Source organism: Bacillus sp. AFS012607, from assembly GCF_002558005.1.
GTDB classification, from domain to species: Bacteria; Bacillota; Bacilli; order Bacillales; family Bacillaceae_G; genus Bacillus_A; species Bacillus_A thuringiensis_S.
The window spans coordinates 115,344-158,893 of sequence record NZ_NTVM01000015.1; the positions used below are offsets into that span (position 1 = coordinate 115,344).

A 43,550-nucleotide genomic window follows, 5' to 3' on the forward strand; every position below is an offset into this window, starting at 1 on the left:
ACACGATTGTCGTTTTCTTCTGTTGTTCCATATTGTTCCTCCTTCGAATTACCTATAGGGGTATTTAATTATTTATAAAAAGGCTCAAACCTTTTATCTCTATGCTATATGACTTTACCTTCCCAAGCTAACATACCACCTACCATATTGATTGCTCGAAAACCGTAACCTTCTAAAAATTGAACGGCTCTTGCACTTCTCGCGCCAGAGCGACAAACGATAATATATTCTTTCTTTTTATTCAACTCATGCATACGAAACTCTAATATCCTTAGCGGAATATTACATGCTTCTGGAATTTTTCCTTCAGCTACTTCTTCTACTTCACGGACATCCACAATATTTACTGCTTCTTTACGTAATAATTTTTCTTCTAATTCTTTTGCTGTCATTTCTTTCATTTTAAAGTCCTCCTCACAAACCATTCATACCACCTGAAACATTGATAAGGTGCTGGAATCCTAATTTCTTTAATACCTTTGCCGCTTGCTTACTTCTCATCCCGCTCTGACAAATAACGATTACTTCCGCATTTTTATCTAATTGATTTGCTTTACTAGCTAACTCATTTAACGGGATATTTCGAAATCCCTTCATATGATTCCCTCTATATTCACCTACTGTACGAACATCGATAAATTGCTTCCCCTTTTTCCCCACTATACTCTTTAATTCTTTTCCACTTATATTTCGAACACCTTTTACCGGTAAAAAACGTGAAATAACAAATCCTGCAGCAAGTACAATGAAAAGCGTACTTAATATTGTGTTCATATAACTCCCCCTCTATATTTATAAAATTATTTCTTTACTACGCCTTCTTAATCCAAAACTTTAGTACATCGCCTTCTTCTTCATGCTTTACAATGTCATGACCACTTTTATTTGCCCACGCTGGAATATCCTTAACTGACCCTTTATCCGTTACATGTATTTCTAACACTTCTCCAGTGTCTAAAGCATCCATTGCTCTCTTTGTTCTTACAATCGGCATTGGACATGCTAAACCTTTCGCATCTAATACTTGTTTTATATTCATGATCAATTCCTCCAATTTGTTATTTTTATAATGACTCATGCACTGCACAACGATTTGGGCCAATCTCCATTTCTCGCTCTTCTTCCACACTCGGATGAATTTTCCCCATATTCGTTTGACGAATTTCTTCATATGCATTTGGTTGTGGCGGTAAGTTCTCTGTCACAGCTTTACGAAACTCTATTTCATCAGCAATATTTAACCCTACATTCTCTTTAAATAAATCTTGTAAGCTCGCACTCACAACACCTCTTTCATCCATTTCACTTATTTTTGAATAATGGGCTGGTAAAACAATTAAATCTTGAGACAGTTCCTTATAAAGTGTATATAACGTATTTCTTAAATCACTCACCCAATCTTCAGCCTTACCAGCAAGATCAGGACGCCCGATTGAATCTACAAATAAAATATCGCCTGATAATAAATAAGAATCATCAACAATGAATGACGTACTTCCAATCGTATGCCCTGGTGAGTATAATGCGTCAATTACAATTTTAGTACCCCCCACCGTAATAACAGATCCTTCAACAAGCGGTTCGTATGAGAAAACAACTTCCTCGGCATCTTTTGGCGGTAACCAATACGTACCACCTACCTTTTCAGCTAACTTACGTCCACCAGAAATATGGTCTGCATGTAAATGTGTATCCATTACATTCGTAATCGTAACGCCATGCTCTTTCACAAACTCTTCATATGCCTCGGCTGTCCTTACCGCATCAATAACTGCTGCTTCACCGTTAGAAACAACCATATAAGATAAACAGCCTTTTCCAAGACGATTAAATTGATATATACTTCCGCCGCCCTGTACATCCCCTACTTTTAACGGCTTCACATATTCACTCCAAGCTTTCATGCCACCAGCTAAATAATAAATATTTTGTAATCCCGCCTCTGTTAATTGCTCTGCCACAAATATAGAAGACCCTTCTTTTGCACATACTACTAAAACATCTTTATCTTTAGGTAATTCACTTACAATATGATCTACACCATCTAACAAGTCAAAGTAAGGTTTGTTAATAGAAGAAACTTGTTTCCCTTCTATTTTCCAATCTTCATAATCCGCCTCATTACGAACATCTAAAATAAATAACTCTCCGAATAACACTTTCTCTGCAACATCTTTTGCTTGTAACGGTTTAACATTCATCTTATTACCCCCATAGGTATATTTTCGTTCAAAAAAATTTACTTCTCTATATTCCCTTGCCACTCTACCATACCTGGAATGACATTTTTCACATTTAAATAACCTTTCTCATTCAACATTTGGCAAGCTATATCACTGCGATTACCAGTTCGGCAAATAACATAAATTTGCTTCGTCTCATCTAACACTGCGCTGTCTAATTCACCTAATGGTACCGAAATGGCGGATGGAATATGGCCAAAAGAAAATTCCGCTGCTTCGCGAACATCTAATACAATGCTCTCTTCTCCATGAGACAATATAGACTGTAATTCTGCATTCGTAATTGTATGAGGATATTTCACAACTTCATTCACTTCATGCTCGTTTGCTTTCCTAACATAATGCACCAATACATCCCCCTCTTGTTTCGTCCCGATATATTGATGTCCTACTTTACTCGCCCAACTTTTTATATCTACCGTAGATCCTTTATCTGTTGCCTTAACTTCAATCACTTGCCCTGGTGCCAATCCTTCTATCGCCTTCTTCGTTTTCACAATAGGCATCGGACAAGCCAAACCTTTACAATCTAAACTCATATCCACTTTTATACTCATAATCGATTCCTCCACAATTCACATACATATACCTGTATGGGTATATTAAAATGTTTTTGAAAATCTGTCAACACTTACGTTTGACAGATTATCGGCTTTTTACAAGTAATTGAACAGCTTCTTTAATTAACTCTTCATTTGAACCATTACCACTTTCAAACTGTTCACGCAAACATTGCTCTAAATTCGTTCCAACAACGAGTCCAATTGTACGATCAAGTGCAGAACGAGATGCCGTTAACTGTGTAATAACCTCTCGGCAATCTTTTCCTTCTTCCATCATACGAAGCACACCACGAACTTGACCTTCAATACGTTTCAATCTATTTTTCATATCTTGATTATATTCCACTATAGACCACCTCCGTAATCGTAACTATATTATACATTACTTTATAACTTTGTATAATATCATATACCCTTAAGGGTATATTGTAAAGGATTTACTTTTTTAAATTTTTTTCAACTACTTTACTTACCAATAAAAAACGAATCCAAATAGATTCGTTTTTTACAATGATATATTTATTACTCTCGATTCATCTCTGTCTTTAACTCTAACTATTTACGTCTTACTATTCGGCAAAAATATAATATATTTTCCCTTCATTACATTACTCCAAATAACTTTTCCTTCTTCGTCTGTTTTCCCTATTGAGATCCCAATTTCTTTACTGGGCTCAGGTGATTCGTCTTTCATAAGTATAATTTCAAAATTTTTTATTGGCTGTTTTTCTTTATTTTTAACATAAAAAGATAAATACGGTGCTTGTCCTCCATTACGCCATGGAGTTGCAATAAAATTTGTCGCCCATCTACCAATTTCTTTATTGTAAATACAATGTCCAGCTGTAAGTACTGTATCTTTACTAATTAGTGCTCCTGTACATCCATAAATTTCTCCACTATTATACTGAGTTGCTACATGGACTGTAGCGCTAATTCTATCATTAACCCGTATTCGATCATTTATTCCTATAAGAGAATAGGTAAGAATGTTGGATGAATAACTTAACTTACTATTTTCCAAATATGCTCCCCAATCTTCCCCACCATGTTTTCGCCCTTCAAATGAGGGCGAAACAAGATCTTCTCCCCTTCGATCATTACTATACAATAATTGTTCTTGAAACAGTTCACGTTCTCCCTCATTTGAAACCGATGTCCACGGTACATCTTCTGCATAGACCTTTTGATTCACCAAAAATACTATACAAAAAAAGATAAAAAGAACACCAAAACTATAAAGAGCCAACATATATCTTATAGAAATAAAGCTATACAACATAACTTACCTCCTATACAAGTGATAGCAAACAATTGAGGATCCCTTTATAAATTCTAGTTTTTCTTTTTCCAGAAGTCAACGTAATTAATAATGATAATCATTATTAATTACGTTGACTTAACAAACTCAAACAATTAGTCATATTCTTTACCTTAAGTAAAAAATATAAATAAATTTTTCAAATAAAAAGAACGGACACAGTATCCTATGTCCATTCTTTTCATCACACATACTTCCGATGCACCATCTTCCCATCATAAGAAAACACAACGCCCTTACTTTCCACAATCGACTCCATATGCACCGTTCTTCCCCATAACTGATGAATGTATGGCAGTACTTTTTCTAAGTATTTTAAATCGAGCTCAATTCCTTCGTAACTATGTTTAATGTACAACTCTCCGTTCTTTAAGTAGTCACCATCTTCTACTACTAAGTACGGGAAGCCACCATTTGTACGCATATTTACGAGCTGATCACGTACATGTTCCCACTCTTTATCTATTACCTTATATTCTTTTCCTTGGCGTTGGAATAAGTACATATCTTCTCTCATTACGAGATCTTTGTTTAAGTAGTTCCTTAAGAATGATACATCCCATTCGATTTCGCGTACTTCAAAGATTTTGTCACGGCCAGATCCTGGTTTTACACCGCGTCGTTTCATTTCTTCTGTCGGGTTATTGTAGCGCTCCTCTATATCTTCAAACATTTTAATACCTAGGTAGTATGGGTTAATACTTGTTTTTGATGGTTGAACTACACCTGCATTAAGCTTTGCGAATTCAATCGCTTCAGAAGATGTTAAGTCCATTTCACGGAGTATGCGTTGATGCCAGTATGATGCCCAGCCTTCATTCATAATTTTTGTTTCAAGCTGCGGCCAGAAATATAGCATTTCCTCACGCATCATCGTTAATATATCTCGCTGCCAATCTTCTAGCTCACGGCTATATTCTTCAATGAAGAGGAGTAAATCTTTCTCTGGTTGCGGCGGAATTTTCTTCTTTTTATGCATATTAGGTCGTTCTCTCTTTTTGTTTCGATTATCTAAATTCCATAAGTCATCGTACTGTGATATCTTTTTCTTTTCTACATCCTCTTCTAAATCTTCAATACTCCACGCAAGTTTTGGACGCATAATCGATGGGTCAATATGCTCTTGAATGGCAAGTACGGCATCTAAAAATGTTTCTACCTCTGCTTTTCCGTACTTATGCTCATACGCTTTCACACGGTCCGCTGTTGCCGCCATACTTTCTACCATATCTCGCTTCGTATTTGAAAAACGAATATTATTTTTGAAGAAGTCACAGTGTGCTAAAACGTGCGCTACAATTAATTTGTTTTGAATTAAAGAGTTCGTATCTAATAAAAAGGCGTAACATGGATCAGAGTTAATAACGAGTTCGTATATTTTACTAAGACCTAAATCGTATTGTAATTTCATTCTGAAAAACTGTTTTCCAAAACTCCAATGTGAAAACCGCGTTGGCATCCCATATGCACCAAATGTATAAATAATTTCCGCTGGACATATTTCATAACGCATCGGATAAAAATCAAGCCCAAATCCCGTCGCAATTTCCGTAATTTCCGCAATCGCATATTGCAGTGCTTTATCGTCACTTGCTCTCATTATTTTCCCTCCTTACACTTTCCCTTAAGAAAGTGTATGATGAAAAACAAGCTTTCATGAGGATTGATTGCATAATAAAAAGACACCCCCGCAAAAACGAGAATGTCTCATCTATTAACCTTCAATAATCTCCATCTTCTCCGTAATCGGAGTACGAGCTTTTCCTTCTGGCGCTTTATCGAAATAGCCGATATGAAGAATTCCAACGATACGTTGTCCTCTTGTTAAACCGATTCCTTCTATAAATAATGGATTGTAGTTCAATCCGCCTGATTTCCAAACGCAACCTAATCCGCGTTCCCAAGCAAGAAGCTGGAAGTTTTGCATAAATGCACATGTTGCAGCGTAATCTTCGTCACGCTGAATTTGACGCGGATCTTCATTTATATATACAACGATTTGTGCAGGCGTGCTTAAGAAACGATCTGATAAAATTTTACCGCGCTTTGCTCTTTCTTCTTCTGTGAAAGAGTTTAATACTGCATCTACTAATTTCTTGCGGCCTTCTCCAATGTATAATTTACAATTCCATGGTTCACGATATTTATGATTCGGTGCCCACGTTGCGTCGTTTAATAGTTCAATTAATAACTCTTTATCTACCGCTTTGTCTGTAAATGTACGAACAGAGCGCCTTTCTTTAATCACATTAGCGATGGAAGTATATGTAGTCATATTTATCTCTCCCTTATTTTTATCTATATGTATAAGTTTATTGTTGGCATTGATATTGATTTTCAATTTCGATTATACCTTAGTTTTTTACTATTAATCAATGTTTTATGTTGGAAAACTTCTAAAAACGTCATTTCATACTGTGAATAAAAAAACTTAACTTGTTCACAAGTATTTCACATTTTATGGAAATGATATGTGTACAGTTTTCTACATTATCCATCTAGGAGGAGTTTACATGTACAAAAAAATCGCAGTAAGTATGACTATGGCAGCATTATTATGCGGGATATCCACCTTCCCTACGTCCGCTGCCACGCCAAAAGAAGTAACAATGCATCATCATAAACCAATTTCAGAAGAAGAAATGCAATCGCTAGAAAAACTTGGCTATAACAAACATGAAATTTGGAGAGCTGCTCACATTGCAAGAATCAGTAAACAAGAAATAAAAGATGTTTTATCTTACTATAAGCAAAATAAATCTTGGGAGAAAACAGCCGAGCATTTCGGTGTAGATCCAAGTAAGCTGAAAAAGCATCATCTGAATAAAGAAACAAAGCAAGCACTGCTACAACAGTTAGCAACTATGCAAAAATCCACACCGGATCAGCTAAAGCAAAAAATGAAAGAATATAACATCAAATTGCGTCATCTTACTGTGTTAACAATCATCTCTCAAAAAAGCAATACCCCTCTTGATGATGTATTAAAAATGAAAAAAGATGGAATGGACATTAAACAAATTGCCGAAAAATTAAATGTAAAAAGAGAAGATATACGAGCGGAAATGATGAAATTAGTGAAGTCTATTAAAGAACAAAAAACAAATTAAAATGCTAAAAAGGAAGAGCCATTCACCACTCTTCCTTTTCTTTATGAACTTTCAATTTTTAAGTATAAATTCCCGTCTTTCCCAAAAACTAACACAAGTAAATGATGTAAGTTAGGGGTGAGAAAATGTTCGGTTTATCATCTAAGAAATCAAAAAAGACTAATACAAAAACACTTTGTTCTATCCCAGAATTTATACAAACCATGAAAGAATCAAGCGATTTTGTTTCTTATAACGTACTTGAAGATGCAACGTTATGCTTGTTTTATTATAAATCTGTCGTGGAAGCACTTATTATTAAACAATTTATTTTAACTCCTCTAAAAAAAGAATCGGAACAAATTCAAAATATCTCTGATTTATGTAATATCGTCTCTATTGAAGATATTATTACCTCCCCTTCTATTGATGATATTCGTGAGAAATTATTAGGTGGATATATTTTAATACGCTTAAAAAACAATTCGAATCCCGATCAATATGCTTTAATTCGTGCTGAAAGTACTGTTTTAGGAACACGATTATATAACGATACAGAAAATGAGTATAGCGTAATCGGGCCTAAAATCGGTTTTGTTGAAAACCTTGATACAAATATACACTTATTACGCCGAAATATTGTAACGGAGCAACTCATTTTTAAAGAAGTTATCGTCGGATCTATATCAAAAACGAAAGTAGCAGTTGCTTATATAGAAGGAGTTACAAATGAACAATTTATCAACACCGCAATACAACGGCTAGAAGACATTGACTTTGATGTCCCATTTGATTCAACTATGATTGAGCAATTTATTAGTGATAATAGCAATTCACCTTTTCCTGTTCTATTACCTACAGAACGATTAGATCGAGCTGTATTTGCGTTAATTAACGGGGAAGTTTTGATTTTAACAGATGGCTCTCCATATGCTTTATCAGGACCAACAACGTTACTGGATTTTTTCATTTCACCAGAAGATTATTATTTACCGTGGATGATTGGATCGTTCTTTCGTATTATTCGTTTTTTTGGGGCTATATTTTCTCTTTTTTCCTCCGCTATTTATACAGCGGCTTTAACATATCATTATCAAATGATTCCTGCCGATTTACTAGGTCCTATTATTTTCTCGAGAGCTAACGTACCTTTCCCTCCTATTCTAGAAGCACTCTTTTTAGAAATTACAATCGAATTGCTTCGTGAAGCAGGAGCACGTTTACCAACGAAAGTCGGACAAACGATTGGGATTGTTGGGGGGATTGTAATTGGCCAAGCATCCGTGGAGGCGGCTTTGACAAGTACAATTTTATTAATTGCAGTCGCTTTATCCGCTCTTGCATCTTTCACAACACCAACCGTAAAGATGTCTTCTACTATCCGGTTATTACGCTTTCCACTTATTCTTTTAGCCGGTGCATTCGGAGGATTAGGCCTTATTGTCGGATTTGTATTCATTTTAGCTCATTTAATTAAATTAAAATCACTTGGATCACCTTATTTATTACCTTTATATCCATTTCGTGGTTTAGGTACAGCAGAAGGTTTTCTTCGATTACCATTTAGTCAAACGGCTCAAAGACCTTCTTTTCTTAGACCAAAATCAAAATGGCGCTATAATCCAAACAAAGCGAAGCAAAAACGTGATGGTGAGAATGAATGAAAAAAATTTTATTGCACCTTATCATTATCTTCTTCATTTTACAAACTGGCTGTACACAAACCTATATAGTGGATACACAGCGTATTATTCATATTGCTGGATTTGACATCACAAAAAACAAAAGATTCCAAGGAACTATCTTATTCCCTGAATACACACATGGTGTAAAGTCTAAGCCAGAGACGCAATCAACATCTGCTCGTTCCCTTGAAACAATCGCTTCACGATTAAATGCGAAATCTCCTCACAATGGCGTTGTAGGTCAAATGCGTGTCGTCCTATTTGGAAAAACGCTAGGAGAACGCGGAATGGGAGAAATTATTACTAACTTACAACGTGACCCAAATATCGGGCGTGATGTACAACTAGCAATTGTAGATGGATCGGCTGAAGAGCTTTTAAATTACGGAAAAAAAAATGGTTCTTTATATATTGCCGATTTACTCGAGCAAAATATACGAAATGAGAACATTCCACAAACCACATTAAACATTTTTTTATATAATTATTACTCTTCTGTATGTGATGCCTATGTTCCTTATATTAAAATGGACGATAATCATTCTATCGCTGTCAAAGGACTTGCCTTTTTAAAAGGCGATAAAGTAGTCATGTATACAGATAAAAGACATTCTGTTTTAGCAAAATTACTTATTAATCCTACGAAAAATGGACGTTACGAAGCAGCAATAAAAAAAGATAAGCATAAAGGTATGGTTGTTATACAAAACTTAGCTGGAGAAAACAAGTATGATATAGATCAAACTGGCGACATACCAAAAGTAAAAATCCATTTAAAATTAAATGGATTAATTAAAAACTCCCCCAATTGGATTGATTTAAGAAAAAAAACAAATATCAACTATATAAGAAAACAAATTGAACGAAATGTTGAAAAAGACTGCGAAGATTTAATAAAACAATTTCAAGAAAAGGAAATTGATCCTTTAGGAATACGAGATGAAATTAGAAGCCATACGAGAAAATGGAATATAAAACAAATTCGAAATATGTATAAAAATGTAGCAGTAGATATAAATTTAGATCTTAATATTGTACAATCTGGAATCGGTGAATAGTGAGGTGAAATGAGCAATGAATACAATGAATACATCAAAAACTGTCTCTCCATATTTTGCATTTATTTTATTGCATTCTCTCCAGATTGGTATAGGAATTCTCGGATATCAACGTGTAATTTTAAAAAACGCTGGTTATGATGCCTGGATTTCTCTTATTATTGCGGGAATTGCAACTCATATTGTACTGGTTTGTATGTTAAAAATGCTTGAAAAAGACGGAGATTTAATTAGCATTCATACAACAACCTTTGGAAAATGGATTGGCTCTATATTTTCTGTAATTTTCACTCTTTATTGCTTATTATTTTGCCTTACTGTTCTTCGTACATATATGGAAGTGATACAAGTTTGGATTTTCCCTACCATTAAGTTATGGAAACTTACCCTTATGTTTTTATTAGTCACTTACTACATTATAAAAGGCGGCTTCCGCTCTGTGACAGGGATATGCTTTTGGGGTATTGTGCTTCCTATTTTCGTGATATTTTTTTTAATTTATCCAATGAAGTATGCACATTTCCGTAATATTTTACCTATTTTTACGCATTCACCTTTTGACATGCTTATATCTGCAAAGCACTCCGCATTGGAATTTCTGGGGTTTGAAACAATTCTTATCTTTTATCCCTTTATTGAAAAAGGAAAATCTTTAAAACGATGGGCCCATGCTGGAATTGCTTTTAGCACCTTAATTTATGTAGTTTTAGCTATCGTATCCTTTATGTATTATAGTGAGGGTCAATTAAACCGTACTATTTGGCCTACTTTAACAATGTTAAAAATAATTAAAGTTCCTTTTATTCAGCGTTTTGAATATATTATTATTTTCGTTTGGTTTTTAATTATTTTACCAAACCTTTGCTTAACCATTTGGTCATCATGTCAAACGATGAAGCGTTCCTTTCATATTTCATTTAAATTTACATTACCGTTTTTTATTTTCATCATATTTTCAGCTTCTCTGCTTTTCACAAACCGTGAAAGTATCAATACATTAAATACCGTACTATCTCAAGCGGGTTTATATATTGTATACGCTTATATCCCAATTTTATTTCTATTTCATTCGCTAAGATGGCGTTTCAAAAATCAGTCGAAAAAATCTTCACCCGACACTCCATAATCTCTGATACAATTTGATTAATACATTTGTAAAGGGGACAAGCGAATGAAAAAGTATGTATTTTCTTTACTTGCAGTACTAAGCTTAATTCTTGCTGGATGCGGAAGTACTGGTACAAATGACCAAAAATCTTCTGAATCAAAAAAAGAAGAACATGACCATGCATCCCACACTCAACAAGCTGACATTCAAGAGAAAACAAAAGGAGTCGACAAACTTCCGACCTTCCTAGATAAGCTTGATCCACAAATGAAAGATATTTACACCGTCGCTGGGCAAAATGCAGAGCTATTAGATTGGATTCCATGCTATTGTGGTTGCGGTGAAAGTGTAGGACATAAAAATAATAAAAACTGCTTTATTCGTGAAATTAAAAAGAATGGTGAAGTTGTTTGGGATTCCCACGCAACGACTTGCGTCAATTGCCTAGAAATCGCAGTTGAATCTGCTTCCATGAAACAAAAAGGAAAATCAACGCTTGAAATTCGTAACTATATCGATAATAAATACAAAGAAGGCTATGGCAAACCAACACCTACGCCAATGCCAAAAGCTTAAAAAACGAGGGAATTCCTCGTTTTTTCTTTTCATTCTCTTTTTTTCTTAACAAATTCTTTCAAGTGTATTTCTCCTTACTTATCACACACTATATATAACTCTCGGTAAGGAGGGTACACAGTGCAAACATATAACGAATATGATAAAGCTCTCTATTACACGTATTGCTGTAATTGGGATAAATTACTCGTTCTCATGGTTCAAACGAACGATCAATTATTTTCTAAGCGTATTGAGCATTTTTTACACGCTTATCAATACAGCAAAGAACTACCAGAAGTTGATAAACAACTGCAGCTCCTATTTCAATATATTGACCATGCATCCCAAAAGTCGCATGTAGAAGAAGTAGAGCAAATTCAAATGTAAAATATAGCGCTATTCTCTTTAGGAGAATGGCGCTTTTTTAAAATATTAATACCAATAAAAGTTTCCTCTTATAAAACTTTTATTGATAAACATATTTTTTCTTTCTTTTCTATACCACTTCATACTATAATTTAGTATGTAACTATTATAAGAGAGGTATAAAATATGGGACGAGAAAAAAAGCAAGAATATGCTTTACTTACCGCATGGGGAGCTTCTTTTATCGCTACACTAGGAAGTCTGTACTTTTCCGAAATCATGAAATTTGAGCCTTGTGTCCTTTGTTGGTATCAACGCATTTTTATGTATCCATTCGTTTTATGGCTTGGTATTGCTGTAGCAAAGAAAGACTATCGCATCGCAAGTTATTCTTTACCAATCGCAACTATTGGCGCTTGTATTTCTTTATATCACTATGCAATTCAAAAAGTCGCAGCATTTTCAGCAGCTGGGGCAGCTTGTGGACGTGTACCATGTACGGGAGAATACATAAACTGGTTCGGCTTTGTGACAATCCCGTTTTTAGCACTTATCGGCTTTATTACAATCGCTGTTTGTAGCTTTATTGTCATCAAAAACAAATAAGGAGATGAAAGAATGAAAAAAATGCTTATATTTGGTGGTATTATTATCGCCTTGTTCGTGGCAATTTTTGCAGTAACACAAATGGAAGAAAAAAATGCTACTAGCCAAAAAATTGATAATCCTACTGAAAGTAAGACAAACGGTTCTGACTACTACACAAATAAAATCTCTCTTTCAGATCTTCAAAAGAACTTAAAAGAGAAAAAAGAAGAAACAGTATACTTTTATCAAACATCTTGCGTTCATTGCCAAAAATTATCTCCTGTCGTAGTGCCGATGGCTAAAGACTTGAACGTTGATATGAAAGTTATGGATATTGAAAAATTAGATGCTCCTTGGGATGAATATAAAATTCAAGGTACACCAACAATCATTCATTTTAAAGATGGCAAAGAAGTAAGCCGTATTAGCGGTGAACAGCCAAAAGACAAATTAAAAGAATGGCTTGAGCAAACGAAAAAGTAACGAGAAAAGGAAACTCCTTCTACACATGAAATGGGCGTAAAATCCCACACTAATGTATAAGGAGGGGGTTTTATGCCAGAAGTAAGATGTTCTGTTTCCAACTGTTCTTTTTGGGGACAAGGTAACTTTTGTCAAGCAAGTGCGATCGTCGTTCAGCCTGATGCAGATGAAACTGGTCAAACTGAAAATGATTCATATACAGCTGCTGTTTTAACAAACGAGACGCTAGAAAGTTCTGTAGCAACGAGTGTAGAGACTTGTTGTCATACATTTAAGCCTAAATATTAAACATAAAAAGCATACGATTCATCGTATGCTTTTTTACATCCCTCTCCAAAAATCATGCATAATAAAAAAATATAAAATAACGAGAACGGCCGTCCCGCATAGGGTAATGCGCCGATATATACTCTTCTCTCCTTCCCTCGCTTTCACAAACGCCCAAATAAATCCGAAGAATAATATTAAATCAACATATGGAACATAAAAAGAAAAGACGAGAAACGCATATAAATACACGATAAATAAACAGGTCGTTACTAAGAAAACTTTAAACGCAAATTCACTTTTCATAATATAACCGCCCCCTATCTGTACTGTATTATATTCAGCAAAATACAATAGTTGCAGTTAAACTCCAAGTATAAATAAGCTACCGTCTGTAATACGGTAGCCATTACGGAACATTGTATTTCCGTTTATATATATTACTTAAGATCGAAGAAGGAATTTGCTCGTAACGAATTTTCTCTCCTGTTTCATCTATAATATACGAATTGTTTCCTATATAATATATTCCATCTTTTCGCTTTGAGTACACTGGATATCTTTCGTTCGGCAATACCGTTTTCACTTTCGTTAACTGTCCATTTGGTTCTTGCCAATATATATCTGCGCGGTCTACTAACGTAAGTACTCCAATTTGTTCTTCTTCTATTTTTCGTCCATTCCAGCTCACAACGCGATAACCAAGCTTATTCGCTTCATATTCGGGGCTCGTATGAAAACGAGAAATGATTACTTTTGTTTGTAATTGTACTCGGTCATATAACCATTGTATATCCCTGTCATGCATGCGAATACAGCCATTTGATTCCCTACTTCCAATCGTCCATTCCCGATTTGTCCCGTGAATCGCATATTCATTCTTATCTAGCCCAAGCCATCTCGTACCAAGAGGGTTATTCGGTGCACCCCCAGCTATTTTTTTTCGATGGTATTCTTTATTTTTAAATTTAGTTATAATACAAAAATTACCTTCAGGCGTAGGTGTACGATCTCTTCCAGTCGTTACTGGAAATGTTTTTGTGTAATTTCCATTCTCAAAAAAAGACAACTGGTTTGTGGTAAGATTCACTAATATTAAATGATCTGTATCAGCAAAAGCACTAACCGGTAGGAAGAAAAATAATAGTAAAACGAAACATACCCTTTTCACCTATATCCCCCCTAGCGCTCACCATAATAATTGTAATTAGCTTTACTTTGCTCTTATAAATGAAAACTATCCATTTACAATAACGCCCCCATTTACATGTATCATTTGTCCCGTAACATAAGAAGAATCACCAGACGCTAAATATACATATGCCGGCGCTAACTCATATGGTTGACCAGGCCTTTGCATCGGGACATTGCTCCCAAACTGAGAGACTTTCTTCTCATCAAAGCTCGATGGAATAAGCGGTGTCCAAATCGGTCCCGGCGCAACACCATTTACACGAATTCCTTTTTGTACTAATGATTGAGAAAGTGATCTTGTAAACGCTACGATTGCTCCTTTCGTTGCGGAATAATCAATTAACGTTTCATTCCCTTCATATGCAACGATAGATGCCGTATTTATAATGACATCTCCTTTCTTCAAATGAGAAAGTGCGGCTTTCGCAACGTGAAAATAAGAAAAAATATTAATACGAAAAGTCTTTTCTAGCTGTTCTGCTGTAATATACTCTAGTCCTTGCTGCGGATATTGCTGCGCGACATTATTTACTAAAACCTGTAAACTACCTAGCTGCTGGACGGTCTCTTCTACAATATCTTTACAATGCTGTTCATCACTTAAATCACCCGGCAACAATACACACTTTACTCCTTCTTTTTCAACACGTTGTTTCGTCTCATTTGCATCTTCTTCCTCATCTAAATAAGCAATCGCAATATTTGCTCCCTCTTTCGCAAAAGCGATGGAAACAGCTCGTCCAATCCCACTATCTCCCCCTGTAATTAATACATTCTTTCCTTTTAACTTTTCGCTACCTTTATAATTCGAATCTTCAAACTGCGGAAGTGGATTCATTAATGATTCAATACCAGGCTGTTTATTTTGATGTTGCGCTGGCATTGTTACAAAGTTTTTTTGCTGTGGCATAGCTTCTTTCAACTCCTTTTTCTTATAATGTGCATAATAAAAACTGAAATTCAAACATCAAGTTACGATTAATATTCGAATTTAAGACATAAAATATGAATTGTTGTAAACTTTTTATACAAAACTATTGCAAAATAGTTAAAAAACGAATATTATATATAACTGTTGTGAAAATTATTCGTAAACAGAAAGGATGTTTATATGTTTAACCTTTCAAAACATAAAACTTCTATTAAAACTGAAATTATGGCAGGTATTATTACCTTCTTAACAATGGCATATATCATTGTCGTAAACCCAGTCATCCTTGGGGATGCAGGTGTTCCATTTGAACAAGCATTTACAGCAACAATTATCGCTGCTGTTGTCGGAACATTATTTATGGCGATCTTTACAAACTTACCAATCGCAATCGCGCCAGGTATGGGATTAAATGCTTACTTCTCTTACTCTGTTGTAAAAGCTCATGAAGGCATGACTTTCGCAATTGCATTCTCTGCTGTATTCGTAGCAGGTATGATTTTAATTTTGCTATCATTTACATCTTTCCGTACAAAATTAATGGAAGCAATTCCTGAAAACTTAAAACATGCAATTACTGCTGGTATCGGGCTATTTATCGCCTTTATCGGTTTACGTTTAACAGGTATCGTTACAAAAAATGATGCAAACTTAGTTGGACTTGGTGATCTTCACTCTGCTCCAGTTCTACTAGCATTAGCTGGACTTGGAATTACTATTATCCTTATGTCTTTAAATGTAAATGGCGCACTATTTATCGGTATGCTATTAACTGGTATTATCGCTTTCTTCACAGGACAATTAACATTCTCAAACGGTGTTACATCAATGCCTGGATTACCAGAAGGAATTATCGTTTCAAATCCAATTACTGCTGTATCTGACGTAATTAACTACGGATTATACGGCGTTGTATTCTCATTCTTCCTTGTTACATTATTCGATACAACAGGTACATTACTTGGCGTTGCTCAACAAGGTGGATTTATGAAAGATGGAAAGCTTCCAAAAGCTGGACGAGCTCTTCTATCTGACTCATTCTCAGCAACAATCGGTTCTATGTTCGGAACAACACCATCAACAGCGTACATTGAATCATCTGCTGGTGTTGCAGCTGGTGGTCGTACTGGTTTAACAACTGTTACAGTAGCTGTTTTATTCGCACTAGCAGCATTCTTCGGACCATTAGTAAGTGCCGTTTCTGGTGTATCAGCTATTACTGCACCATCATTAATTATCGTTGGTAGTCTTATGATGGGATCAGTTCGCCACATCGATTGGGACGCATTTGATGAAGCATTCCCAGCATTCTTAGTAATCTTAAGCATGCCACTTACATCAAGTATCGCAACAGGTATCGCTCTTGGATTTATTTCATACCCACTTATGAAAGTGGCAAAAGGTAAATTCCGTGCTGTTCACCCACTTGTGTATGTATTTGGAATTTTGTTTGCTTATCAATTAATTTTCTTACCACATTAAAATCCCTCATAAAGAGGGATTTTTTATTTATAAAAGAAAAGTAGAGCATCGAAATTAGATGCTCTACTTTTCTTTTGTTACTTTTAACACTTCTCATTTACTTGTAATTCTTTACTGTACTTTTGAATGAACACTGACGAAATAACCATTACCATCCCTACACTCAACCCAATAAGCTGATCTAGTAGCATTTCATCATGAATGAACCAGCGCAGTAAAAATACACCACTAAAAATAAGCAACATAGCAAATCCAGTATGTCTAAGACCTTTATATACATTTTCCATATGTATCACCTCTTCACATACTTTTATCCATATTATACCATACATCCATCAAGCAAACGTATTGTCCTCTGGCAGCATGCAGCTACCTTTTGATCGTGTGTTACAACTAGCACCGTTTTCCCTTGTTTATGAATCTCTTTTAAGATGCTCATAATTTTCTTTCCGTTTTCTTGATCAAGAGCACCCGTTGGTTCATCAGCGAGGATAATTTTAGTATCTTGTGCTAAAGCCCTTGCTATTGCTGTTCTTTGCTGTTCTCCACCTGATAACTCGTAAGGATATTTGTTAATATGCCTCTCAATCCCTACCATTTTCAGCATTTCTTTTGAAATTTGCATACGTTTCTTATGAGAAATTCTTCTATATACAAGCGGAAGCATTACATTTTCAACAACTGTATAATCATCTAATAGCGAAAAGTTCTGAAACACAAATCCCACTTCCGTATTTCTATACTTATGATAGTTTGCCTTTAATGTACTTGTATCCACTCCATCTAAAAAATACTTTCCAGTAGAGGGGCTATCAATTAAGCCAATAATGTTAAGAAGAGTAGATTTCCCTGAACCAGAGGGGCCCATAATAGCTATCATTTCGCCTTGTTCTATTGTAAGATTAATATCTTTTAAAGCACTAAAATTACTATGTCCAAAGCACTTCGCTACATTTTCAAGCCTAATCATCTATAACACCTCTTTCATATATATTTTTTTATTTTTAATACAGTGAAATAAATGATTGCATATATAATGAAGATCATTATAATTGATAAAGCACCTATAACAACCAATGATTCTATAGAGACTTTTAACGTTCCAAAGAAAGATACTATACTATTTTCTAACCCTTTCTGAATTTCAATTACTCCGCTATTCTCCCATTGAAAATACATTATTCCTAAACATATCGATAAAACGAATAGCAACATATACTCAATAATAAATGGAAGACATATTTGAAAAGTGCTTGCACCTAACGCTGATTTAATAGAAATATTTTTACACTCCATATAAAGTGCTGCCATTGATGTTAACACGATAGATAGAAATGAAAAAAATAAGACTGTACCGCTTAATAATAAGGGGTATGACATATTATCAATACCTTGTTTTTCATTTTCTAACAATTTATTCGGATTTGTAACATAATACGAATAACCCTTACCTTCTGTTACCTTTAATACTTTCTTTTGAAATTCATTTATATTTATCTTCTCATTTGTTTCTATAATTAACCCATTGTATAAAAGTTCTGCACTATAGAACTCTATTTCTTCTGTTCCAATTGGTAAAATCGCCATGTCATCTAATAATGTAATACGATTATCCGATATTTCACCGCTTCGAGGATATGTGAATGGTGAATTTTTTTCTAAAAAGCCAATTACTTTTAGCTTCATTTTTCCAGATGGTATAACATCACCAATGGATACCTTACCTATATAATTAGCCCCTAATATAACAGGTCTAATATCAAATACTGATTTATGAAATTCCAATTCCTCAAAATATCTTCCTTGTGAAATTCGTATATGAAAGTACTTATTAATATCTTTATCAACAATAAGAGTCTTTATCGTTCCATTTTCTTCTTTTAAACTAAGTGAATAGTTACGGAACAAATAATTTGTTTTATTTGTTATTGGTATCGTATTAGATAACCCTTGCATGAAATGTTGATAATCATTTTTCGCTTTTTCTTCGCTAAACAATGTTATATCTTGCGTCGCATAAAGTTCATAGAAATTTTTATGAGTCGATAAATTATTTGCTATCGTCATCATTTTTCGATATCCGGAAAGATTACTAACAAATTCTATTGCTGAAGAAAATGCAATAATTAAAGAAATTACTATAATCAAACTTGGTAACAACCGTTTTTTCACAGACCGTATAGAATCAAATATAAAAAACATGAAGACCTCCTACGTTCTTAAATGTTTTCCAGGATATATATTTATAATGTGCTTGATTGGAATTACAGTAACACAAATTGTAAGAAGAATTATAAAAACAACATTGCATATCAATACATATAGTGTTAACGGTTTTACTAAGTATGTCTGAAAATAAGTATGAATTGTTCCCGAAAACATTTCTAACGTAATAAAAACTAAGAACATCGCTACTAGAGAAATAAACAAAATTTGAATATATAGTTCGCAATAAATAGATATATTAGAAGCACCTACTGCTTTTTTTAATGAAATCTCTTTTTCTTTTTTATAAATCCAAAATAAAACCGCAGAAATGCCAGAAACAATTGCAACAAGAATGAATTTATAGTAATACTTATTTGCTGGATCTACATGTGTCACATCTAGTTCCTGAAGATTTCGTTCATTCAGTATTTGAACATCTCCCGAAAGCACTTCTTTACTCCTACCCATAAACTTTTTTATTTCGTTATGAATAGATGATGTAGGATTAACAACTGTTAATTGTAATTGTTTACTCGCGATAATACCTTTTTTAGATATAGTAGGTAAGTTTTGAAGTGGAACGTATATGCCTGCTCCACCGACGTCACTGTCCTTTCTTGATATAGTTCCTATTTTTTTATATGTATCATCAAATTCATATAACTCCTCTACATTCGTTTGATCGCCAACAACCATATCGTTTACATTTTCACGATGAAAATATTGTCCTTCAGAAATATATGGCTTCCAATAATAATCATCTTTTAAGTTCACAGCTATGATCTTTGTTGCCCCTGAACTATTCAATGCTTTTAAATTTTCTACGTAAATATCACTTTTCACAAAAGTATCTTGTATGAGGGGAATTATCGTTTCCAATTCGGTTTCATTCGCTATCGGAACAGTTAACGTTTGATTCTTTTCTGGAAAACCAATTTGAAAGGCAGCTATAAAATTTCGTTTAGACTCTGTTAAAAGCGCGGCTACTGATATAGAAAGAAAAGAAATAAAAAATGACATAAGAAGAATTAAGAAAAACAGTTTATTACTTTTTATATTTTTAAAAGCTAGGTACATGTCTGTGCTCCTTTTAAATAAGAAGGAGATGATGAACATCCCCTTCTCCTTATCCAAATATTTATAAAAACAACTGTTTAATATTTTTTACCACTGTAATCGTAAGTTACCATTACTATCAAAAGTACCTTTGTGTGTATCTTCTTGATAGTCATTATTCTCATTCGCATAGTGCTCCGAGTATAGTCCTTTTGCACCAAAGGCGTTATATGCACCATTACTCACAGTTGCGTTTAATGCTCTTCCAGATTCATGGGATCCTAATTTGTCTGAAGCGCTTTCAATATATGAATTATTTCCATTTGATTTAATAAAAGAAATTGCTACTGAACAACGAGATGCATTTTGATTCGTAGTAGTTTGAGCTCTGTAAGATAGTAGGTTACCGCTTTTGTGACCGCTTAGAGTTGGATAGAATGCACTTGTTGAGATTGATGTTGCTAATAATACTAAAGTCGTAATTGAAAAAACTTTTCCTTTCATTAACAAGCACCTCATAAATTTAATAGTTTAGTAGCGCTACATCATCATAATATCCTTCAAATAAATTCTCCTCAATAAGAAACCTCGATGTTTTACAAACTCTTTAAACACTTAAACATTCATACATTTTTAAAAAGTAACGTATAAGTAGCAATATAAAAAGACTGCAGAGAAATTCTTCTCCGCAGCCTAATCATTATTTTTGTAAAAACGACTGTAAATCTGCAAACTGTCTCTTTGCATCTTCATAGCCTTGCTCGTATAAATTTTGTAGTTTTGCTGTATCTTTTTCCATACGATCTACTTGAAGCGGCACTTCTGGGCGAATAACAAATAAATTACCCGCTTGCTCTTCTTTTTCAATGTAGTGAAGCGTTTCATTATACACTTCATAACGCTTCAGCATCGTGTTAACAAGGTTCGGATATTTTTTATACGCTTTCGCTGCAATCCATCCAAACTTTGATTTTTTCTTCGCGTAACCGTGATTTCTCGTTAAAATAACGACTGATTTTTTAAATCCATCTTCTTGCGCTTTACGAACTGGAATCGGATCAGAAATTCCTCCATCTAATAACTGCTTACCACGGTAATTTACTACAGGTGCAATGAAAGGTAATGAACTAGATGCTTGTAATAAATTTAGTGCATCATCATTTGTCCCCTCTTTTTCAAAATAAACAGACTGTCCTGTTTCACAATCTGTTGTGCCTACAAGGAAACGCTCTGGACTATTAAAGTATGTTTCAAAATCAAACGGTACATGCTTTTCTGGAATCTCATGAAAAATGAACTCCATATCAAATAATTGGCGTTTTCTCCATAAGTTTTTATACGATAAATATTGCGGGTGTGATGCATAATCAATATTTACTGTTTTATTTCTATTTCTTTGTCTGGAAAGATACGACGCTGCATGACAAGCACCAGCTGATACACCGATTACATATGGAAAATATAAATCTTGTTCCATAAAATATTCTAATATCCCGCCCGTATATACACCACGCATACCGCCGCCTTCTAATACTAACCCCGTATTTTCAAGCATGTTACTCTCTCCTCTATATATATTGACTCTTTAATTATTCACCATGTTAAGTATCTTTTTCTATTATATATGAGTTCTTTCAGAAATTATATTCAAAAGACTTGAGAAAAAGGAGTTTTTTCTTCCAATTATATTTCCAAATGATCTGAGACATCCTTTATAAACCTTTGAATAAAGTCTTGCTCTGCTTTCGTATAACCATCTAAAAGTAACAGCCACTTTTCTTCAGCTTGCTTATGCAATTTTTCATGAGCTATATATATTTCATTCCCACTTTCCGTTAAGCGGAAGAAGATTTCTTTTTGATTATCTAACATTTGCATCTTCTCAACGAATTGCTTTTGAAACAACTTTGTACAAATTTTAGAGATCGCTCCCTTCGTCATGCCCATTTCTATCGTGATTGCCGTTACATTCATCAAACCATTTTTTCCGATACATTCGATTACATGTAACTCAGATAAAGACATACTACTTACACCTGTCTCATAAAAAAACTTCTCGTTTTGTCGTTTTAAATGTTCTTCTTTTTTATGCAAAAGTGTACGAATGTCCGACAGTATTTCCATTTGCTTCGTTGTATGCTTCAATCCGTTCGCCTCCTAAGTTTCCAAAGAAACAATTTAACTATATACCATTTTAAAATTATTTTTTCATCTTTACAAGTGAGAAAATAATTTTAAAATAAATTTAGTTTCCAAGGAAACTAAAATACAAGGAGGTTAACAAGATGAAAAAATCTAAACTAACTTTCATTTTATATGTTGTCTGTATTAGTGCCTTACTCGGTTCCTTCGCTCAAAATATTTACACACCTATCTTACCGATGATTCAAAATTCTTTTCACACTTCTCTTTATCTTGTAAATGTAACAGTTTCACTTTTCACATTCGTTCTTGCAATTATGCAGCTCGTATATGGACCTTTAATTGATACAAAAGGGAGAAAATCTGTCCTTATCCCTAGTTTAGTCATTAGTACAATTGGTTCAATCGGATGTGCTTTTTCGACAAACATTTATTTATTTCTCTTTTTTAGAGCTGTTCAAGCTATAGGAATAGCGGCTATACCTGTAGTTTCAGCAACGATTATCGGCGATTTATTTGAAGGAAAAGAACGCGGAGAAGCGATGAGCCTGTATCAAATGTTACTTGCTCTCGCACCTGCAATGGCTCCACTCATAGGTGGTTATCTTGGCAGTATACATGGTCACTTATCTGTATTTCTCTTTTTATCTACACTTGGCATTATCTTATTAATTATAAACATTTCACTACTTCCAGAAACAAAGCCAAATGTAATTAAGCGGTCTAAAGAACAAAAGAATTACTCTCTTATCTTAAAAAATAAAACTGGATTTTCTATTACTCTTATTGGCTTCATTCAATTTTGTATTTACTTTTGCTTTCTCGTTTTTTTACCGAGCATTTTAGCAAATTTATTTCATTTAGCTGCAAATGCAATTGGTCTTATGTTTGTACCAATGTCTCTTTCTATCATGCTAGGAAGTTATTGCTACAAGCTTTTGCAAAAACGCCTCACAACAAAGCAAGCTTTATTCATCACTAGTTTCTTCAATATTATATGTGTCACTTTATTCTCTTTCACATATAGCATCAATATCTCATTCATCATTATCGTTACATCTTTATACGGTTTTAGTATGGGACTTTCTATGCCAACTCACACTACTTTATTAACGGAGGAATTCGTACAAGAACGCGCAACAGCCATCGGTATGTATAACTTCATACGCTATCTCGGTATGGGCACAGGGCCACTTGTAGGTGGATTTCTTGTATTTAATCAAAATTACTTTTGGATTTTCTTCCTAGGTGCAATTACATTTCTATTTATCATTTTATGCGCAATGAAAATGCTACGTTTTCAGGCTGTACAAAAAGCAAAATAGAGACCTATAGATGGTCTCTATTCTAAACTCTTTGATCTGCAACGATATGAATATCAATATACTTCGTTTCTCTCATAATTTCATTTACAATTGAACCTTTTCGAATTTCTTCCCACCTTGTTCTTGCTGATTGTCCGAGTAAAATTTGCGTTACTTGTAGTCTTTTCGCAACTTCAATAATAACATCCGCTGGCTTTCTTCCTTTTGCCTCTTCTAAAACAAAACTCGCATCAAATTGATTCGTTAACGACTTCCACTCTTCAATCGTCTGCTTTTTCCCAGCTGAAATAGAATCTATATTTTCCCTCTCAACGTTTAATACGTACAATTCAGCATTTAACCGATCAGCCATGCGCCATCCCCGTCGTATTAATTTCTCCGCTGTCGAACTGTATTGTACACAAACAAGAATTTTTTCTTTTACACCAATCGGTTCTATTACTGTTTGGCTAATTTTCTCGTCCATATCATCTGCCACTTCCCGAAGTGATAATTCTCTTAGTGCCCCTAAATTATTAAGCGTAAAGAAATTTTGTAAGCTTTGCTCTATTTTTTCTTCCTTATATATCTTTCCATCTATTAACCTCTTCCTTAATACTTCCGGCGTTGCATCAACGAGCTGAATTTCATTTGCTTTTTGTAAAATAAAATCTGGAATACGTTCTCGCACTTTAACATTCGTAATTTGAGCAACAATGTCATGAACACTTTCTAAATGTTGAATATTAAAAGCTGATAAGACGGATATACCGGCATCTAGCAATTCCTGTACATCCATATAACGTTTCTTATTTTTAGATCCAGGAATATTGCTATGCGCAAGTTCATCCACAACAACGACTTGCGGTGCACGTTTTATAATTCCTTCCACATCGAGTTCATAAAATACTTTCCCTTTATACTCTATTTCTTTTAAAGGAACTTTTTCTAAATCAGCAATTGCTTCTTCCGTCTCTTTTCTACCGTGCGTTTCAATTAAACCAATTACAATATCCGTACCATCCTTTTTCATTTCTCTTGCATCAAAGAGCATTTTATAACTTTTTCCTACTCCTGGAGCCGCTCCTACATATAACTTTAACTTCCCGCGGTTTTGCTGACGAATATATTCTAAATACTCTTCTGGTGTTCGCCTTTGAAAAGTTGGTTTATAGTCATCCGCATACAAAACACTCACAACCTTTCTTTCGAAACAACGCTACCTCAATCCGTTAGATTGAGGTAGCGTTGTTTCTATTTCAGTAGTTTCTGCAATTCTAAATTTAACTTTAAAACGTTTACGCGGTTCTCTCCAAATAAGCCAAGTGCAGCACCTTCTGTTTGATCTTTAATCAACTGATTTAGCGTTTCTTTCGGAATATTCGTTAATTTAGAGATACGATCCACCTGCACAGAAGCTGCCTGCGGACTAATATCAGGATCTAGCCCTGAACCTGAATTCGTCACTAGATCAATCGGCACTTCTGTTACCGGAACAGCCCGATTTTGTTTCTTCCACTCTTCAATACTTTTCTCTACTCGTTTCTCTAAATCTGGATTAGATGGTGCATAGTTATTTGAACCAGATGCTTCAGCCTTATATTCAATACTAGAAACACGCCCTTGAAAATAACGTGGATCCGTGAAGTTTTGACCAATTAATTTAGAACCAATCACTTCATTTTTATCATTATATATTAGACTTCCATCCGCATTATCCTTCATCACTGCTTGTGCAATACCAGTAACAATAAGCGGATATACAAGTCCACACAACACTAGAAATGTAAAAGTAATACGGATAATTGTTGATAGTATACTTTGTTTCTTCTCCATCTTTTTCCCCTCTTCCTTATATAAACAAGCCGACAATTATATCAATTACTTTAATTCCAATGAATGGTACAATCACTCCGCCAAGTCCATAAATAAGTAGGTTTCGGCCAAGTAGTGCATTCGAACTCATTGGTTTATATGCGATACCTTTCATCGCTAACGGAATGAGTAATGGAATAATAACAGCGTTAAATAGTAATGCTGATAAAATCGCTGACAGTGGTGATGTTAGTTTCATAATGTTTAATGCCTCCATTTGCGGAATCGCAAGTGTAAACATCGCTGGAATGATTGCAAAATATTTTGCAATATCGTTCGCAATACTAAACGTCGTTAACGCACCACGCGTCATTAACAATTGCTTACCAATCCCTACAACCTCAATAATTTTTGTCGGGTTCGAATCTAAATCAATCATATTCGCTGCTTCTTTCGCAGCTGTCGTACCACTATTCATCGCTAATCCAACGTCAGCCTGCGCTAATGCCGGCGCATCATTTGTACCATCACCTGTCATCGCTACAAGTTTCCCTTTATCTTGCTCTGCTTTAATAACCGCAATTTTATCTTCTGGCTTACACTCAGCAACAAACTCATCTACCCCTGCTTCTTTTGCAATCGTTGCTGCTGTTAACGGGTTATCACCTGTACACATAACCGTTTTAATCCCCATTTGGCGCAATTGTTCAAAACGCTCACGCATACCTGGCTTTACTGTATCCTTTAAATAAATTAAACCGTAAATACGATTATTCACTGCAACTACAAGTGGTGTCCCGCCCTCTTTGGAAATGGAATCGGCTTTTTGATTTACATCTTTCGGAATCGTTCCACCTTGTGACCTAACCCATTCAATTACGCTACCTACAGCACCTTTTCTCACTTTCGTTCCGTCCTGTAAATCCACACCACTCATTCTCGTTTCTGCTTTGAACGGAACAAAATCACCTTGCTCTGCAATTTCTCGATTATATGATATAGCTTTCGTTTTTACATATTCTATAACTGATCGACCTTCTGGTGTTTCATCTAAAACTGAACTAATCGCGGCCCATTTCCCTACTTGCTCAATCGTCTCATTTCCTACAGGAAGCAATGTATGTGCCATTCGGTTCCCGAAAGTAATCGTACCTGTTTTATCTAAAATGATTGTATTAATATCACCCGCAGCTTCTACTGCTTTACCCGACATCGCTAACACATTGAACTTTGTCACGCGGTCCATCCCGGCAATACCAATTGCTGATAATAAACCACCAATTGTCGTTGGAATTAAACAAACTAACAACGCTACAAGTACAGCTGTATCAATTTGAAATCCTAAATAGTTTGTAAAAATCGGCAACGTCACAACAACGATTAAGAAAATAAGCGTTAAACTTGTTAATACTGTATTTAAAGCAATCTCATTCGGCGTTTTTTGACGAGCAGCTCCTTCTACTAACGAAATCATTTTATCAATAAATGATTCACCAGGATTACTCGTAATGACAATTGTAATCTCATCACTTACGACCATCGTCCCGCCTGTTACGGAACAAAAATCGCCGCCCGCTTCTTTTATTACAGGAGCTGATTCCCCTGTAATTGCAGATTCATCTACAGATGCTAATCCTTTGATTACTTCGCCATCATTCGGAATCATTTCTCCTTGTTTTACGATAACAACGTCACCTTTTGTAAGATCAGTTGCTGAAACTTGGACAATGTCTCCATTTTCTTTTACAACATTTGCAAACACATCTTTCTTCGACTGCTTTAAAGAATCGGCTTGCGCTTTACCACGACCTTCTGCTAATGCTTCTGCAAAATTCGCAAATAAAACTGTAAATAATAGAATGAGAGAAACTGTTATATTAAACCAACCTGGTATACTACTAGAACTACTTGGAAGAAAAGATAAAATGAACGTAATGATAAATCCAATTTCCACAACGAACATAATCGGATTCTTTATCATGACTTTCGGATTCAATTTCGCAATGGATTGCTTCATCGCATGTGTTACGATATCACGATCCATCGTTTTCGCTTGTCTAACTTCATCTTCTACAGCATGTATTTGTGACTCATTTAATTGTTTTTCTTTTACTACTACCGGTCTCATCATTTACCCTCCATTACTTCAATGTAAGAAATTCTGCAATTGGTCCGAGTACTAACATCGGGAAGAATGTTAATGCACCAACAATTACAATTGTTCCGATAAAGATACCACCAAATAAACTATTATCTGTACGGAACGTTCCGACTGTTTCTGGCACTACCGTTTTTTCTTTCAACGAAGCTGCCACAGCTAGCATCGTAATTAAACTGAAGTAACGTCCTAAAAACATAACTAAACCAGTCGTAATATTCCAAAACGGTGTATTATCTCCTAATCCTTCAAATCCAGATCCGTTATTCGCAGCTGACGATGTATATTCATATACAACTTGCGTTAAACCGTGGAAACCGGAATGAGAAATAGCATCCGTCCCTAAATTTGTTGAAAGAGCTAATGCCGAAAAGCCTAAAATGAGCAATGGATGAAATAAAATCGTGACCGCAATTAATTTCATTTCCTTACCTTCAATCTTTTTACCTAAAAACTCTGGTGTCCGTCCAACCATTAACCCAGATATAAACACTGCAATAATTGCATACATAATAATATTTACAAAACCTGCTCCAACGCCGCCATATACTGTGTTTAACATCATATTTACAAGTGGAACTAAACCGCCAATTGGTGTTAACGTATCATGCATCGTATTAACGGCGCCTGTTTCAGCAGCTGTCGTTACCGTTGCGTATAGTGAAGAAAATACCGTTCCAAATCGTACTTCTTTCCCTTCTGTACTTCCTTGTACATGTTCGATACCCATTCCATTTAATGCCGGATTCCCGTTTAGTTCAGATGTCGTAATTGTTATAAATCCTAGTAAAAACACCATAAAAAGTGAAACGAAAAGGATGCGACCTTGTTTTTTATTTCCTACCATTCGTCCGTACGTAAATGGAAGTGCTGTTGGTAATAACATCATAAGCATCATTTGCAAAATATTACTCATTTGTCCTGGATTTTCAAAAGGATGCGTAGAGTTTGCTCCGAAAAATCCACCGCCGTTATTTCCAAGTTCCTTAATGGAAACGAATGATGCAACTGGCCCACGTAATATACTTTGTTTCGCGCCATCAATCGTTTGTGCTGTAACGGCCCCGTCTAACGTTTGTGGTACACCAAGTGCGACAAAGACGAGCGCCGCAATAAATGCGATAGGAAGAAAAACTCTCGTTAACGCTCTCGTAAAATCAACGAAAAAGTTACCAAGTTCTTTTCCAGCGAGCCCTCTTATAAATGCCATAACGAGTGCTAATGTCGTTGCCGGTGCTGCAAACATTAAAAATGTAATTCCGATTAATTGTGATAAATAAGATAAACCATTTTCACCGCTATAATGCTGTAAGTTTGTATCAGCCATAAAACTAATTGCTGTATTAAAAGCGAGCGTAGGCTCCATTCCTTCAATATGTGCTGGATTTAGCGGCAACACACCTTGTAATCTGAAAATGAAATATACGACAACAATCATAAATCCATTGAGTAAAACTAATGATAATGCGTACTGTTTCCACGTTTGATTGTATGCTTTTACACCTGTAATTTTAAAAATAAGTTTTTCAAAAGGCCCGAATACTTTATCTAGCGTTTTGCTACCTTGAAAAGCTTTCTCTAAATAAATCCCCGTTGGCTTTGCTACTAAAATAAACAAGAGCATTGTAATAATGACTGCAACCCAAATCATAATGAATGATTCCCCCTAATTAAAACTTCTCTGGATTTAATAATGCATACACTAAATACACTGTAATTGCTGCGACTATAACCGATAAGACAATCATCATGATTGCTTTCCTTCTTTCACAACTTTATCTGACCAACTTGCAAGACTTGCCATCGATGCAACTAATAAAATAAAAATCCCGACCATTACAACATCTAACATAACTATCCCTCTCTTCATTTTGTTAAAATTTACCATTTAAATATTAAAAAAGAACACTGAGCTCTACTCAGTGTTCAAAAAATGAACAACAAAAAGTAAACCTCCTCTCTAAACGCTTACGAGGTTAGCTGTCGGATTCGGGCCTAAAGAGTAGCCCTACTTTCAAAACTGAAAGATTCACCCCAAGTGACGATGCACAAAATTGGTTCCCCCGCTCCATTTCTGGAACTCAGCGATTTTAGGTTTTTTTGGAAATTTTATGAATGATTTATGAGAGTAAATATACTCCTCTATATTTCACTTGTAAAGGGGTAAATTACTGAAAATAAGAAAATATCCATCTATTTAAACGCTTACATTGAGTATTATTAATATTCTTTCATCTATTTACTCGTCTTTTCTTTCATTTTCACAGAAATGATCTTTTCGATACGAAATAAAAAGAGCGAATGACATAAAGTGCATAGCTTGTTGCACTTAGCATTCGCTCTTTTTATTTCACTATTTATTCTCCTCGTAAAAAAGCACGTAAATTTCTCCCGCGAATATAAACTTGTGACAATTCTGCATGTAGCTGCTCATATTCGATAACATCTGTTTTTAAATATAAAGCGTCTTTCGATGGCAATATGATATAGGGCCTTGGAAAAATAGGATCCAGCACCACCAATTCTTGAACTCGCTCTACTGATATCGCCCAACGATTCGCTATATCTCCTAGTAACAACACTTTCATCTTCTTTTCCTCCACCCTATTCAAAAAATAAAAAAGAAATATTATCACAATTCGTAAACACGACAAATTTAGCTCCAATTGTTTCATAGAGCCTCGCTGGATATCGTTTATTCCTTGTAACAACAGTAATAGGTGCTTGAAAAGAAAAGCGAATGTGTTCTGTGAAGAAACTAACGATTGGAAGCTCATCTCCTAGTAAAATCACCTTCTTAATACACTCACAAATACTAGTAAAGTCCTGCTCCTTACTGCAACTATAAGTCCAATCAAACCCACAATTCCTAACTTCAGCCGCTATCTCTTCATTTGCCGTAAAAATAATTAACTCATGTTGAAATGATACTAGATCTCTTAAACTATCTACCTTACTTTCTTCTCCAACACAAATAAGTGTTAGTTCCATGTACCTCATCCTCCTTAGTATAAAAGAAATCAAACATAGATTGATATTCCCCTATACTAATCAGATCGATGAAGTGATGTATCCATCATGGCACCGTCCTCTCTCAAGACGCTTACGAAGTTAGCTGTCGGATTCGGACTTTGAGAGTAGCCCTACTTTCAAATTTGAAAGATTCACCCCTAGTGCAGACGCACAAATTGGTTCCTCCGCTCCATATAATTGGACTCAGCGTTTACAAAAAAATATATTCTGGCTGATATATTACTCCTGTATTTTGAAAAAGTAAACAGCAAAAAAGCCAGTTATAAAACTGGCTTTTCACTTATCTATACACGCGTTCTATTCACTTTATACGCAAAATGATTCGTCGGTCCATGACCACTACCAATATTCAATGGCTCTTCAATTGCTATACTAATAAATCGTTTTGCTTCTTGAACAGCATCTTTAATTGAGTATCCTTTCGCAAGTCCTGCTGTAACCGCTGAAGCAAATGTACACCCACTTCCATGCGTTTGCTTTGAAGGAATTCGCTCGCTTCTAAACTCAATAAATTTTTCTCCATCAAAGAGGAAATCAATTACTTCATTACCTTGATATTCTGCATGTCCGCCCTTCATAAGCACATATTTAGCACCTAATTCGTGCAATACTTTTGCAGCTTCCTTACTATCTTCAATATTATGAATCTCCATCCCAGTTAACACTTCTGCTTCTGGGACATTCGGTGTTATAACAGTTGCTACTGGTAATAAATATTCTTTTAATGCTTGAACTGCTTCTTGCTGTAATAATGATGCACCGCCTTTTGCAATCATAACGGGATCTAGCACAATATTATTCCAGCCAAACTTTTCAATTTGTTCTGCAACAATTTGAATTATTTCACTACTAAATAACATTCCTAGTTTCACTGCATCTGGTGTTAAATCCGTACCAATTGAATTCAGCTGTTCTGTAATACCTTCTAACGGAACAGGATATACCCCTTGAACGCCAAGCGTGTTTTGAGCAGTAATTGCCGTAATAGCCGTCATTCCGTATACACCAAGCTCTTGGAATGTTTTTAAATCTGCCTGAATTCCAGCACCGCCGCCGCTATCAGACCCTGCAATTGTTAAAGCTTTATTCACTTTCATCCCTCTCATCCTTTTCTATCCAAAATAGCGATGATAAATCGTTTTTGCTTCGCTTATATCTTTCGTTCCATGTACGAGTACACGACCATCTTTAAAAGCAACTAATCTCTTTTCTTCCACAGAAAATGATAATAAATATGGATTTACATTTAAATCATTTACACGATCATCCAGCAGCTTTTTGTACCTCTCAAAATCCATTTCCTCTTTATGAGGTGGTCTAATTTGAACTGTATTTCGCCCGCATAAAACTGCTGTTTTCGATGTGTTTTCTTTATTTAAATACGGGTATATCGCATTCTCTCCGCACGAAGGACAATTGTGTTTACGAAGCTTTTGCACATTCATACATGAATATTCATTCTTCCATACATCAAATGACACAAGTCCATCTCGCAGTGATTCGTAATCTTCTACTAACAGTTTAAGAGCTTCTGTTACTTGATGAGAAACGACGAGAGATACAGCAGGTGATATAATACCCGCTGTATCACATGTCGCCCCGCCAAGCGGAATCGACTGTAATAAACATGATAAACATGGTGTTTTACTAGGAAGGATTGTGTAAGAAAGACCGTAACTACCTACACATGCACCGTAAATCCATGGAATAGAATATTTTTGTGCTATATCATTCACAATAAAGCGTGTTTCAAAATTATCAGTCGCATCAATAATTACATCAACATTTGTAACAAGTTCTTCTAGCTCTTCAGCTGTTACATCTTGAACGAGAGCTTCTATTGTTACATCACTATTGATCTCTTCTAAACGTTTTTTAGCCGCTATAGCTTTTGGAAGATTATTCTTTACGTCGCTCTCTGCATACAATTGTTGTCTTTGTAAATTACTCCAATCTACATAATCACGGTCAACAATTGTTATCTTGCCAACACCTGCTCTTACAAACATCTCTGCATTTGCACTACCTAATGCACCTGCACCGATAATAAGCACATGCTTTTCTCTTATCTTTTGCTGTCCTTCTTCTCCAATTGGAGAAAATAGTTCTTGGCGAGAATATCGATTATTCAACTACGCTCATTCCTTCTAAAGGACTACTTGCAGTTGCACAACGCTTACGTGCAATACGACCTGCTTCAAATCCTAAACGTCCTGCCTCAATACTTAATTTCATTGCTTGTGCCATTTTAATAGGATCTTTTGCTCCTGACACAGCCGTATTTAATAACACACCATCCGCTCCTAATTCCATTGCAAATGCCGCATCAGCTGGACTACCAATACCGGCATCAACGATAACTGGTACTGTCGCTTGTTCAATAATGAAGCTCAAATTTAATGGATTTACAATACCAAGCCCTGAACCGATTGGTGATGCTCCTGGCATAATCGCATGCACGCCAAGCTCTTGTAATTTACGTGCTAATACAACATCATCAGATGTATACGGAAGTACGATAAATCCTTCTTCTAGTAACATTTCAGATGCCTTTAACGTTTCTACCGGATCAGGTAATAACGTTCTATCATCACCAATAACTTCTACCTTTATCATGTCACAAAGCCCAGAGGCTTTTGCTAATTTTGCAATACGAACAGCCTCTTCAGCGTTTTTTGCCCCTGCTGTATTTGGTAATAACGTATATTTTTTCACATCAAGTTTCTCTAATAAATTAGGTTGCTTTGCATCAAAGATATCCATACGACGTACTGCAAACGTTAAAATTTCAGCTTCAGAAACGTCAATTGCCTTTTGCTGCACGTCAAAATCAGGGAATTTACCTGTTCCTAATAAAAGTCTAGAATGAAATGAAAATGGTCCAATGTTTAACATAATCAACCGCCTCCTACGAAAGTTACAATCTCAATTTGGTCTCCATCAAAAACAGATGTATCTGTATGATCATCTTTTTGTAAAATATCTTTATTACGCTCTACTACAACAATTCTGTTATCTAGCTCTAAATGTGTAAGTAGCTCGGCTACTGTTTTTACACTCTCTGGCACTTCAATTTGATTACCATTAATTTTCAAATTCAAACTTCCATCCCCTTTCTAAACCGTTTTAGAAAGCAATGAATCTAGCAAATGATTCTCTTGCTTTCCTTCTATTAAATCAGCCATATATTGGCCAGAAACAGGACTTAATAAAATACCGTTTCGATAATGGCCCGTGCAAGCATATAAACCTTTTATTTCTTCATGCTCTCCCATATAAGGAGCTTCATGATTCGATTGTGGTCTTAATCCTGCCCACGTGCTTTCCCATTCTGCTTCTTTTAAAGCTGGCAATATTGTATAAGCACGCTCTAATATAGAAGTTATACTTTCTGGCTGCACAGTTTTATTGAACGTATGTGGCTTCATTGTTGCCCCAATTACGTAACGTCCACCGCGCTTTGGAGTAATGTAAAATCTTTCTTGAAAAATAGGTGCTTTTAAAAGTTGTTTTCTACTTCTTACCGCAACCACTTCTCCTTTAACTGGATATGTACCCCAATCGCGGTGAAAATAACTGAGTAACTTCGTGCTCCATGAACCTCCTGCAATAACGACTTTCTCACATGTGACAATACCTTCACTTGTAATAACTCCAGTCACTTTATTATTTTCAATACGGATATCAAATACTTCTGTCTGTTCATATATATCAGCACCGGAAATCGCTGCAGAATGTGCGAATGCTTTCGTAAGCTCTGGTGCAATAACATGACCGTCTTTCGGATAATATACTGCTCCTATAATAGATTCGGATAGATATGGCTCTTTTTCCCGCACATGGTCTCCCGTTAGAAAATAAGAATCTTCACCTATTTTCTGCTGCCAATCCATAATGTGAAGAATTCTTTCCTTCTCATCTTCATTTTGAGCAATACGATAAATTCCTTTTTCTTCATATCCAATATCAATACCCGTCTTTTCACGTAAAACTGCTGCAAGTTGTGGAAATATAGCTCGGCTTTCTCTAGCAAGTTCAAATAGCGGATCATACGCATCCCATTCTGCTTGAACACCAAGTAAACCAGCAGCTGCTTTCGAAGCTTCCGATGCAATTTTTTGCTTCTCTACAATCGCTACTTTATGTCCTCTTTCTGCTAGAAAATGTGCAACTGAACTACCAATTACACCACCACCAATAATCGCTACATCATACTTCTCACACATGTTTTTCCGCCCACTTTCTTATTGATTCCTTATAAGACTTCGCTTTGCTATACGGGTTACTACTACTTACAATTCCAGACATAACAGCAATTCCACTTACTTCACTTGCCAGAATATCCTTTGTATTCTCAGGAGTAATTCCTCCAATTGCTGTAATCGGTATAGATAAACACCTTGCAATGTCTGAAATTTCTTCAAGCCCTCTCGCTGGCACACCTTTTTTACAATCTGTCGGAAATACATGGCCATAAACGAGTGAATCCGCTCCATTTTTAAAAGCTACTATTGCTTCATCTAGCGAATGCACAGAATAACCGACATGCAAATACGAAAACTTTTCTTTCACTGACTTTACATCTGTACTTCGATATCCTAGTTGAACACGAGGAATATTTAATAAAATTGCAATATCAATTCGATCGTTTATGACAATTTTAGAAGCCGGAAAGCCCTCCATTAATAGACTTTCCACCCCTTCATATAATTCCTTCGTACTTTTCTCACGCTCACGAATATGCAAATAATCAATCTCGCTCTCAATTTGCATCGCTACACTCACTAACTCTTCGAATGACATGTGACCATTTGAGATTACATGAAGCTCATTTTTCATATTCATTCGCCTACTTTAAAATATTTTCGAATAGCTCATCGGCCGGAACGATTTCTTTCGTCATTCCTTTATCTTTCAGCCATTTATTTTGTTTTTCCCATGATTCTTTTGAATCTGATAAAAATGGCTCATCTTTCGTTTCCATCTTCTCTAATAAAATTTTCATACTTTCTTTTTCAACTTCTGGTACAAGCGGGAAGTTTTCTTTTTCTTGATGATTTAATAAAATATTTAATGCTTCATCTGGATTTTTCTTCATGAAATCATAGCCTTTTTTCGTACCACGTAAGAAGGCTTGCAACGCTTCTTTATCTTTTTTCAACGTTTTATCACCTGTTACAAATACAAGCTCATGATAATTCGGTACACCATAATCTGCTGGATTAAAGTACGCTGGTTCATGACCTTCATGACGCATAACAGGTACTTCATGGTTAATGTATGCCCCTGTTACCGCATCCACTTTTTTCGTAATTAATGCTGGTACTAAATCAAAGCCAACATCGACTACTTTCACTGTATCTGGATTACCACCAGCTTCTTTTACCATCGTTTTTAAATACCTCTCACTTAAAGGTGTTCCAGAATATCCAACTGTTTTCCCCTCTAAATCTTTTGGCGATTGAATGCCTGCTGACTTCAGTGATACAACATGATTTAATGGGGAACGTACGACAGCTCCAATTGATTTCACTGGAATTTGTTCGTTTGCTTTTGCCATAACAACATCTGGTTGATAATATAAGCCAACCGTTACTTTTCCTGCAGCTGCTAAAGTTAATGGATCAGTCGGATTAGAAGGGAATTTAATATTCACCTTTACTCCTTCTTCTTTAAAATAGCCTTTTTCAATTGCTGCATAAATAAAGCTATGTACCGCATTTGGGTACCAATCAAGCATGACCGTTATTTCTTTTTCTTTTTTACTCTTATCTGATGCTGAATTACTAGAACATCCAGCAATCATTGCAACTAATAATGTAAACACAAAGATGCGTTTTAATAATTTCATGAATGCTTCCTCCAACTAATGAATTTCTTTTCTAATATCGAAATAAGGATGACGAAGAAAATAGCTAGTAATGATAACAATACAATGGGTGCAAATACACCTGCTCCGTCTAACTGCGTCATCATTCTTTTACTGAAATATCCTAACCCAGCTTGCGCACCGAGCCATTCGCCAATTGCTGCTCCGATAACACTAAGCGGAACTGCGATTTTTAAAGCTGAGAAAAAATAAGGAAGAGCAGACGGCAATTTTAATTTAAGAAAAACATCTTTTTTCGTTGCCCCGTATGTAACTAAAAGCTCTTCCCATTCTTTTTTCGTACTGCGTAGTCCATCATACGTATTGACCGCAATCGGGAAAAACGTAATTAAAACCGTAACAACGACTTTACTCCAAATCGTATATCCAAACCATAAAACGAAGAGCGGAGCAAGCGCTGTAATAGGAATCGTTTGTGAAGCGACTAATAATGGATAAAATGCTCTCTCCATCCAATTACTCGCGTTCATTAACATCGCTAGCCCTACCCCAAGTACGATAGAAATTGCCACACCTATTAAAACGACATATAATGTTGCCGGCAAATGAACCGTAAATAATATATCTTTTAGTTTCCATATCTTCATTACAATCGCAGACGGTGACGGTAAAATGTACATTTCATCTACGATCCTTGCGCCTACTTCCCAAAAGGCAAGTAAAATACTAGAAAGTGTAAGGGCAGGTAATAGCTCCTTCAACCGGTTCATCATACGAGTACCTGCCTTTGTAACATACTAAGAAGCTCATCTTTAAGCGCTAACACTTCAGGTTTATATAAATCTTTTCTTGTTCGATTACAATCAAGCGGTACAACCCTCTCGGTTAAAGTAGTTATCGGTTGCTGCTCTACTACTAAAATTCGATTAGAAAGAAACAACGCTTCTTCCACATCATGAGTGATAAATAAAATTGTTTTTTCCCACTCTTTCCATTGTTCAAACAGCCATTCTTGCAAAGATGCCTTCGTTAAAGCGTCCAACGCGCTAAACGGTTCATCTAACAACAATACCTCCCCACCTGTTAATAAAGTCCGAATAAAAGATACGCGTTGTCTCATACCACCAGATAAATCTTTCGGATATTTTGTCTCATACCCTTGTAAGCCAAATTTATGTAGCAGTTCCTTGGCCTTTATTTGTGCTTCTTTCTTCTGTACACCTTGACACTCTAGCGGCAGAGCAGCATTCTCAATAATCGTTCGCCACGGCAGGAGCATATCTTTTTGGGGCATATACCCTACAGGATGGCTCTTCGTTTCTGTCAGCTCTATCTGCCCAGTACTTACTTCTTCTAAACCTGTAATAAGGCGAAATAGAGTACTTTTCCCGCATCCACTCGGTCCGATAATACTTACAAACTCTCTATCTTGTATAGAAGCATTTAATTCATTGATGATTGGTTTCTCATCATAATGAAAAGAAACATTATGAAACTGTAGTATGTTCTTGCTCCTCAAATCCCCACATCTCCTTACGATAGGACATATCCCAGAATAAATATTCAAATCGACTGGAATATAGGAAAATCTCCTCTAATTGATCTAGCTCTTTTTCAGACTTTCCAACTGCCATTTCATTTAATAAATCGATTAACCAAATACAAAGGTTACCGTATTCTTCAGAACTATATCCTTGAATCCACTCACCAAAGAACTCATGATCTCTTGCTCCAGAAATATCATTTAAACGCTTTCCAATTTCCCAGTAGCTCCACATACATGGAAGAAGTGCTGCTATTAATTCCGCAAGTGTGCCATTTTGAGATACAGACATCATGTAATTTGTATAAGCCAAATTTTTAGCAGATGGCTTTGCAGACTCTATCTCCTCTATAGAAATTCCCAGTCTTTTTGCATATTGTTTATGGATTGTCATTTCTCCATTTAATATGCCATCAATTTGTTCAGCAAATTTCCCCATTACTTGTGGATTTGTTGCTTTTACAACACCAATCGCATATAGCTTTGCATAATCTAACAAATATAAATAATCTTGAATAATGTAATACTGAAACTTATCTTTTTCTAACGTGCCATCCCCCATACCTACTACAAACGGATGATTATGACTCATCTCCCAAACTGGTTGTACAGTTTCTAATAATCTATCGCAAAATTTCATTTCGCTATCCCCTTCCGGTATGTGTATTTAAATAAAAAACCACTTCTAAATAAGAAGTGGTTACAGCAAATAAAATTATAATTTATTCGTTGCTCCACTTCCCTTCGCTAGTATTACCTAGATCAGGTCTGTAAGGGTTAAGGATTATTCCTCTCTCAGCACAACAAGCACCCCTAGTGGTTTCAATATGAAATTTTTAAACAAAAAAGCCCCGTTTCTATACGCAAAGAAACGGGGACTTATTATTAGTGTCCGAATTGCTTCCCTACGCTAGCATAATCTAGATCAGGTAATGAAAAGGATCAAAGGCTTACGGCCTACTCTCAGCTGGCAACACCAGCTCTCCTAGCAAACTATGAAATTATCACTGTCAGTATAACATCGTAATAAGACATCATCAACTGTTTTAATTTTCTCAATTGTCAACAAAATAACAAAACTATATAATACTTATATTCTATCTTAGAAATTATTATCCTAATTAATTGGATAATAAGGAATCATTATCCTCAAAAAATTTATTTTTATATTGATTTCATATTACATTTATGTGAATACACCCACTATATTATATCTTTATACTATAATAAAATTACAACTATACAACTAGAGGAGGTCTCTATTATATGAATATGAAAGCTACTGCTTTAACAGCAACTACTGTAGCGATTGCTTCTTTACTTCCTTCTATGGGTGAAACAAATGTACAAAAAGCAAACGCTGAACAATTATCTAATATTAAAACTGGGTATGTCAAAGTCGATCAAGTAGCATTACATACAGAAGATAGCGTAAAAAGCACATCAATTGATACAATTCGCTTTAATACAAAAGTGAACATCCTTGAAATAACTAATGGTTGGTATAAAGTATCTGTTCATAATAAAGTAGGTTATGTACAAAAAGATGCTATTTTACTAAAAAACAAACTTCGATCTAATGATCAATACATCGTCAATGCTAATGCATTGAACGTTCGCTCCGAACCTAATTTAGAATCTTCCATTTTAGATGTATTACCAAATGGCAAGTTCATTACCGTTCAAGAAGATCAAGGCGAATGGTATAAAATATCACATAATGGCCAAACAGGTTACGTACAAAAAGCATTCATCTCTAATGGTTCACAGCCCTTAGTAAAAGGAATCACCGTTCAAAATAATACAAAATATACTGTTGCAACACCTAATCTGAATGTACGTAGCAACACTAGTACAAGTAGCGCTCTACTCGGTTCATTACAAAAAGGTACACAAGTACAAGTAGTAGAAACTGCAGGAACTTGGTATAAAATTCGTTTTGGCACAGGATACGGATATGTAGCAAAACACTATGTAGTACAAAATCAACCACAAGCCAAAACAGATCAGCCTTCATCTATTCCAGCTGCTTTCAAATTCCCTGCTCAAGGAAGAATTAGCTCAACCTTTGATATACGCTGGGAACAAATGCATTATGGTATAGATATTGCCGCTCCAGGGAACGTCTCTATCCAAGCTGCTGCTGCAGGTAAAGTTGTGAAATCTTATTATTCAGCTAGCTATGGCAATGTTGTTTTCATTGCGCATCAAATCAATGGGAAATTATATACAACTGTTTATGCTCATATGAAGGATCGCACTGTACAAGCTGGTGATCAAGTACAAACTGGACAATTAGTAGGTCATATGGGAAACACAGGTCATTCATACGGGCAACATCTTCATTTTGAATTACATAATGGAGAATGGAATTTTGAAAAAACAAATGCAGTAAATCCACTGCCATATTTAGTTAGGTAAGTTGTATGCCACGCAATATACCTCTTATAATTGAATACGTAGCCTTTTTAGGTTTAATCTGTTGTTTAATCATTTACAATACAAACATTGTATTTTTATCTATTATTATTGCTTTTGTTGCATTAGAAATTATGATGGAATCATTTCAAGTGCAACTAAAACAAAAAATTGCCCATATTTATAACGCTATATTTCTTTTGAGTGCTCTCATAACAAATATAATTAGTAATGGCTTTTATTTATCTACTGTATTTCCAATATTCTTTATGGCTGTTTTATTATTTGTAGCTAGATATATTAATGTCCCTTATAACCAAAAACAAGAACAAGAAGCTTAGAAAGAGGAGACACTGTGTACCAATCTTTCAAAGATACTCCAATAAAATACATATTGAATTTGTATAAGAAAGCCAATACTTTTTTTGGTATACAAGGAAGTTATACTGCACAACTTCTCCTATATGGAATGTTGTTTCTTGTCTTAATCACTTTCTCCTTGTTTTACTAACAAAAAAGGATCTCACATAAACTGGAGATCCTTTTTAATTTATATTAATTTTTCATATCGAAAATATTGTTTATCCACAAGCATATTTTTCATAAATAAAGCTCAGATTATATTTTTTCTCTAAGCTCATTCGTTGTTCGTCATCGCACCAATAGAAAAGAATATCATGAATCGTTGCGTAACGCTTATTTTTAAGAAATAGCCTAAAGAATGATGGTAAACAATCATGTAATTGTATAAATATATAATTGCGTAGTGTTTCTTCTTTATATTCAATGCCCTTACAAATATACAGTAATTCTTCACAATAATATGCATGCTGTGGAACTTGTATCATTTCGAAAAATGGCACATAAGATAGTAGCTTTCCAATAAAATGACCGTATCGATCCATTACTCCTAGCGTCATATGCTCCATCATTTCTTTCATCACATATAAATAATCATCTACATGAGTTGTCTTTAACGGGTCTAAGCGATCGGAAATTTGAGATAATACAGCTCTTTGACATGCTAAAACTGCCTGACTAGGTCCATAATATGATAGGAAATCTGTACACTTACGATATTTACGTAATAAATCATGTGTATATAAATCATATACGAAAGTATTACAATACATTGCTAAACTCATCATATCACTATTTAATTGCTCTTTTGATAATGATTTCGCTCTCTTGCACATATAAAAGAATGTAAACTCCAATACTTCTTTATGAGATAATAAATGTTTACAATCGGTTATACATTTCTCATTAAATTTAACTCTATCCCAAATTTCAATATCCCTATCTGTCAGTTCACCTATACGATATTTAATAATTAAATAGTTTAAAGCAACTGATTGCGTCAAAAGATCCCATGTTTCATATTCCAATGAAGTATGAACAAACTCAGCTAATCCTTGCGCTATCATAAAAGCATTTGCCTCTTCATACCAACCAATCTCTTGGCATAAGCGAAGAATACGCACTAAAGTTGGAATTTCATCTTTATGAAACTGCGGTAAATTCTTTACTTTATTCATGCCATATACGATAAATGCCGCTAAATTTTCTTCTTTATAAAATTCTTTCTCTTTCCATACTAATATAGTTCGTTCTTTCCCCTCACCTTTTGGGTGACAAGGTACAAGCAAAGAAAATAATTCAGCGAAATTATTTGGTTCTATATATGTATCTGTAACCAAATTCCAATTTGGATCGCCCTGTACAGCCTTCATATAATTCCCCTTCCCTTTTCATCTATGTAGGAAATATTAATTTAATATCGAACCATTAAAAATTAATATTGTTATATTCAAAATCTCTCATAATACTTATATCTATCAGTATATCATCTTTTCTCTTATTAAAAATTAAGAATAACAAATTTTAAAAAACTGTCGAAATTATTCACCATATACTTATTATATAATGCCTCAGATACATCACGCTAATATATTAGTTTAATCCATATATACTAGAATAATGCATCTGAACTTTATATATAATTTAGCTCTTTATGAGTGACCATTAAAATCTCGGTTAATTAAAGTTTCAATTTATTCTGTATGCTCTGAGATTTCGCTCAAGGCAAATCCAGCTTGATCATCTGCCGATTCCCTTATAGCTAAATCTCCTAGTGCTAACATGCCAATAAGCTGACCACTATCAACTACTGGTAACCGTCTAATTTGATACTGTGCCATTAGCTCTGTAGCCTTTTCAATAGAATCATTTGGAGAAACTGAGATAATATTTGTTGTCATTACATTTGTAATTTTATTAGATCCAGGATGTTTTTCAGCAATCCCTCGAACAACTAAATCTCGATCAGTAACAAGCCCAACAACTTGCTCATTTTCAACAACAGGAATTAATCCAACCGATTCTTCCTTCATTTTTACAGCTGCCTCATATACATTGTCTAGTGGTGTACAATGTACAATATGGGTACTCATTAAGTCTCTAACTTGTGTCATTATTTATTTCCTCCTTTTTATACATACCATAGCTTTTCCAAAATTCCTTTATTTATTTCTGGAAAGTAACATTATAAAAAGGATTAACAAAATAAAAAAGAGCCAGCATAATGCTGACTCTTTTTTGTATGACCCGTACGGGATTCGAACCCGTGTTACCGCCGTGAAAGGGCGGTGTCTTAACCACTTGACCAACGGGCCATGGCTCCGCAGGTAGGACTCGAACCTACGACCGATCGGTTAACAGCCGATAGCTCTACCACTGAGCTACTGCGGAATAATATATGGTGGGCCTAAATGGACTCGAACCATCGACCTCACGCTTATCAGGCGTGCGCTCTAACCAGCTGAGCTATAGGCCCATATACTTACAGGGGCAGTAGGAATCGAACCCACACTGGAGGTTTTGGAGACCTCAGTTCTACCTTTAAACTATGCCCCTAAATGATGCCGGCTAGAGGACTTGAACCCCCAACCTACTGATTACAAGTCAGTTGCTCTACCAATTGAGCTAAGCCGGCATAAAAAAAAATGGTGGCTCGGGACGGAATCGAACCGCCGACACGAGGATTTTCAGTCCTCTGCTCTACCGACTGAGCTACCGAGCCAACATAAATGGCGGTCCCGACCGGG

The 43,550-nt window shown here is 35.3% G+C and carries 52 protein-coding genes, 6 tRNA genes, 1 pseudogene and 4 riboswitches (1 of these 63 only partly in view); of the genes and pseudogenes, 13 read left to right on the forward strand and 46 right to left on the reverse strand.

Annotated elements, in window-relative coordinates; all coding sequences use genetic code 11:
* The 10 genes from CN409_RS19845 to CN409_RS19895 all read right to left on the reverse strand — a co-directional run.
* On the reverse strand, window positions 1–31 hold the start of the coding sequence (locus tag CN409_RS19845; protein WP_000437740.1) for a DsrE/DsrF/DrsH-like family protein. Its footprint begins 449 nt before the window's first position; the window shows 31 of its 480 coding nt (coding positions 1–31); its start codon is at window positions 29–31; its stop codon lies off the left edge, out of view.
* A 73-nt stretch (window positions 32–104) separates the two neighbouring features.
* The gene (locus CN409_RS19850; protein WP_000661799.1) at window positions 105–401 is read right to left on the reverse strand and encodes a rhodanese-like domain-containing protein; all 297 of its coding nucleotides are present in this window, start codon (window positions 399–401) and stop codon (window positions 105–107) included.
* 13 nt (window positions 402–414) lie between these two features.
* Window positions 415–774: a rhodanese-like domain-containing protein gene (locus CN409_RS19855; RefSeq protein ID WP_001092313.1), complete on the reverse strand. Its 360-nt coding sequence runs from the start codon at window positions 772–774 to the stop codon at window positions 415–417.
* Between the two features lie 37 nt (window positions 775–811).
* Window positions 812–1,039, reverse strand: a complete 228-nt coding sequence (locus CN409_RS19860; protein WP_001022560.1) for a sulfurtransferase TusA family protein — start codon at window positions 1,037–1,039, stop codon at window positions 812–814.
* Between the two features lie 25 nt (window positions 1,040–1,064).
* Window positions 1,065–2,201 carry an MBL fold metallo-hydrolase gene (locus CN409_RS19865; RefSeq protein ID WP_086390991.1) on the reverse strand — a complete coding sequence of 379 codons (1,137 nt, stop codon included), beginning with the start codon at window positions 2,199–2,201 and terminating at the stop codon, window positions 1,065–1,067.
* A 38-nt stretch (window positions 2,202–2,239) separates the two neighbouring features.
* On the reverse strand, window positions 2,240–2,800 hold the full coding sequence (locus CN409_RS19870) for a sulfurtransferase TusA family protein (RefSeq protein WP_000023954.1): 561 nt from the start codon (window positions 2,798–2,800) through the stop codon (window positions 2,240–2,242).
* An 88-nt stretch (window positions 2,801–2,888) separates the two neighbouring features.
* The gene (locus tag CN409_RS19875; protein ID WP_000456206.1) at window positions 2,889–3,152 is read right to left on the reverse strand and encodes a metal-sensitive transcriptional regulator; all 264 of its coding nucleotides are present in this window, start codon (window positions 3,150–3,152) and stop codon (window positions 2,889–2,891) included.
* A gap of 213 nt (window positions 3,153–3,365) precedes the next feature.
* Entirely contained in the window at window positions 3,366–4,088 is a 723-nt protein-coding gene (locus CN409_RS31510; RefSeq protein WP_141527716.1) for a DUF2606 family protein, read from the reverse strand.
* Between the two features lie 223 nt (window positions 4,089–4,311).
* On the reverse strand, window positions 4,312–5,727 hold the full coding sequence (gene spoVR, locus CN409_RS19890; protein ID WP_097980891.1) for a stage V sporulation protein SpoVR: 1,416 nt from the start codon (window positions 5,725–5,727) through the stop codon (window positions 4,312–4,314).
* 114 nt (window positions 5,728–5,841) lie between these two features.
* Window positions 5,842–6,402: a nitroreductase family protein gene (locus CN409_RS19895; RefSeq protein ID WP_000214814.1), complete on the reverse strand. Its 561-nt coding sequence runs from the start codon at window positions 6,400–6,402 to the stop codon at window positions 5,842–5,844.
* A 238-nt stretch (window positions 6,403–6,640) separates the two neighbouring features.
* On the opposite strand from CN409_RS19895, the gene CN409_RS19900 reads away from it, so the two are divergent.
* The 9 genes from CN409_RS19900 to CN409_RS19940 all read left to right on the forward strand — a co-directional run bounded on the left by CN409_RS19900 (window position 6,641) and on the right by CN409_RS19940 (window position 13,350).
* Window positions 6,641–7,237 carry a hypothetical protein gene (locus CN409_RS19900; protein ID WP_140161824.1) on the forward strand — a complete coding sequence of 199 codons (597 nt, stop codon included), beginning with the start codon at window positions 6,641–6,643 and terminating at the stop codon, window positions 7,235–7,237.
* Between the two features lie 125 nt (window positions 7,238–7,362).
* Window positions 7,363–8,880, forward strand: a complete 1,518-nt coding sequence (locus CN409_RS19905) for a spore germination protein (protein ID WP_086390989.1) — start codon at window positions 7,363–7,365, stop codon at window positions 8,878–8,880.
* A complete protein-coding gene (locus CN409_RS19910; RefSeq protein WP_097980892.1) occupies window positions 8,877–9,959 on the forward strand; it encodes a Ger(x)C family spore germination protein in 1,083 nt (360 codons plus the stop codon). Before CN409_RS19905 ends, CN409_RS19910 begins: the two co-directional genes overlap by 4 nt.
* A 16-nt stretch (window positions 9,960–9,975) precedes the next feature.
* Entirely contained in the window at window positions 9,976–11,085 is a 1,110-nt protein-coding gene (locus CN409_RS19915) for a GerAB/ArcD/ProY family transporter (protein WP_001095145.1), read from the forward strand.
* A 45-nt stretch (window positions 11,086–11,130) separates the two neighbouring features.
* Window positions 11,131–11,643, forward strand: coding sequence for a PCYCGC domain-containing protein (locus CN409_RS19920; protein WP_097980893.1), 513 nt, complete (start codon window positions 11,131–11,133; stop codon window positions 11,641–11,643).
* 120 nt (window positions 11,644–11,763) lie between these two features.
* Entirely contained in the window at window positions 11,764–12,012 is a 249-nt protein-coding gene (locus CN409_RS19925) for a YhdB family protein (RefSeq protein ID WP_086390988.1), read from the forward strand.
* A 165-nt stretch (window positions 12,013–12,177) separates the two neighbouring features.
* On the forward strand, window positions 12,178–12,597 hold the full coding sequence (locus tag CN409_RS19930; RefSeq protein ID WP_000532265.1) for a disulfide formation protein C: 420 nt from the start codon (window positions 12,178–12,180) through the stop codon (window positions 12,595–12,597).
* Between the two features lie 12 nt (window positions 12,598–12,609).
* Entirely contained in the window at window positions 12,610–13,062 is a 453-nt protein-coding gene (locus CN409_RS19935) for a thioredoxin family protein (protein ID WP_000738451.1), read from the forward strand.
* Window positions 13,063–13,134: 72 nt separating this feature from the next.
* Window positions 13,135–13,350: a DUF1540 domain-containing protein gene (locus CN409_RS19940; protein ID WP_001115488.1), complete on the forward strand. Its 216-nt coding sequence runs from the start codon at window positions 13,135–13,137 to the stop codon at window positions 13,348–13,350.
* Window positions 13,351–13,383: 33 nt separating this feature from the next.
* Here CN409_RS19940 and CN409_RS19945 read toward each other — a convergent pair whose 3' ends face one another.
* The 3 genes from CN409_RS19945 to CN409_RS19955 form a co-directional block, all read right to left on the reverse strand.
* Window positions 13,384–13,635, reverse strand: a complete 252-nt coding sequence (locus tag CN409_RS19945; RefSeq protein ID WP_000834195.1) for a hypothetical protein — start codon at window positions 13,633–13,635, stop codon at window positions 13,384–13,386.
* A gap of 103 nt (window positions 13,636–13,738) precedes the next feature.
* Window positions 13,739–14,500 (reverse strand): L,D-transpeptidase, encoded by a 762-nt coding sequence (locus CN409_RS19950; protein WP_000831959.1) that lies wholly within the window; start codon window positions 14,498–14,500, stop codon window positions 13,739–13,741.
* A gap of 66 nt (window positions 14,501–14,566) precedes the next feature.
* Entirely contained in the window at window positions 14,567–15,433 is an 867-nt protein-coding gene (locus tag CN409_RS19955) for an SDR family oxidoreductase (protein WP_001136290.1), read from the reverse strand.
* Between the two features lie 201 nt (window positions 15,434–15,634).
* Between CN409_RS19955 and CN409_RS19960 the strand changes: the two genes are divergently transcribed.
* On the forward strand, window positions 15,635–16,936 hold the full coding sequence (locus CN409_RS19960; RefSeq protein ID WP_000482710.1) for an NCS2 family permease: 1,302 nt from the start codon (window positions 15,635–15,637) through the stop codon (window positions 16,934–16,936).
* A gap of 83 nt (window positions 16,937–17,019) precedes the next feature.
* On the opposite strand, the gene CN409_RS19965 is transcribed toward CN409_RS19960, so the two are convergent.
* The 7 genes and pseudogenes from CN409_RS19965 to CN409_RS19995 form a co-directional block, all read right to left on the reverse strand.
* Entirely contained in the window at window positions 17,020–17,223 is a 204-nt protein-coding gene (locus tag CN409_RS19965; RefSeq protein ID WP_044783318.1) for a hypothetical protein, read from the reverse strand.
* Window positions 17,224–17,255: 32 nt separating this feature from the next.
* Window positions 17,256–17,906 (reverse strand): ABC transporter ATP-binding protein, encoded by a 651-nt coding sequence (locus tag CN409_RS19970; protein ID WP_000620150.1) that lies wholly within the window; start codon window positions 17,904–17,906, stop codon window positions 17,256–17,258.
* Window positions 17,907–19,138 (reverse strand): annotated as a pseudogene (locus CN409_RS19975) (ABC transporter permease family protein).
* A gap of 9 nt (window positions 19,139–19,147) precedes the next feature.
* Window positions 19,148–20,221 (reverse strand): ABC transporter permease, encoded by a 1,074-nt coding sequence (locus tag CN409_RS19980; RefSeq protein WP_097980894.1) that lies wholly within the window; start codon window positions 20,219–20,221, stop codon window positions 19,148–19,150.
* An 87-nt stretch (window positions 20,222–20,308) separates the two neighbouring features.
* Complete coding sequence (locus CN409_RS19985) at window positions 20,309–20,704, reverse strand: hypothetical protein (RefSeq protein WP_000676983.1); 396 nt, start codon at window positions 20,702–20,704, stop codon at window positions 20,309–20,311.
* Between the two features lie 196 nt (window positions 20,705–20,900).
* Entirely contained in the window at window positions 20,901–21,755 is an 855-nt protein-coding gene (locus tag CN409_RS19990) for a patatin-like phospholipase family protein (RefSeq protein WP_044783321.1), read from the reverse strand.
* 128 nt (window positions 21,756–21,883) lie between these two features.
* Window positions 21,884–22,345, reverse strand: coding sequence for a MarR family transcriptional regulator (locus tag CN409_RS19995; RefSeq protein ID WP_000683325.1), 462 nt, complete (start codon window positions 22,343–22,345; stop codon window positions 21,884–21,886).
* Window positions 22,346–22,485: 140 nt separating this feature from the next.
* On the opposite strand from CN409_RS19995, the gene CN409_RS20000 reads away from it, so the two are divergent.
* Window positions 22,486–23,667 carry an MFS transporter gene (locus CN409_RS20000; protein ID WP_097980895.1) on the forward strand — a complete coding sequence of 394 codons (1,182 nt, stop codon included), beginning with the start codon at window positions 22,486–22,488 and terminating at the stop codon, window positions 23,665–23,667.
* Window positions 23,668–23,689: 22 nt separating this feature from the next.
* On the opposite strand, the gene kdpDN is transcribed toward CN409_RS20000, so the two are convergent.
* The 18 genes from kdpDN to tenA all read right to left on the reverse strand — a co-directional run bounded on the left by kdpDN (window position 23,690) and on the right by tenA (window position 38,665).
* The gene (gene kdpDN, locus CN409_RS20005) at window positions 23,690–24,844 is read right to left on the reverse strand and encodes a KdpD-like non-kinase potassium sensor (RefSeq protein WP_074790778.1); all 1,155 of its coding nucleotides are present in this window, start codon (window positions 24,842–24,844) and stop codon (window positions 23,690–23,692) included.
* Between the two features lie 56 nt (window positions 24,845–24,900).
* A complete protein-coding gene (gene kdpC / locus CN409_RS20010; RefSeq protein ID WP_000412615.1) occupies window positions 24,901–25,482 on the reverse strand; it encodes a K(+)-transporting ATPase subunit C in 582 nt (193 codons plus the stop codon).
* Window positions 25,483–25,498: 16 nt separating this feature from the next.
* Complete coding sequence (kdpB, locus tag CN409_RS20015; protein ID WP_141527717.1) at window positions 25,499–27,589, reverse strand: potassium-transporting ATPase subunit KdpB; 2,091 nt, start codon at window positions 27,587–27,589, stop codon at window positions 25,499–25,501.
* Between the two features lie 13 nt (window positions 27,590–27,602).
* Complete coding sequence (gene kdpA, locus CN409_RS20020; protein ID WP_000638328.1) at window positions 27,603–29,270, reverse strand: potassium-transporting ATPase subunit KdpA; 1,668 nt, start codon at window positions 29,268–29,270, stop codon at window positions 27,603–27,605.
* A 19-nt stretch (window positions 29,271–29,289) separates the two neighbouring features.
* Window positions 29,290–29,370 (reverse strand): K(+)-transporting ATPase subunit F, encoded by an 81-nt coding sequence (gene kdpF / locus CN409_RS20025; protein ID WP_000973728.1) that lies wholly within the window; start codon window positions 29,368–29,370, stop codon window positions 29,290–29,292.
* Window positions 29,367–29,471, reverse strand: coding sequence for a SipW-dependent-type signal peptide-containing protein (locus CN409_RS20030; protein ID WP_000887894.1), 105 nt, complete (start codon window positions 29,469–29,471; stop codon window positions 29,367–29,369). Before CN409_RS20030 ends, kdpF begins: the two co-directional genes overlap by 4 nt.
* Before the next feature lie 99 nt (window positions 29,472–29,570).
* Window positions 29,571–29,716: riboswitch (cyclic di-AMP (ydaO/yuaA leader) on the reverse strand.
* Between the two features lie 260 nt (window positions 29,717–29,976).
* Complete coding sequence (locus CN409_RS20035; RefSeq protein WP_000866301.1) at window positions 29,977–30,207, reverse strand: hypothetical protein; 231 nt, start codon at window positions 30,205–30,207, stop codon at window positions 29,977–29,979.
* Window positions 30,208–30,223: 16 nt separating this feature from the next.
* The gene (locus CN409_RS20040) at window positions 30,224–30,610 is read right to left on the reverse strand and encodes a hypothetical protein (RefSeq protein ID WP_000424067.1); all 387 of its coding nucleotides are present in this window, start codon (window positions 30,608–30,610) and stop codon (window positions 30,224–30,226) included.
* Window positions 30,611–30,703: 93 nt separating this feature from the next.
* Window positions 30,704–30,851: riboswitch (cyclic di-AMP (ydaO/yuaA leader) on the reverse strand.
* 85 nt (window positions 30,852–30,936) lie between these two features.
* Window positions 30,937–31,749 (reverse strand): bifunctional hydroxymethylpyrimidine kinase/phosphomethylpyrimidine kinase, encoded by an 813-nt coding sequence (gene thiD, locus CN409_RS20045; protein WP_097980897.1) that lies wholly within the window; start codon window positions 31,747–31,749, stop codon window positions 30,937–30,939.
* Between the two features lie 15 nt (window positions 31,750–31,764).
* Window positions 31,765–32,784 carry a thiazole biosynthesis adenylyltransferase ThiF gene (thiF, locus tag CN409_RS20050; protein ID WP_001065425.1) on the reverse strand — a complete coding sequence of 340 codons (1,020 nt, stop codon included), beginning with the start codon at window positions 32,782–32,784 and terminating at the stop codon, window positions 31,765–31,767.
* Complete coding sequence (thiG, locus tag CN409_RS20055) at window positions 32,777–33,547, reverse strand: thiazole synthase (protein ID WP_000931981.1); 771 nt, start codon at window positions 33,545–33,547, stop codon at window positions 32,777–32,779. Before thiG ends, thiF begins: the two co-directional genes overlap by 8 nt.
* Window positions 33,548–33,549: 2 nt before the next feature.
* Window positions 33,550–33,753: a sulfur carrier protein ThiS gene (gene thiS, locus CN409_RS20060; RefSeq protein ID WP_001049505.1), complete on the reverse strand. Its 204-nt coding sequence runs from the start codon at window positions 33,751–33,753 to the stop codon at window positions 33,550–33,552.
* Between the two features lie 15 nt (window positions 33,754–33,768).
* A complete protein-coding gene (gene thiO, locus CN409_RS20065) occupies window positions 33,769–34,878 on the reverse strand; it encodes a glycine oxidase ThiO (RefSeq protein WP_000333297.1) in 1,110 nt (369 codons plus the stop codon).
* The gene (gene tenI, locus CN409_RS20070; RefSeq protein WP_086390986.1) at window positions 34,871–35,491 is read right to left on the reverse strand and encodes a thiazole tautomerase TenI; all 621 of its coding nucleotides are present in this window, start codon (window positions 35,489–35,491) and stop codon (window positions 34,871–34,873) included. The genes thiO and tenI overlap by 8 nt, the downstream gene beginning before the upstream one ends.
* A gap of 10 nt (window positions 35,492–35,501) precedes the next feature.
* A complete protein-coding gene (locus CN409_RS20075) occupies window positions 35,502–36,503 on the reverse strand; it encodes an ABC transporter substrate-binding protein (RefSeq protein ID WP_097980898.1) in 1,002 nt (333 codons plus the stop codon).
* On the reverse strand, window positions 36,500–37,252 hold the full coding sequence (locus CN409_RS20080) for an ABC transporter permease (protein WP_002162925.1): 753 nt from the start codon (window positions 37,250–37,252) through the stop codon (window positions 36,500–36,502). The genes CN409_RS20075 and CN409_RS20080 overlap by 4 nt, the downstream gene beginning before the upstream one ends.
* The gene (locus CN409_RS20085; RefSeq protein ID WP_097980899.1) at window positions 37,252–38,001 is read right to left on the reverse strand and encodes an ABC transporter ATP-binding protein; all 750 of its coding nucleotides are present in this window, start codon (window positions 37,999–38,001) and stop codon (window positions 37,252–37,254) included. The genes CN409_RS20080 and CN409_RS20085 overlap by 1 nt, the downstream gene beginning before the upstream one ends.
* Window positions 37,970–38,665, reverse strand: a complete 696-nt coding sequence (gene tenA / locus CN409_RS20090; protein WP_000666835.1) for a thiaminase II — start codon at window positions 38,663–38,665, stop codon at window positions 37,970–37,972. The genes CN409_RS20085 and tenA overlap by 32 nt, the downstream gene beginning before the upstream one ends.
* 82 nt (window positions 38,666–38,747) lie before the next feature.
* A riboswitch (TPP riboswitch) is annotated at window positions 38,748–38,850 on the reverse strand.
* A 60-nt stretch (window positions 38,851–38,910) separates the two neighbouring features.
* Window positions 38,911–39,022: riboswitch (TPP riboswitch) on the reverse strand.
* Between the two features lie 269 nt (window positions 39,023–39,291).
* Between tenA and CN409_RS20095 the strand changes: the two genes are divergently transcribed.
* Window positions 39,292–40,446: an SH3 domain-containing protein gene (locus CN409_RS20095; RefSeq protein ID WP_001056038.1), complete on the forward strand. Its 1,155-nt coding sequence runs from the start codon at window positions 39,292–39,294 to the stop codon at window positions 40,444–40,446.
* Between the two features lie 5 nt (window positions 40,447–40,451).
* Window positions 40,452–40,784, forward strand: a complete 333-nt coding sequence (locus CN409_RS20100; protein WP_001137820.1) for a hypothetical protein — start codon at window positions 40,452–40,454, stop codon at window positions 40,782–40,784.
* Window positions 40,785–41,024: 240 nt separating this feature from the next.
* On the opposite strand, the gene CN409_RS20110 is transcribed toward CN409_RS20100, so the two are convergent.
* From CN409_RS20110 to CN409_RS20145, 8 genes are all read right to left on the reverse strand, one after another.
* A complete protein-coding gene (locus CN409_RS20110) occupies window positions 41,025–42,176 on the reverse strand; it encodes a DUF3965 domain-containing protein (RefSeq protein ID WP_000648916.1) in 1,152 nt (383 codons plus the stop codon).
* Between the two features lie 321 nt (window positions 42,177–42,497).
* Complete coding sequence (locus tag CN409_RS20115) at window positions 42,498–42,917, reverse strand: CBS domain-containing protein (protein ID WP_000195542.1); 420 nt, start codon at window positions 42,915–42,917, stop codon at window positions 42,498–42,500.
* Between the two features lie 129 nt (window positions 42,918–43,046).
* Window positions 43,047–43,118: transfer RNA gene (locus tag CN409_RS20120), tRNA-Glu, on the reverse strand.
* A 1-nt stretch (window position 43,119) separates the two neighbouring features.
* Window positions 43,120–43,194: transfer RNA gene (locus CN409_RS20125), tRNA-Asn, on the reverse strand.
* An 8-nt stretch (window positions 43,195–43,202) separates the two neighbouring features.
* Window positions 43,203–43,279: transfer RNA gene (locus CN409_RS20130), tRNA-Ile, on the reverse strand.
* Between the two features lie 9 nt (window positions 43,280–43,288).
* Window positions 43,289–43,359, reverse strand: a tRNA-Trp gene (locus CN409_RS20135).
* A gap of 6 nt (window positions 43,360–43,365) precedes the next feature.
* Window positions 43,366–43,438: transfer RNA gene (locus CN409_RS20140), tRNA-Thr, on the reverse strand.
* Window positions 43,439–43,449: 11 nt separating this feature from the next.
* A tRNA-Phe gene (locus CN409_RS20145) sits at window positions 43,450–43,525 on the reverse strand.
* Window positions 43,526–43,550 lie beyond the last annotated feature (25 nt).

Excerpts from the sequence above, each read along its gene's own strand:
- CN409_RS19850 (WP_000661799.1), bottom strand. The coding sequence starts at position 401 with ATGAAAGAAATGACAGCAAAAGAATTAGAAGAAAAATTATTACGTAAA.
- CN409_RS19855 (WP_001092313.1), bottom strand. The coding sequence starts at position 774 with ATGAACACAATATTAAGTACGCTTTTCATTGTACTTGCTGCAGGATTT.
- CN409_RS19860 (WP_001022560.1), bottom strand. The coding sequence starts at position 1,039 with ATGAATATAAAACAAGTATTAGATGCGAAAGGTTTAGCATGTCCAATG.
- CN409_RS19865 (WP_086390991.1), bottom strand. The coding sequence starts at position 2,201 with ATGAATGTTAAACCGTTACAAGCAAAAGATGTTGCAGAGAAAGTGTTA.
- CN409_RS19870 (WP_000023954.1), bottom strand. The coding sequence starts at position 2,800 with ATGAGTATAAAAGTGGATATGAGTTTAGATTGTAAAGGTTTGGCTTGT.
- CN409_RS31510 (WP_141527716.1), bottom strand. The coding sequence starts at position 4,088 with ATGTTGTATAGCTTTATTTCTATAAGATATATGTTGGCTCTTTATAGT.
- spoVR (WP_097980891.1), bottom strand. The coding sequence starts at position 5,727 with ATGAGAGCAAGTGACGATAAAGCACTGCAATATGCGATTGCGGAAATT.
- CN409_RS19895 (WP_000214814.1), bottom strand. The coding sequence starts at position 6,402 with ATGACTACATATACTTCCATCGCTAATGTGATTAAAGAAAGGCGCTCT.
- CN409_RS19900 (WP_140161824.1), top strand. The coding sequence starts at position 6,641 with ATGTACAAAAAAATCGCAGTAAGTATGACTATGGCAGCATTATTATGC.
- CN409_RS19905 (WP_086390989.1), top strand. The coding sequence starts at position 7,363 with ATGTTCGGTTTATCATCTAAGAAATCAAAAAAGACTAATACAAAAACA.
- CN409_RS19910 (WP_097980892.1), top strand. The coding sequence starts at position 8,877 with ATGAAAAAAATTTTATTGCACCTTATCATTATCTTCTTCATTTTACAA.
- CN409_RS19915 (WP_001095145.1), top strand. The coding sequence starts at position 9,976 with ATGAATACAATGAATACATCAAAAACTGTCTCTCCATATTTTGCATTT.
- CN409_RS19920 (WP_097980893.1), top strand. The coding sequence starts at position 11,131 with ATGAAAAAGTATGTATTTTCTTTACTTGCAGTACTAAGCTTAATTCTT.
- CN409_RS19930 (WP_000532265.1), top strand. The coding sequence starts at position 12,178 with ATGGGACGAGAAAAAAAGCAAGAATATGCTTTACTTACCGCATGGGGA.
- CN409_RS19935 (WP_000738451.1), top strand. The coding sequence starts at position 12,610 with ATGAAAAAAATGCTTATATTTGGTGGTATTATTATCGCCTTGTTCGTG.
- CN409_RS19940 (WP_001115488.1), top strand. The coding sequence starts at position 13,135 with ATGCCAGAAGTAAGATGTTCTGTTTCCAACTGTTCTTTTTGGGGACAA.
- CN409_RS19945 (WP_000834195.1), bottom strand. The coding sequence starts at position 13,635 with ATGAAAAGTGAATTTGCGTTTAAAGTTTTCTTAGTAACGACCTGTTTA.
- CN409_RS19955 (WP_001136290.1), bottom strand. The coding sequence starts at position 15,433 with ATGCCACAGCAAAAAAACTTTGTAACAATGCCAGCGCAACATCAAAAT.
- CN409_RS19960 (WP_000482710.1), top strand. The coding sequence starts at position 15,635 with ATGTTTAACCTTTCAAAACATAAAACTTCTATTAAAACTGAAATTATG.
- CN409_RS19965 (WP_044783318.1), bottom strand. The coding sequence starts at position 17,223 with ATGGAAAATGTATATAAAGGTCTTAGACATACTGGATTTGCTATGTTG.
- CN409_RS19970 (WP_000620150.1), bottom strand. The coding sequence starts at position 17,906 with ATGATTAGGCTTGAAAATGTAGCGAAGTGCTTTGGACATAGTAATTTT.
- CN409_RS19980 (WP_097980894.1), bottom strand. The coding sequence starts at position 20,221 with ATGTACCTAGCTTTTAAAAATATAAAAAGTAATAAACTGTTTTTCTTA.
- CN409_RS19985 (WP_000676983.1), bottom strand. The coding sequence starts at position 20,704 with ATGAAAGGAAAAGTTTTTTCAATTACGACTTTAGTATTATTAGCAACA.
- CN409_RS19990 (WP_044783321.1), bottom strand. The coding sequence starts at position 21,755 with ATGCTTGAAAATACGGGGTTAGTATTAGAAGGCGGCGGTATGCGTGGT.
- CN409_RS20000 (WP_097980895.1), top strand. The coding sequence starts at position 22,486 with ATGAAAAAATCTAAACTAACTTTCATTTTATATGTTGTCTGTATTAGT.
- kdpC (WP_000412615.1), bottom strand. The coding sequence starts at position 25,482 with ATGGAGAAGAAACAAAGTATACTATCAACAATTATCCGTATTACTTTT.
- kdpB (WP_141527717.1), bottom strand. The coding sequence starts at position 27,589 with ATGAGACCGGTAGTAGTAAAAGAAAAACAATTAAATGAGTCACAAATA.
- kdpA (WP_000638328.1), bottom strand. The coding sequence starts at position 29,270 with ATGATTTGGGTTGCAGTCATTATTACAATGCTCTTGTTTATTTTAGTA.
- kdpF (WP_000973728.1), bottom strand. The coding sequence starts at position 29,370 with ATGATGATTGTCTTATCGGTTATAGTCGCAGCAATTACAGTGTATTTA.
- CN409_RS20030 (WP_000887894.1), bottom strand. The coding sequence starts at position 29,471 with ATGTTAGATGTTGTAATGGTCGGGATTTTTATTTTATTAGTTGCATCG.
- CN409_RS20035 (WP_000866301.1), bottom strand. The coding sequence starts at position 30,207 with ATGAAAGTGTTGTTACTAGGAGATATAGCGAATCGTTGGGCGATATCA.
- CN409_RS20040 (WP_000424067.1), bottom strand. The coding sequence starts at position 30,610 with ATGGAACTAACACTTATTTGTGTTGGAGAAGAAAGTAAGGTAGATAGT.
- thiD (WP_097980897.1), bottom strand. The coding sequence starts at position 31,749 with ATGAAAGTGAATAAAGCTTTAACAATTGCAGGGTCTGATAGCGGCGGC.
- thiG (WP_000931981.1), bottom strand. The coding sequence starts at position 33,547 with ATGTTAAACATTGGACCATTTTCATTTCATTCTAGACTTTTATTAGGA.
- thiO (WP_000333297.1), bottom strand. The coding sequence starts at position 34,878 with ATGTGTGAGAAGTATGATGTAGCGATTATTGGTGGTGGTGTAATTGGT.
- tenI (WP_086390986.1), bottom strand. The coding sequence starts at position 35,491 with ATGAAAAATGAGCTTCATGTAATCTCAAATGGTCACATGTCATTCGAA.
- CN409_RS20075 (WP_097980898.1), bottom strand. The coding sequence starts at position 36,503 with ATGAAATTATTAAAACGCATCTTTGTGTTTACATTATTAGTTGCAATG.
- CN409_RS20080 (WP_002162925.1), bottom strand. The coding sequence starts at position 37,252 with ATGAACCGGTTGAAGGAGCTATTACCTGCCCTTACACTTTCTAGTATT.
- tenA (WP_000666835.1), bottom strand. The coding sequence starts at position 38,665 with ATGAAATTTTGCGATAGATTATTAGAAACTGTACAACCAGTTTGGGAG.
- CN409_RS20095 (WP_001056038.1), top strand. The coding sequence starts at position 39,292 with ATGAATATGAAAGCTACTGCTTTAACAGCAACTACTGTAGCGATTGCT.
- CN409_RS20100 (WP_001137820.1), top strand. The coding sequence starts at position 40,452 with ATGCCACGCAATATACCTCTTATAATTGAATACGTAGCCTTTTTAGGT.
- CN409_RS20110 (WP_000648916.1), bottom strand. The coding sequence starts at position 42,176 with ATGAAGGCTGTACAGGGCGATCCAAATTGGAATTTGGTTACAGATACA.
- CN409_RS20115 (WP_000195542.1), bottom strand. The coding sequence starts at position 42,917 with ATGACACAAGTTAGAGACTTAATGAGTACCCATATTGTACATTGTACA.